The organism is Alteromonas sp. ABH4_453 (assembly GCF_056160665.1).
This window is the reverse complement of sequence record NZ_JBSWXP010000001.1, coordinates 173,015-230,685: the sequence shown is the minus strand read 5'-3', so window position 1 is coordinate 230,685 and position 57,671 is coordinate 173,015. Positions and strand designations below refer to the sequence as shown.

45 protein-coding genes and 1 pseudogene (2 of these 46 running past the window's edge) are annotated in these 57,671 nt (G+C 41.3%); 22 read left to right on the top strand and 24 right to left on the bottom strand.

Going from position 1 to position 57,671, the window contains the following annotated elements:
• The 11 genes from ACXAGV_RS01020 to ACXAGV_RS00970 form a co-directional block, all read left to right on the top strand.
• On the top strand, nt 1–533 hold the 3' portion of the coding sequence (locus ACXAGV_RS01020; RefSeq protein ID WP_474871076.1) for an XrtA system polysaccharide deacetylase. It extends 307 nt beyond the left edge of the window; 533 of the gene's 840 nt are visible here — the last part of the coding sequence; the start codon falls outside the window, past its left edge; the stop codon is at nt 531–533.
• A gap of 40 nt (nt 534–573) precedes the next feature.
• Nucleotides 574–2,043 (top strand): exosortase A, encoded by a 1,470-nt coding sequence (gene xrtA / locus ACXAGV_RS01015; protein ID WP_474871074.1) that lies wholly within the window; start codon nt 574–576, stop codon nt 2,041–2,043.
• A 40-nt stretch (nt 2,044–2,083) separates the two neighbouring features.
• Nucleotides 2,084–4,384, top strand: coding sequence for a hypothetical protein (locus ACXAGV_RS01010; RefSeq protein ID WP_474871073.1), 2,301 nt, complete (start codon nt 2,084–2,086; stop codon nt 4,382–4,384).
• Nucleotides 4,378–5,865 (top strand): oligosaccharide flippase family protein, encoded by a 1,488-nt coding sequence (locus ACXAGV_RS01005; protein ID WP_474871071.1) that lies wholly within the window; start codon nt 4,378–4,380, stop codon nt 5,863–5,865. Before ACXAGV_RS01010 ends, ACXAGV_RS01005 begins: the two co-directional genes overlap by 7 nt.
• Nucleotides 5,866–7,062, top strand: coding sequence for an AGE family epimerase/isomerase (locus ACXAGV_RS01000; protein WP_474871069.1), 1,197 nt, complete (start codon nt 5,866–5,868; stop codon nt 7,060–7,062).
• A 26-nt stretch (nt 7,063–7,088) separates the two neighbouring features.
• Nucleotides 7,089–8,036 carry a hypothetical protein gene (locus tag ACXAGV_RS00995; RefSeq protein WP_474871067.1) on the top strand — a complete coding sequence of 316 codons (948 nt, stop codon included), beginning with the start codon at nt 7,089–7,091 and terminating at the stop codon, nt 8,034–8,036.
• 152 nt (nt 8,037–8,188) lie between these two features.
• Nucleotides 8,189–9,235: a glycosyltransferase family 2 protein gene (locus tag ACXAGV_RS00990; protein ID WP_474871065.1), complete on the top strand. Its 1,047-nt coding sequence runs from the start codon at nt 8,189–8,191 to the stop codon at nt 9,233–9,235.
• Between the two features lie 14 nt (nt 9,236–9,249).
• Nucleotides 9,250–10,143 carry a glycosyltransferase gene (locus tag ACXAGV_RS00985; protein ID WP_474871063.1) on the top strand — a complete coding sequence of 298 codons (894 nt, stop codon included), beginning with the start codon at nt 9,250–9,252 and terminating at the stop codon, nt 10,141–10,143.
• Entirely contained in the window at nt 10,143–11,594 is a 1,452-nt protein-coding gene (locus tag ACXAGV_RS00980) for an oligosaccharide flippase family protein (RefSeq protein WP_474871061.1), read from the top strand. The genes ACXAGV_RS00985 and ACXAGV_RS00980 overlap by 1 nt, the downstream gene beginning before the upstream one ends.
• Nucleotides 11,563–12,483: a polysaccharide pyruvyl transferase family protein gene (locus tag ACXAGV_RS00975; protein ID WP_474871059.1), complete on the top strand. Its 921-nt coding sequence runs from the start codon at nt 11,563–11,565 to the stop codon at nt 12,481–12,483. The genes ACXAGV_RS00980 and ACXAGV_RS00975 overlap by 32 nt, the downstream gene beginning before the upstream one ends.
• Before the next feature lie 61 nt (nt 12,484–12,544).
• Nucleotides 12,545–13,447, top strand: a complete 903-nt coding sequence (locus tag ACXAGV_RS00970) for a polysaccharide pyruvyl transferase family protein (RefSeq protein WP_474871057.1) — start codon at nt 12,545–12,547, stop codon at nt 13,445–13,447.
• Between the two features lie 170 nt (nt 13,448–13,617).
• Here ACXAGV_RS00970 and ACXAGV_RS00965 read toward each other — a convergent pair whose 3' ends face one another.
• The 12 genes and pseudogenes from ACXAGV_RS00965 to ACXAGV_RS00910 all read right to left on the bottom strand — a co-directional run.
• A complete protein-coding gene (locus ACXAGV_RS00965) occupies nt 13,618–15,570 on the bottom strand; it encodes an acyltransferase family protein (RefSeq protein ID WP_474871056.1) in 1,953 nt (650 codons plus the stop codon).
• A 50-nt stretch (nt 15,571–15,620) separates the two neighbouring features.
• A complete protein-coding gene (locus ACXAGV_RS00960) occupies nt 15,621–16,421 on the bottom strand; it encodes a sulfotransferase family protein (protein WP_474871054.1) in 801 nt (266 codons plus the stop codon).
• Nucleotides 16,418–17,758, bottom strand: a complete 1,341-nt coding sequence (locus ACXAGV_RS00955; RefSeq protein ID WP_474871052.1) for an O-antigen ligase family protein — start codon at nt 17,756–17,758, stop codon at nt 16,418–16,420. Before ACXAGV_RS00955 ends, ACXAGV_RS00960 begins: the two co-directional genes overlap by 4 nt.
• Nucleotides 17,755–18,939 (bottom strand): glycosyltransferase family 4 protein, encoded by a 1,185-nt coding sequence (locus ACXAGV_RS00950; RefSeq protein WP_474871050.1) that lies wholly within the window; start codon nt 18,937–18,939, stop codon nt 17,755–17,757. The genes ACXAGV_RS00955 and ACXAGV_RS00950 overlap by 4 nt, the downstream gene beginning before the upstream one ends.
• Nucleotides 18,940–18,948: 9 nt before the next feature.
• Nucleotides 18,949–20,061 (bottom strand): glycosyltransferase family 4 protein, encoded by a 1,113-nt coding sequence (locus ACXAGV_RS00945; RefSeq protein WP_474871048.1) that lies wholly within the window; start codon nt 20,059–20,061, stop codon nt 18,949–18,951.
• On the bottom strand, nt 20,061–21,959 hold the full coding sequence (gene asnB, locus ACXAGV_RS00940) for an asparagine synthase (glutamine-hydrolyzing) (RefSeq protein WP_474871046.1): 1,899 nt from the start codon (nt 21,957–21,959) through the stop codon (nt 20,061–20,063). The genes ACXAGV_RS00945 and asnB overlap by 1 nt, the downstream gene beginning before the upstream one ends.
• Nucleotides 21,960–21,972: 13 nt before the next feature.
• Nucleotides 21,973–23,049 (bottom strand): GNAT family N-acetyltransferase, encoded by a 1,077-nt coding sequence (locus ACXAGV_RS00935; protein WP_474871044.1) that lies wholly within the window; start codon nt 23,047–23,049, stop codon nt 21,973–21,975.
• Nucleotides 23,042–24,067, bottom strand: coding sequence for a polysaccharide deacetylase family protein (locus ACXAGV_RS00930; protein ID WP_474871042.1), 1,026 nt, complete (start codon nt 24,065–24,067; stop codon nt 23,042–23,044). The genes ACXAGV_RS00935 and ACXAGV_RS00930 overlap by 8 nt, the downstream gene beginning before the upstream one ends.
• Entirely contained in the window at nt 24,060–25,172 is a 1,113-nt protein-coding gene (locus ACXAGV_RS00925; protein ID WP_474871040.1) for a glycosyltransferase, read from the bottom strand. The genes ACXAGV_RS00930 and ACXAGV_RS00925 overlap by 8 nt, the downstream gene beginning before the upstream one ends.
• Nucleotides 25,173–25,174: 2 nt before the next feature.
• Nucleotides 25,175–26,179, bottom strand: a complete 1,005-nt coding sequence (locus tag ACXAGV_RS00920) for a glycosyltransferase family 2 protein (RefSeq protein ID WP_474871038.1) — start codon at nt 26,177–26,179, stop codon at nt 25,175–25,177.
• A 37-nt stretch (nt 26,180–26,216) separates the two neighbouring features.
• Complete coding sequence (locus ACXAGV_RS00915) at nt 26,217–28,403, bottom strand: hypothetical protein (protein WP_474871887.1); 2,187 nt, start codon at nt 28,401–28,403, stop codon at nt 26,217–26,219.
• A gap of 210 nt (nt 28,404–28,613) precedes the next feature.
• Nucleotides 28,614–28,796, bottom strand: a pseudogene (locus ACXAGV_RS00910) (hypothetical protein); the annotation flags it as partial.
• Between the two features lie 292 nt (nt 28,797–29,088).
• Between ACXAGV_RS00910 and ACXAGV_RS00905 the strand changes: the two are divergent.
• Nucleotides 29,089–30,294, top strand: coding sequence for a glycosyltransferase (locus tag ACXAGV_RS00905; RefSeq protein ID WP_474871036.1), 1,206 nt, complete (start codon nt 29,089–29,091; stop codon nt 30,292–30,294).
• The gene (locus ACXAGV_RS00900; protein WP_474871034.1) at nt 30,291–30,872 is read left to right on the top strand and encodes an acyltransferase; all 582 of its coding nucleotides are present in this window, start codon (nt 30,291–30,293) and stop codon (nt 30,870–30,872) included. The genes ACXAGV_RS00905 and ACXAGV_RS00900 overlap by 4 nt, the downstream gene beginning before the upstream one ends.
• Here ACXAGV_RS00900 and ACXAGV_RS00895 read toward each other — a convergent pair.
• The 6 genes from ACXAGV_RS00895 to ACXAGV_RS00870 form a co-directional block, all read right to left on the bottom strand.
• Nucleotides 30,826–31,959, bottom strand: coding sequence for a GNAT family N-acetyltransferase (locus tag ACXAGV_RS00895; protein ID WP_474871032.1), 1,134 nt, complete (start codon nt 31,957–31,959; stop codon nt 30,826–30,828). The two genes, ACXAGV_RS00900 and ACXAGV_RS00895, sit on opposite strands and share 47 nt — an antisense overlap.
• Nucleotides 31,960–31,973: 14 nt before the next feature.
• Entirely contained in the window at nt 31,974–34,652 is a 2,679-nt protein-coding gene (locus ACXAGV_RS00890) for a tetratricopeptide repeat protein (RefSeq protein WP_474871030.1), read from the bottom strand.
• Nucleotides 34,653–34,774: 122 nt separating this feature from the next.
• Nucleotides 34,775–35,728, bottom strand: coding sequence for an EDSAP-1 family PEP-CTERM protein (locus ACXAGV_RS00885; protein ID WP_474871028.1), 954 nt, complete (start codon nt 35,726–35,728; stop codon nt 34,775–34,777).
• Between the two features lie 101 nt (nt 35,729–35,829).
• Entirely contained in the window at nt 35,830–37,530 is a 1,701-nt protein-coding gene (locus ACXAGV_RS00880) for an FAD-binding oxidoreductase (protein WP_474871026.1), read from the bottom strand.
• Nucleotides 37,531–37,558: 28 nt separating this feature from the next.
• Complete coding sequence (locus ACXAGV_RS00875; protein ID WP_474871024.1) at nt 37,559–38,392, bottom strand: PEP-CTERM/exosortase system-associated acyltransferase; 834 nt, start codon at nt 38,390–38,392, stop codon at nt 37,559–37,561.
• A gap of 4 nt (nt 38,393–38,396) precedes the next feature.
• A complete protein-coding gene (locus ACXAGV_RS00870) occupies nt 38,397–39,197 on the bottom strand; it encodes a YdcF family protein (protein ID WP_474871022.1) in 801 nt (266 codons plus the stop codon).
• A 61-nt stretch (nt 39,198–39,258) separates the two neighbouring features.
• On the opposite strand from ACXAGV_RS00870, the gene ACXAGV_RS00865 reads away from it, so the two are divergent.
• The 6 genes from ACXAGV_RS00865 to ACXAGV_RS00840 all read left to right on the top strand — a co-directional run bounded on the left by ACXAGV_RS00865 (nt 39,259) and on the right by ACXAGV_RS00840 (nt 44,352).
• Entirely contained in the window at nt 39,259–40,020 is a 762-nt protein-coding gene (locus tag ACXAGV_RS00865) for a S1 family peptidase (protein ID WP_474871020.1), read from the top strand.
• A gap of 249 nt (nt 40,021–40,269) precedes the next feature.
• Nucleotides 40,270–41,163, top strand: coding sequence for a hypothetical protein (locus tag ACXAGV_RS00860; RefSeq protein WP_474871018.1), 894 nt, complete (start codon nt 40,270–40,272; stop codon nt 41,161–41,163).
• Nucleotides 41,164–41,217: 54 nt separating this feature from the next.
• Nucleotides 41,218–41,385: a hypothetical protein gene (locus tag ACXAGV_RS00855; protein WP_474871017.1), complete on the top strand. Its 168-nt coding sequence runs from the start codon at nt 41,218–41,220 to the stop codon at nt 41,383–41,385.
• A complete protein-coding gene (locus ACXAGV_RS00850) occupies nt 41,369–42,232 on the top strand; it encodes an HprK-related kinase A (protein ID WP_474871015.1) in 864 nt (287 codons plus the stop codon). Before ACXAGV_RS00855 ends, ACXAGV_RS00850 begins: the two co-directional genes overlap by 17 nt.
• Nucleotides 42,226–43,335: a nucleotidyltransferase family protein gene (locus tag ACXAGV_RS00845; protein WP_474871013.1), complete on the top strand. Its 1,110-nt coding sequence runs from the start codon at nt 42,226–42,228 to the stop codon at nt 43,333–43,335. Before ACXAGV_RS00850 ends, ACXAGV_RS00845 begins: the two co-directional genes overlap by 7 nt.
• Nucleotides 43,336–44,352, top strand: coding sequence for an NAD-dependent epimerase (locus ACXAGV_RS00840; protein ID WP_474871011.1), 1,017 nt, complete (start codon nt 43,336–43,338; stop codon nt 44,350–44,352).
• Between the two features lie 33 nt (nt 44,353–44,385).
• Here ACXAGV_RS00840 and ACXAGV_RS00835 read toward each other — a convergent pair whose 3' ends face one another.
• From ACXAGV_RS00835 to ACXAGV_RS00820, 4 genes are all read right to left on the bottom strand, one after another.
• Nucleotides 44,386–45,270, bottom strand: coding sequence for a patatin-like phospholipase family protein (locus ACXAGV_RS00835; RefSeq protein WP_474871009.1), 885 nt, complete (start codon nt 45,268–45,270; stop codon nt 44,386–44,388).
• Nucleotides 45,271–45,642: 372 nt separating this feature from the next.
• A complete protein-coding gene (locus ACXAGV_RS00830) occupies nt 45,643–47,838 on the bottom strand; it encodes a malate synthase G (protein WP_474871007.1) in 2,196 nt (731 codons plus the stop codon).
• Between the two features lie 98 nt (nt 47,839–47,936).
• Nucleotides 47,937–48,881, bottom strand: coding sequence for a LysR family transcriptional regulator (locus tag ACXAGV_RS00825; RefSeq protein WP_474826825.1), 945 nt, complete (start codon nt 48,879–48,881; stop codon nt 47,937–47,939).
• A gap of 281 nt (nt 48,882–49,162) precedes the next feature.
• Nucleotides 49,163–50,758 carry an isocitrate lyase gene (locus ACXAGV_RS00820; protein ID WP_474871005.1) on the bottom strand — a complete coding sequence of 532 codons (1,596 nt, stop codon included), beginning with the start codon at nt 50,756–50,758 and terminating at the stop codon, nt 49,163–49,165.
• Nucleotides 50,759–51,300: 542 nt separating this feature from the next.
• On the opposite strand from ACXAGV_RS00820, the gene ACXAGV_RS00815 reads away from it, so the two are divergent.
• The 3 genes from ACXAGV_RS00815 to glsB all read left to right on the top strand — a co-directional run bounded on the left by ACXAGV_RS00815 (nt 51,301) and on the right by glsB (nt 55,056).
• Nucleotides 51,301–52,257 carry a chemotaxis protein CheV gene (locus tag ACXAGV_RS00815; RefSeq protein ID WP_474871003.1) on the top strand — a complete coding sequence of 319 codons (957 nt, stop codon included), beginning with the start codon at nt 51,301–51,303 and terminating at the stop codon, nt 52,255–52,257.
• A 239-nt stretch (nt 52,258–52,496) separates the two neighbouring features.
• On the top strand, nt 52,497–53,975 hold the full coding sequence (locus ACXAGV_RS00810) for an alkaline phosphatase (RefSeq protein WP_474871001.1): 1,479 nt from the start codon (nt 52,497–52,499) through the stop codon (nt 53,973–53,975).
• Between the two features lie 172 nt (nt 53,976–54,147).
• On the top strand, nt 54,148–55,056 hold the full coding sequence (glsB, locus tag ACXAGV_RS00805) for a glutaminase B (RefSeq protein ID WP_474870999.1): 909 nt from the start codon (nt 54,148–54,150) through the stop codon (nt 55,054–55,056).
• A 40-nt stretch (nt 55,057–55,096) separates the two neighbouring features.
• Here the strand turns inward: glsB and ACXAGV_RS00800 are convergent, their stop codons facing one another.
• Both ACXAGV_RS00800 and ACXAGV_RS00795 read right to left on the bottom strand, forming a co-directional pair.
• Nucleotides 55,097–56,503 (bottom strand): lipocalin-like domain-containing protein, encoded by a 1,407-nt coding sequence (locus ACXAGV_RS00800; protein ID WP_474870997.1) that lies wholly within the window; start codon nt 56,501–56,503, stop codon nt 55,097–55,099.
• Nucleotides 56,500–57,671: the final stretch of an FtsX-like permease family protein gene (locus tag ACXAGV_RS00795; RefSeq protein ID WP_474870995.1), read on the bottom strand. 1,762 nt of this gene lie beyond the right edge of the window; the window shows 1,172 of its 2,934 coding nt (coding positions 1,763–2,934); its start codon lies off the right edge, out of view — the gene reads right to left on this strand; it ends in the stop codon at nt 56,500–56,502. Before ACXAGV_RS00795 ends, ACXAGV_RS00800 begins: the two co-directional genes overlap by 4 nt.

Genomic DNA, 57,671 nt, shown 5'->3' with positions numbered 1-57,671 from the left:
ATGATATTAAGCAAAGCAAAGATATCCTCGAAGATATAGGCGGTGTGGCGTTAAAAGGATACAGAGCGCCGAGTTTCTCTATCAACGATTCTAATACTTGGGCGTATGACATTCTCAAAGACCTGGGGTTTGTTTATTCATCAAGTACGTACCCAATCAATCACGACCTCTATGGCGTTCCTGAGTGGCCACGTTTTAAGTATGAGCGTGAAAATGGCCTTATTGAAATCCCTATCCCAACTATTAGAAAGAAGGGAGTTAATGTTGGTATTGGTGGCGGAGGATATTTTCGTTTATATCCCTATTGGTTGTCGAAGCGTCGCATTACTGAATTCATGAAAGCCGAAAACGCTCCTTACAGCTTTTATTTCCACCCCTGGGAGATTGATGCACAACAGCCGCGTTTTGAAAATGCACCATGGAAGTCGAAAGCACGGCACTATATAAACCTTTCTAAAATGGAAGGAAAGGTAGAAAAACTATTGAGTGACTTTAATTGGGTAAGCATGTGCGATGCTTATGAAATAAAGTGAGCTTTAGAGAACGATAATAATAAAAAGCAGGGAATTGCAGATGAAATATGGCGAAACGCAAGATAAAAAACAGAAACACTTAGCCGACTTCTCGTTCGCTAAAAATAGAGCGTTTTACATTTCAGGTTTTGCAATAGTTTGCTTATGGTTAACGTTTTGTTGGCAGGGCATTACCACCGTTGTAGAAATTTGGTACGGAAACGAAATATTTAACCATGGCTTTTTTATTGTACCGGGTGCTTTTTATCTTATTTACCTGAAGCGCTATGAACTACTGAGCAAGCCTATTCAAACAAGCGCTTTGTCGCTTGCTGTAATAATTCCGGCCTTACTTCTTTACGTAATCGGTATTGCCGGTGAAATTCAGCTTTTTTTACATGCCGCCACTTTTACGTTACTTCCTGCGCTTATTTGGCTATTAATTGGTACTCAAGCAGCTAGAACTATTTTATTCCCACTTGTATTTATGCTGTTTAGCATTCCCGTGGGCGAGCAGTTAATTCCTTACTTACAGGAAATTGCAGCAGACGGTTCCGTTGCTCTACTGCACTTGTCGGGCGTCCCGCTTTTTAGAAGTGGCTTGTATATAGAGATACCGCAAGGGCGCTTTTTGGTGGCCGAGGCCTGCTCTGGCGTTAGCTTTTTTATTGCAAGTTTTGTTATTGGTAGTTTGTATGCTTACTTGAATTTAGTTTCAGCTAAACGCAGAGCTGTTTTTGTTGCTATCTCCTTAATTTTCCCTGTGTTAGCCAACATAGTTCGTGTGTACGGTATCATTCTTATCGCGTACTGGACCGACATGGAGCACGCAGCAGGTGCCGACCACCTTATTTACGGTTGGTTTTTCTTTGCGTTTGTAATTGTATGTTTGTTGGGTATTGGGGAGTTGATGAGGCAGCAAACTACAATGCAGCCGAGTTCAGTAGCGTTTTCTTCACGTATATTTGTGAAAACCTCTGTGATTTCTACAGTAGTCATTGTTTTCGCATTTGCATCGCTATGGGTAGCTAACATATCGGCTGTAGGCAGCACGCCCCTAGCGCTCCCCTCTTCAATACTAAATAACGTATCCACCGATAAATGTGAACGAAGTATTTGGGCACCTTTAATTCAAAACCCAGACATAGAAGAAGAGGCCTTCATAGACGGCACAAATTGCGTTGTAAAAGTGCATGCGGCTTGGTTCAGCGAGCGAGAAAACGAGTTGGTAAGCGATTTGCACCGAGTTTATGACCCTGAACGTTTTTCTTTGCGGGGAACTCGCACCTTGAACATAAACGAATATGAATTTGTTGTTTACGAGGTGGTTTCTTTGGCTGGTAAAAAAATGAGTATCGTGAAGTGGTATCAGGTAGATAACACGGTCTTCACGAATGCTATACAGGCAAAACTTCGCCAAATAGTGAATGTATTAGCAGGCAAAAATACTGGCGGTAGATTGTGGGTAGCAATGTCTGAAGATGATGATCTTAAGATACTTGGTGAAACCGTTATGCAATTACAGCAATAATATTTAATTGACCTCTTAATCGCACGGAGTAAGCGACCGAATGAATAATGCCATCTCATCCTCTCGTGGTTTGCAGCCACTATTTTTTGCAGCGCTTTTGGCTTTGTTCGCATGTGTGGGCTTATTTACTTTCCCTTCTTACCATATCCCCTTATTGCTAACGGCCTTAGCTTATATCACTGCGTTGCGATACTTCAATTTTACGTGGCTTTACGTGCTTTTATTTGCCACTTTCGCAATAAATTTAGCCCCGTGGACAGGGCGATATTTAGTAGACGAACTAGATATATTTGTTGCGATAACTGGCGCTTATTTTTTCATTAAATACCGTAATGAATACGAAGTATCGCGCCACCTGTATCTTAGCGCGTTGCTCGTTGTATTTTGTTTATTAACATCGTTTGACTCTTCGTGGTTTAGCGTATTTGCACCGCTTACGGTTAATTTTTATGTGTCGCCTTTAAACGGCTTCGTTATATTTAAGGGTTTTGTATGGGCATTAGTACTGGTTTGGGCGTTTAATCAACAAAAACGAAGTGACAGCACACGAGCGCTGAAGCATCTTTTACAGGCTAGTATGTTCGCGGCGTTGGCGTCATTTATAGCTGTGATGTGGGAAAAGCAAGTGCTTGGAACGTTATTCTCGGGCGCAGATGTTTATACAAAGGTAAATACTTTTTTCAATCTCAGTTCTGCTTACAGAACAACGGGCATTGTAAGTGGCATGCATACCGGAGGTGAGAGTATTGATGGCCTTTACCTTACGTTACTGCCTCTTGTGTTCGGTGCATGTTTCTTTTTTAAACAAAATGCGATTCGGTTTGTTGCGATTGCAGCGGTTGTTGCGGTTATGTATTGCGTACTAATGGGGTTCACCCGAGCGACTTATGCAGCAAGCTTTGTCTCAATGGTTGTATATAGCATTCTTTATTTTTTTGAAAAGTGGCGTAACACTACGACGCCTAATGCAGATGCCACGAATAACATACGTTATTCCAATATGCCCATTGGTTTAGTTATTGGAAATGTTGTGGCTTATTTACTGCTAGTGTACTCAGTTTACTCGCTTCACAAGTACTCCGGTTATTACGCCGAGCTATCGGCTGGGTTATTATACGCAACAACGATTGCGCTAAGCCAAGTACGCGGTGTTAACTTGTTCATAAAGCTTATGGGAATGCTCATTGGTTTTATTGGCTTTGGTTATATTAATGTTGATAGCTTCAATAATAGCCAGTGGGTTGATGTTAATACGGTGTCAAAATCAGCACTGTATATTGCGATTAGCTTGCCGCTTATTGCGTTCACATCGCTTTTCGCAATAAAACGCAATGGCATTTTAGAATTACCGCGTTTAGCTACCGAAACAATAATACTGGTGTTGATTGGAGTTTTAATAGCTGCAGCCTTTTCCGGCGCTCGAATTAACATTCGCGCTGAAACCAGTGCTAGCGACTTAAATACGCGACTGGAACACTGGCAGGGTATTGTCGATAGCGGAAGGTGGAGTGCCGCAGACATAGCACTAGGACATGGTTTAGGTACCATGCCAACCAATTATGCGCTGTCGGGTAAAGGAGAATTGGACAGAATTGGTACCTTTGAGATTGAGCCGCAAAACGGAGTGTTAACGGTTATACCAGGTTCAGACCTGATGCTTACTCAAAGAACACCTATTGATTCAAATGGCGCGTATTTGTTTGAAATAACTTATTCAGCGAATGAAGAAGTTCAGATATCAGTAGCGCTATGTAGGCGTAATATGATCATTTTTGAGTTTTGGGCTCATGGTTGCGGAAATATAGTTAGGCGAACGCTACCTTCAACCAGTTCAGGTCAGAGTAAAACCTATTTAATGGGGCTCACTGCTACCAAAGACACCTTTTTTGGCTTGCCCGGTGCGCTTACAATAAAAACAACAGCGGGTAATGTTCCAATAGCGATTGAGTCGATTTCGCTAGTTGATGCAAATGGCGAACAACTTCTGAAAAATAATTCGTTCGATAATGGAGGCGACTTCTGGTTCTTCTATTATGATTTTGAGCATTTAGTGTGGCACATTAAAAATTTATATCTGAGTTTTGCGTACCAGTTTGGCGTTGTAGGGGCATTGTTAATAGGTGCTTTAATTGTATCAGCTACTATCGCGTACAGCTCAAAAAAACAGTTGCTTAGTTTGCCCGCAGCCATATTTAGCGCATTTTTAGCTGGGCAGTTTGCTTTTGGCTTATTTGGAGACCCTTTAGATTCATCTCGCACCAACATGTGGTTTTTCTTTCTTCTCTTTGGTGCCTTGCTACCAAACACCAAAAGTCAGCCTCGGCAACCTCGAAAATGCTAAATGCTAACAAGCTCATTAATAGTGCTTTTTTCTCAGTCGCCGCAAAATTACTGGGTAAAACGCTTGGCCTTATTAGTACCGTGATTGTTGCGCGTATCTTAACGCCGGAAGACTTTGGCTTTATCGCTATAATCAGTATGGCATTGTATTTTTTTGATATTCTCTCTCACGCTGCAGGCGAGCAATACATTATTCAGAAGGATAGGGTGGCATTCTACGATTTACATACAGCTTGGACATTGAACGTTGTACTTAAAGTTTTGATAGCAATAGGGCTTGTTATAAGCGCAAGCAGCGTTGCTGCATTCTTTGATAAACCTCAGTTGAGTAGTGCGATTATGTTTAGCGCGACTATTTTGCCGCTTCAAGCACTTAAGTCACATAAAATAATGCTGCTTAAGCGGCAACTTCGCTTTAAGCCTCTGTTTTGGCTTTCTTTTCTTGAGCGAGTTTTCGCGCTTCCCGTATTAATAGTATTGGCTTTTATACTGGGCGATTACTGGGCATTTCTTATAACCGATGTGTTAGTTGCTATTTTTGGTTTGCTGCTTTCGTTTTTTATGATGAAAGGGATACCACGCCTAACGTTAAGGTTTATTAGTAAGCAGTGGCGCTTTTCTCAGTGGATGCTAGGCAAACATTTATTGGGTTATGTTCGCTCTCAAATAGACACATTGGTAGTTGCAAAAGTTTTCACCGCATCAATGTTAGGTAATTACCATATGGCGCGCGACCTTGCCATGATGCCCGCACATTATCTGCTTAGCCCTGCAATTGAGCCACTACTTGCTGTGTTAAAAAATGATAGGACAAACAAAAGTGAATTGCTAAACAACGTTGCGTTTTCATTGTTAGTTGTTGTTTCTATTAGCCTGCCTATCCTTGCTATTTTGGCGCTTTATTCGAAACCTATTGTATACGTGCTATTAGGCGATAAATGGCATCTGGCAGCGCAATTACTGCCGGTGCTGTCGATTTTGTTTTTTTATTGGTGCATTGTTCAAGTACTTGATGCTGCGTTAATTGCACTTGATAAAGTTCGGTTCTTATTTCTGTTCGACGTTGCGTCGTTAGCTGTTGTTGGCTTAACGCTATTGATGGCGATTTTTTACAACGCAACGCTAACAGAGCTTGCCTGGTATCGTGCGCTATCTGGTCTGTTCACCGCTTGTGTTTTGTTGATATGGGTGTTTATTGGACATTGGAGATTACTTAAAGCACTTTTAAGGCTTGTTACCACCATTATTGTGCTTACAGGGCTTGCACTTAGTACGGCTTGGCTGGCTGGCTTTAGCGAGTTTTCTAGTGCAAGTATGTCAATTAGCTATATCTTGCAAACAGGGTCTTCTCTGGCTATGTTTGTGGCCATTTATACAGCCCTGTTCTTACTATTCCTGACAAAGTCGAAGCACTACCATATAGTCCGGCTAAAACAGATGGTTGCACTGTATTTACCTACCTCATTCACACGGAAGCTTTAGATGAAAATAACAGTGATTATTCCCTGGGTATTCTTATTTCTGCTATTTGGGCATAACAATGATGCGCGAGCAGGCAGAGAGGGCAGTATAATCAGTGCACCGTTAGCAAAGTTGCAAATGATGCAGATCATTCGCCCACGACTAGACTGGGCAATGGCCAATAACAATTACGCAGTACAATTGTTTGACGCAGATTGGGAGGTGGTGCCTAACGACTCTATTGCGTTGTATCAGCAAGCAAGGCAAGTGTATATTTTTGCAAAAGGCTTTGAGGCCACAAACGATAATCGTTACCTCATTGCAATGATTAAAAGCGCTGATTTTATGATAGACCACATGTATGACGAGTCGACGTCAAACTGGTTTGCTAGCGTTAATAGAGATAATTATCTACAACGCAGCAAGTCAAAGGAATATGATACCGCATTTGCGCTTTTCGCCATGGCGCATGCGTACGACGCTTCAAAAGAAGAGCGCTTCTTAGACAAGGCTTTGGCAACATGGATGTTGAGTGATTTGGCGACAGGTTTTTTGCTTGTCAAAAGTGAAGAGAATAGTGGTGCTGAAAGCACTCCCTATAACGAAACGTGGTCTACTAACGCATTAATGCACTCGTTTGAGGCACTTCTAGCATTACACGACTTAACCAAAAGCAGCATTGTTTGGCAGGATATAGAGACAATTGCGAACTTTGTCGCGACTTCTTTAATACAAGACGAAGGCTATATAGCTGAATATTATGAAAACGTTGACCAGCCGCTGGCAATTAGTAACGGTGGTTATGTAGAGTTAGGCCATCAAATAGAGTGGGCATATCTGTTTTATCGCGCGGTAGATCATGGATTAGACTTTAAATATAGAGAGCTAGCAAACTCGCTAGTTGAATATGCATTAATGATTGGCTGGAATGAGTCCGAGGGTAGCCTGAGTGGAAGAGCAGATTACAATCATCAATTGATTGAGAAACAACCGGTTTGGTGGGCGCAGGCAGAGTTTATGAAGCTGAATCTTTACCTCCTGAATCAGAGGATTGAAACGGATAGATCTAAATTACTTTTGTCCCGAAGTTATGGTTTTATAGTTAATAATTTTCTTGCTCAAAATACAGGTGGCTGGGTTATACGCGATCGCAGAAACGAAATAAGACCCATTGGATACCATTCCGTGGCAATGTACGATGAAATTAATAATGAATGAAGCTTATTAGGGAAGGGTTTAACCCAATGAAATTTAGTGTTTTTAAAGACAAATTAGTTAGAAAGATTGATGAATCTCGATTAAACAGTGCATTGGAAGGGTATCTAAATTTAGATCCTGTAGAGTCTAACTCGAATGCAGAAGTTACTGTGATGACTCAGTTATATGCAAAAGCTATCTATATGGGTGTTGCTGCTATTCACTCTTTGATTCGAAAGTTAGAGTGTTCCGTAAATATTGAGGTTATTGATGATGGAAGTCTGACGAATGAACACCATGAAATTCTGTTCAACGCGTTCCCTGGTCTGACTATTACAAAAATTGAAAATATAGAACGCTACGGTTGCCCCGCTGGCGGTTGTTGGGAGCGGTTACTTAGAATTCAAGAGCTTACAGATAGCTATTATGTAATACAAGTTGATACAGATATTCTAGTTGTAAATGAGATTCCAGAGATTAACGATTGTATTAATGCTAATCGTGCTTTTATTTCGTCTTCACCAGATTGGCCGAAGACGGTTAGCATTGATGAGATAGTGGATTACTCTTCAAAGTCTGGCAGTCAAAATATTCAGTTTGAAGCAGAAAGACAATTGTTAAAAATCACTTCAATAGATTTAGCCCATTATGTGAGGGGATGTGCAGCGTTTACCGGTTTTCCTAAAGGAGCAGGACTTACAGATAAGCTTTCTAAATTCTCTCAAGAAATGGAATCGATATTGGGAGAGCGATGGCATGAATGGGGAACGGAGCAGTTTGCATGCAATACCATGATAGCGCTGTGTGAAAATCTTAATGTCCTTCCTTGGCCAAAGTATCAGAATTTTTGCTTTCCAGAATTTAGACCATTAATAGAAGGGACTAATTTTAACGAAGAGGTCGCCGTTATCCACTTTATAGGGAGTAACCGCTTTAAATATAATGTATATTTGAATTACGCAAAGAGCTTATTAAACTTGTTGTCAAACAAATAGCCATGGCTGGTGTGGCGTTATATTATTCGTTATATAGTAAACGAACTTCATAACCGCGGCTCACATAAAATAAAGCATATCAAGTTATTATTAATCCTCAGTCTAATTCCCGTAAATTTAGTTACCGGAGAAGTTTTGCACATTGGAGCACCATGAACTTGGAAAATTTATGTCTACCTGTCTCGGTAATCGTTCCACTTTACAACCGAGAGGCTTTTCTTCCTCAACTTTTTAGGACCTTGGAGTCTCAAACATTCAAAGAGTTTGAGGTCATTCTTATTGACGATGGAAGCAGCGATGGCACTCATGCGTGGATAGAAAAGCATTTTCGGGAATCTGTTCTGACTTATCAATATGTTTATCAGGATAATGGTGGGCCCTATAAAGCAAGAAACAACGGTTTAAAACACGCAAAAGGTAAATATATCGTCCTTTTTGATAGCGACGATGAATGGCCAGATTATCATTTAAAGCAATTTTTTGATGCCATGGAGTCAAACAAAGATATCGACTGGATTTTTGCGAGTATAAAGATAATTGAGCACGAAAGCCGAAATGTATTGCAAGAGTCAAACTTCGTTGACAAACGTGGCAATGAGCACCCTGTCATTTCACTTCAATCTGAAAGTAGGTTCGTTGGAGACAGGGAAATTAAGGTCATTATAGACCCGAGGCTTCCTGAGACGATCATAGAGCATACACTTCCCGGTAGCATGCAATGTTCAATAATCAAAAGGTCTGTGTTCGACAGTCATTTGTTTGATGAGAGCTTTAGAACTGCTTACGACCGTTTCTATTGCATGAAGACTGCCATCAAAGGGTTTAAGTTTGGGTACCTCAAAAATACTCATCTTATCTATCATGTGCATGACGATAACATTTCTACCGTATCAGCTAATACCCCAGCTGAAAAATTAAAGAAAAGCGCGATAACAATGATTAGGGGATATAGATTAATTGAAAAAGAAGCAGTGAATTCGAAACAAAAAAAAGCAGCAAAAAAGCGTGTTAGCGAAGTTCATGCGTGGGAGCTCTCTATGGCTGAACAATCTTTAGGTGATTACAAGGCAAGTATAAGTGCCATTTGCGTCGCTATAAACAATAGCCCTAAAAATTTTCTGTTTTACAAGTCACTGTTTGCAACTCATGTCAAGTTGATTTTATCTAATCTCATCAGTTTTATTAGGGTAGATAAATAATGTATGAAGTTACGATGGATGCAGTAATTCCTCATTATGGCGAATTGACGCAGCTATTAAATATATTGGATTGTTTCCAATTGGCTGATAAGCCGATTGGTTTTGGGAAGATAATAGTTGTCGAGAATGGACAAGAAGCAAACGCTTCAAATGTTACCAATTTATATCCTAGCTTAAACATCGTTTATATTTACACAGAAACCGCAGGTCTAACCAATGCGAGAAACTTAGGTGTTAAATCTAGCGGGGCTAAGTTCATTTTACTTCTTGATAACGATCTAAGTTTCAGTAAATCTTTTCTCAGCCACTATTACGAAGCATTCTCTAAGCGCGGGCAAATGTATTTTTATGGTGGCCAGATAGAACCCGTTTTTGAAAGCAGTCCCCAAGAGTGGTTGCTTACTTACTGCCCTACGTCGGTCAAGGGGTTGTTTTTCGATGAAGATTCAGAGACGAATAAACCAGAGTTTTTAGGTGGTAATCACGCAATTTCTCGAAAAGCTATCGAATTACTTACTAACGAAAACGGTCAAGTTTATGATGGGGAATCGGCTACAGCTGAATCAGGCGGTATTGGAGAGGAGACGCGTCTTCAAAACTATTTACTCGCTAAAGGCTTTAAGGGATGGAAAGTATCAGCAGCTACGGTGCTACACCCTGTTCCATCAGAGTCTTTAACTTATGAATGGGTTTGTAATCGTAGATACCGTGCTGGTTTAACTGCTGGAAGTACAGAGTTAGCAACTTATGAGGCTGTCCCTGTGTGGCTTTCTAAAATATTTTACTCAAACTCCATCAAAGAGTGCGCTTCTTTTTTGTTTTCAAAAAGACTCGCCCTTAAATATGGCGTTTCTCGCGCGTGGGCTAAAGGTGCTATTGACGCTATTAAAAGCAGGACTCTGAAGTAGTGGCGTCATTTCGTTCAGCGTTAAAATTTTCTTACCTTGGTGGTTATGCAGTAATAGTATTCCAGCTTTTGACATCCATGGTTGTTGCTCGATTATTAGAGCCTTCGGACTTCGGACTCTACTCTGTCGCAATGGTGTTTGCAGTCATAGCTGAATTAATCAGAAATTTTGGGGTGAGTAATTACATAATAAAAGAAAAGGAGCTCACAACGCAAAAGCTCGAATGTGCGCTTTTTCTTTTGATAGTAACGAGTTCGTTTGTTGCGGCGTTGCAATTTTTTATGGCAGTCCCAATTGGCAACTTTTATAACGAAGCGCGTTTGACCGCGGTATTACAATTATTATCGCTTAATCTTATGCTTATTCCTTTTGGCGCTATCACGAAGTCTCGTTTAAGGCGAGAGTTACGTATGAAAGAACTATCCATTATTGACGTAACTAGTAATTTAGTGGGTTCTCTCATTACGTTAAGTCTTGCTTATATGGGGTGGGGCGTGTTCTCACTACCGCTAGGGCTAATAGCAATATCACTTACTTCAGTTCTAATAACATTTTTTTTCCGATACGACGATAACCCCAAACGTTTAAGAGTGAAGGGAAGCAAAGATATCTTCTCTTTTTCATCAATAGTTGGACTAACCGGAATTGTAAACCATATTGGAAATAGTTCTCAGGATTGGTTGTTAGGTAAACTTGTTGGAATGGAGAGCGTCGGTTTGTACTCTAGAGGCTCTTCCACTGTAGCGTTATTTGACCGTTTGGTGTCTAACCCTGTGAATTTATTAATAGCCCCAGTTTTTGCAACCAAAGCAAATTCGGGAGAGGCAATAGTTCCCACATATATTAAGCTGACTTGTATTCAAGCATCAATCGCTTGGCCTTGTTTGATAACGCTAGCATATTTCTCAGAACCAATAATAAACCTTTTATACGGGGACCAATGGTTGCTCGTTTCAGATTTACTTATTTGGATTTGCTTGGCAAAGATCTTAATGACTATTACTCAGTATGCTAATGAGATCCTCGTCGGAATTGGCAAAGCTGGGGAAGTTTTCTACGCGAACTTGTTAATGATGATCGTGAAAATAGCAATTTTAATAGCATGTATTGACTTAGATTTAGTTTATATAGTCATGGCTGTGTCGCTATCAGTTCAAACGATTAGATTATTTACTTATCTTTTTATTCTCAATCGCTTATTCAAACTAAATGTCGCCTTGTTGGCAATTAAGCTTGCGAGAGTAGCGTTTGTTTGTGGTTTATCCGTTAGCCCATTACTTTTATATGATAGAAATGAGGTAACGTTGACACTGGTTTTTCTACCATTCATTTCTCTTCTGATTTGGTTTTTCTCCTCAAAGTTAATGAAGTTAGATGTTTACCTTGAAATAGACAAAGTAATTGAAAGGATGTATTTACGTGAAAACTTTAGAAAATATTTTTCTAACTAACAAAGATAAAAAGCATATATTTGTTCAACCTGGGGGCAACTGGGGCGATTACCTTATATATTTTGGACTTGAATGTTTGGCAAAGAAAATTAACCTTAGCTATGAAACATTTAAGATTAATGAATTTTTCGATTACACGCCTAAACCGAATGAAGTGATTTATATCCATGGTGGTGGTGCATTCAACTCTTGGTCAACTGATGCAGGGTTTAGAGCTTTGAAACACGCGATAAACTCAGATGCTTTAGATGTGATCTATGGACCTTGTACGTGCTCACAGGATGTTGAGTTTTTAGAAGGAAAGTTTGGCGAAATCATAAACGCAAAGCGCAAATTTACGTTGTTCGCAAGGGAGCTAACAACTTACTCAATATTCAACAACTTAAATTGTTTGAAAGGAAGCGCTGAAGTATTGTTAGATAACGACACAGCATTTCATTCAACCAAAGCGGCGTTACAGGTGCTTGCTGGAGAAGAAAAGTATAACTATTCTCTCTACGGTTACAGGATTGATAAAGAAGATAGCGGTATAACATTTGTGCCGACTCCGCAATTTTTACTTGTAGACCCGCCTGAAATAGCCAAAAGTTTCGCACATTGGGTGAGAATTCACCTGCATGCAAAAGAGATAGTAACCAATAGAACACATTCTTCAATCGTTGGTTCTATCCTTGGGAAACCGACTACGTTATTTGATAATAGTTACCATAAAAACCGAAGTATTTGGCATTACAATCTTGAGGCGCGAGGGGTGAAATGGATAGAGGCTTCTGAGGCAATTAAGATTGTTGAACCAAAGGGATTAGCTAGATTAATTCCCAAAAAGCTAAACACTAGTTGGAAACTTAATACGCTCTTTAGAAGGCTGAGAGGGTTTCCTCAATGTTAAGATGTAATTTTCCGACTAATTTAAATAAAAATTTACGAATATATGCTTTAGGACTGAATTGATGAAATACTGTTTATACGAATATTCCAACTCTGATAACTTAGGGGATGAAATACAAAGCATCGCAGCTAAGCGATTTCTACCGACAGTAGACTTCTTCGTCGATAGAGATAATTGGGATTCAAGTAACGTTACGGAGCCTGCGAGGCTGATCGCTAACGGTTGGTATACTCACAATACAGCCACATGGCTACCATCAAATGAGTTTATTTCTCCGTTGTTTATATCGTTCCACATTACGCCCCAAGCGCGTCCGGTTTTTGAGAAAAAGGAGACGTTGGAGTTTCTTCAGCGCCATGGACCTATCGGTTGTCGTGATTTTGAAACTAAAGAGTTTTTGCAGAGTCGAGGTGTGGACGCATACTTTTCTGGCTGCTTAACGCTTACCTTACAAACTCGCGATATACCGAACAAACATAATTCTACTGTATTCATGGATATCCCTGAGCGTCTAGTTTCAAAGATGCCGAGCAAACTGGTAGATAATCAATTAACTGTAAAGCAATACTACGATAAGACTCTACTATTGCTTCAAAAGGTCGACAATAAGTTGGGGACCACATTAGCCCGAAATATCGGCTTTAAACGAGCGCAAAAGCTTTTGGATACCTACAAAGGTGCCAGTCTTGTCATAACACAAAGGCTGCATTGTGCTTTACCTTGTACTGCCATTGGGACTCCAGTAGTTTTCCTTGTGCCGCATTACAATGATGCTCGTTATAAAGGTCTTATTTCGCTGACTAATCATATGAGCTATGACGAATTTTTAGAAAATCCATCGAGCATATTAGCGCTGAATAACAGAGAGGCGGATAAAGCAAAACTACTAGGTGAAAAGCTTTCTACTATTTGTAACAAATTTATCGCTGATGGCATAAAACCAGAATGCTATGACCTATTGTAGTTTGTGATTGAGTTCTTAAGTTAAATCTATTTTAATTATTTTGAATAAAGCAAGTAATCGAAATGTATTTACTATTTGGTCTGGGTTGAGATTTATGTTTTTTACGCCATATTTATGCAAATTATGGCGTAGTTAAAGTTTTGGCTACGAAGGCCTTAAATTTTGCATGATTACTCTTGTTGAGCGCCCGCTCTTTTTTGCATGCTGTATAAATCCTCTATCTTTAAGTCTCCCAATACCAATTTTGAACCTTCAATTGTCAGGTGCCCGTTGTCTCTATACAGCCACGTTTCATTCTTTGAAGTGATACACCTACCTTTTTCACAAAATAGCGTTGAGACATCAAAAAAGGCGCTAACGCTCTCCAGTTCTTTTAAGATGGTTGTTACACCGTTCTGGTGCTTTTGGTAAGTTTCAAAACTAATAGTACAGTCGCCTAGTAGTAATAGAGCAGGCCCATACTCTCTCTCTAAACACTCTCCAATGTTTCTCCCGTCTCTAGGGGGGGGAGATACGAACACAATAGATTTCCCAGCTTTATTTAGTTCATTTATCATAAATTTATATGAGTCAACGAGTACTGAGCTACCAGTTATAATTCTACCATCATTCACTAGTATATCGTTCTCTAAGTAAAACTCGATTGAGGAACTTAGAACTACGTTTCTGATATTGTCGTTTTTTCTAATGAAATCGAAAGCTAATGCATTGAAGTTAATACAATCTTTAGCCCATTGTTCGCTGTAATTCGAGTTGACAATAGCAATATTTAAAAATGGACCGCACATACTTTTCGTTATTTGGCCAATGTTATTTTTTATGCTGAGCCCAGGCACCAAGTGCATGGCGTAACTATCCCCCCAAATAACAGTGTCGAACGATCCACTATTAGTACACTTAATATTCATATTTAATCTGTCATCTATTGCATCTTGGCACTCTTGCGAAAACCCATAATTCAATTCCTTTTGGGCCATAACTCTATTATCAAAATTTTCGTTTATTGGTAGTAAGGTAATAATGATAGGAATAGTTAAAACAAGGACGGTAGCGAAAACGAAGTTCCGTAAGCTCGATAGCTGTAACGGAGCACCTTTGTGACGAAAAGGTGTTTCAACATATTTGTATTGAATTTGACCCAAAAAAATCGAAAAAATTATGATTAAGCAACTCACAAGGAGTGGTGTTTGCCCAACGTAAGCTAAATAGGAGAATGCAAATAAAGGCCAATGAATTAGATAAATAGAGTATGACCAGTCACCAACCTTAATTACCATTCTATTAATAAAGTTTTGCGAAAGCCATAGATCATCGCCTAATAGAATAACAGCCGTACAGCATGCAATGATTAGTGCTTCTATGCTTGGGTGGGAATGCGTTATTTGTAGATAACCTAAGGTCAGTATTATAGAAAGGCAAGCAATCTTAGTACGCGGAGTGACTGCAATTCGTTTATTTAAATACAACCATGCAGTGACTGAACCTGCTAGAAGCTCCCAAGCTCTTGTTGGCAATAGATAAAATGACCACTCATATTTGCTGACATCGCTAAAACGCCAAAGCAAGGGTACGTTTTGGTCAGTAGCATAAGACCATGAAAAACACATGTAAATACTGGCCATAAAAACAGATATTAATGCTGCAACCCGAAGCCCTTTGGGAGTTAAAAATAATACTAGAGGCAACAAAAAATAGTATTGTTCTTCGAGAGATAAGGACCATATGTGGAGAAGTGGTTTTCCTTCTGCTGCTGCATCAAAGTAACCAGTCTGCGTGGGAAGCACCATATTTGCACTAAATGTTACTGCACCTATCAATTGATAGGAAAAGTCTTTTAGCTGTGAAGCGGTAAGAAAAAGTATACTTAGTAGCGATGTTAATATAAGTGTTACATATAAAGCAGGAAGGAGTCGATTCACACGTCGTTGATAAAAGTTTAAGAAGCTAAATTTATTCTGCTCTATTTGCTCTAGAATTAATTTAGTGATTAAAAAACCTGATAGCACGAAAAAAATATCTACGCCGAGAAAGCCTTGCGGTAAAAAGTCTAATCCGCTGTGATAAAAAACTACGTAGAGAACGGCAATACCTCTCAAAAATTGAATATCGTTGCGCACATCCATCCTTTTTACCTAATTATATGAACTTAAAAGTATAATTCATACATTGAAGTTTATTTAGTTTTCCAATGAGAAAGCTCAATTTGCAGTAACTCTTCTAGCTTTTCAATATCTCCCAAGAACTTGCTTTTGTGAATATTGTTAACTTTCAACTCTTTTTTCCTTCCTCCTGTATTATACTGCTCCTTAATAACACTTCCTAACCAACCGGACTTGATATATTCAACTAGTTTAGATAAACCCAATTTTTTAAGGAACTCTTGGGTACGGGGAAATATAATTCTATTCACACGGCTATTCAGAATAGAGGGGGTAAAGCTATCATCAACATTTAAAAAACCATAAACCCCCTTTAAGAATGATCGAGGTTCATTTTGAAGTTCGTCATAAAATGCTAGGTGTATATTGTTGCGAGGAAAAGACTTAAGGATGTGTTCTACAAATGTCGCTTGCATGCTTAGCGTACTAATTATTGGTACTTGCTCCATTGCTTCGTCAAAGGTCATTCCATTGCATTGATTTGTTAGGCTTAATTGATAATGGGAATAACTTCTCGCTACCGGTTCTCGTAAAATTAATATAATTTTAGAATTCGGCATGGCAGCAGATATTCGGTCAATAGCTGACTTAATATGGTAATAATTTGGTGAAAGTTCACCTATTGCTTTATGTTCAGCACCAGCGTCTTCGAAAAATGACGCATAATATTCTATTCCTTTTTCAAAATGACTATTGAAGAAATTTAGCTCTTTTACCTCTGGCACATACACCTCAGGGTGTTCTTTTAGGCATTCATATAACCACGTTGTGCCAGCCCTTTGTACGCCTACACAAATAAAATTAGGAAGAGTCATAGGTTGTTCCTTTTTCTTAAACTCGCTTCTTGCCTTGAAGGTTGGTGATCACTCTTGGATAAATACATATTGAGACAGCAAGCGGAAAGCGCGACGAGCCAATATAGTACTTCCGCACGCATTCTATTAATGAATGTCATACAAACGATAAATGTTACAAAGCCACTAGACAAAGAAAGAACAAATGAACTAGCAATAAAGTCTTTTCGCTTCCACAATTCTTTTCTTACACGAGCGAAAGCTTTGAATGTGTGCCATATCATAAGCGTGAAAAACAAAAGGCCAAGAAAACCAGCTTCGGAAAGTGTTTCAAACCATGTCGAATGAACAGCCCGTTGTCGAGACTTTCCAGTGTCGATATGAGTTGGAATATAGTATGTCCCATAATATTGAAAGGCTCCTGCTCCCGCTCCGAAAGGGTAGTCTTTGGCCATTTTTATTGAGGCAAGCCAGAAAAAGACGCGAGTTGAACCTGTCTCTTGCTCTTCGTTCAGTGTTGATTGCTCTTGAACAGTCATCATTCGATTAATAAAGGTATCGTCTGCTAGCCTAAAGAAGGCACCTACAAAAAGTAGCATACCAAGGAAAATTGTACCTTTTTCCTTGGCAGTGAAAGCTTTATTTCTAAAGCTAATGAATAGAAAATAAGAAACGCCCGCGACAACTCCCAAAAATGCGCCTCTACTGTTAATCAATATCAGCGAGTTTAAGGAAAAAATTAACCCAATAGAATATACTCCGCGTAGGATTAACGATTTATGAGCAATAAGCTTAGCTATAAATATTACAATAGTTGGGGCCAATGCCGCTGCCACTAGATTAGCATCGGGGGCATCGACCATTCCCACACCAGCCACTCGGCCTGAGTTATCGCGGCCCCAACCAAATATATAAAAAGCTAAAAGGAAAGAACTGAGAAGATATGTATCGACTATCCAAGAGATATGTTTTTTTTGAGTACATAATTTGACTATGAGAAATGTCACTGCGGCCACTGTAAGCAGTGCATCCATCGCTGAAATATGATATTGAAGATATGGCGCATTAAAATAAGCTGCACAAAAACAAATTATGGTTAGCCACATAAATCCGATTTGTGGATGTTTAAAGTATTTGTTCGGCCAGTATTTTCCAAATCCTATGAAAAATACGATTAACATTGTTAGCACAAGATAAAACTGTGCACCTAGAAAGGGTAAGTAGCTTCCCCACCACTTATTCTGTGGGTTTAAGAAGTAATCGAGTTGGTACACCATAAAAATAAGCACGGGGCCGTGTCGTAAAGACATTGCCAGGCCCGTCAAAAATGGTAATAAGTAAAGTAGTGCAGATATCACTTGGTAGGCTCCAAGCGTTCTATGTTCTGTATTACCTCAGGGCCTTTTATTTCCCAATCAAATTGCACTGCATGTTTACGGGCACATAACCCCATTTTTTCGCGCTTTTCATCATCGCTCGCCAACAAAACTACATGCTTAATAAGTCTATCTGGCATAGTACAATTTACGCTAAAGCCAGTTTGGCCGTGCACTAATGTTTCGGGTGTGCCGCCAGACATGCCACCTATAACAGGTATGCCGCAGGCTTGCGCTTCTATCATTACTATTCCAAAGCCTTCAATATTACGCCCTACATCTCTATTGGGAAGAACAAATACATCTGCTTGTTGATAACATGCAACCATGGCTTCATCGCTCACATTGGGCATAAACCTGATGTGATCAGCCAAGTTCAGTTCGTGAGTTAGTTGTTTAAGGTATTCAATACGGGGGCCACTGCCAATAATGGCATACAGCGCATTGGGGACGCTTTTCACAATATCTGCCATGGCCTTAACCATCATATCGTGGCCTTTGCGTTCCTCGAGCCTTGATACAGTCACCAATACAAACCTGTCTGTCCATCCAAGCTTTTTTCGAGTAAATTCACAGCGGGGGGCTGGTACGAATGCAGATGTATTCGCCCCAGGATTAACAATGCAGCATTTATCTTTTTGAACATCCCAATGCTCAAGTAGTAAGCGATGTGAATTTTTACTATTACAAATGAGAAGGTCTGCTCGCTTAAGCACCGGTCGTAGCATGGCAGTCATGCTTCGGCTAGTCGCACTATTCTCAATATCTTCACCATGTATGTAACAATAATAGGGAATACCTTTGAAAAGCTTGAACAGCATGGCAACAAAGCCCTCAGGAATGCATCGCCCGCAATGAATAGCCGTTACATGGTATTGCTTAATAATTTTTCTAAGTTTTAGGAAAAGCTTAGTATAAAAAATAAGGCCGCCCAGTGAAAATAGCGCCCAATCAGACCACGACGAATAATTAAAAGAAATTCTATGAATTTTTAGTTCGGCTTTACTATCAAAAAGAGTGTCATCTTCTGCGTTACCGGCAACCACAACATACTTGTCGGCATCTTGGCGAGAGTATACTTCCCATAACCAACGACCACTTCCACCATGCATTGGTGGGAATACTTCAGAGAAAACCAACTCTACTTTTTGTTTATCTTTCACGTTAAATTCTCACTGAACCGACGGCATAAGGTAATTGTATTGAGCTCGGAATGCTTCGTTCATTTTTTGTTCACTAAATTGCAATTCAAATTTTTCGATAGCATTTTCACCAAAATTTTCTCGCATTTCATGGCGCTGTGTTAATTGTGATATTGCTGCTGCAAATGCATTTTTGTTATCGTTTTCTGTTACTAGGCCGTTAGTATTGTGAGTGACAACTTCAGCGTTGCCGCCTGCATCGGTTACTACACAAGGTTTGCCTAGGCTCATTGCTTCAAGCAATGTCATCGACGTTCCTTCACTTAGCGATGAAAGTAAAAAAACGTCCATTAGCGCTAAATAGTTTGCGGGCTTGGCAATATAGCCAGTAAAAATAACGTTATTGTTAATGCCTAACCTATCTACTTCTTGTAGCAGTGCTTCACGCATTTCCCCGTCACCCACAAGCAGTAGATAAAGGTCGTTTTGGTCTTTTGCGGCATCTGCAAATGCATTAATCATCATAAGCTGATTTTTAATCGGGTCGAACCGTGCAATGGTACCCAGTATTATATCGGTTTCATTAAACCCTAGCTGCGTGCGCAACGCATCTACTTCGTTCTGCTTTACCACTAATGGTTTAATGCCGTTGTAAATCACGTCAATCTTACGGCTAGGAATGAACTCATAGGTAGTCAATGCTTCACTTGTCGCCTTTGAAATGGCGGTTACCTTCGATGTGAAAGAGAGTAATATCGGATTAACGAGCTTTCTTTTCCAGCTTGTACTGTCGGGGTAAAAGCGCCCATGCTCTGTGAAAATAACCTTTGTTTTTGTAAAGGCCGCTGCTAACGCACCGTATACCCAAGGGGTGTATTGGTGGCAATGTAATATATCTATGTTGTTTTCTTTAATGTGTTGTCTTAATGCTTTAATTAGCAAAGTATCAAAACCTGGCTTGCGTTCTTTTGTGGTAATGCAAATTCCAGAGTGCGCTAGCTCTTCACCCCAAGGGCCTAAAGGGGCTTCTATGCAATAAATCGACATTTCGATATTTGCATTAACATTTCCCTCAATGATGTTCTTAATAACCATTTCAGTGCCGCCAATGCGCATATCGTAGGTAACGTGCATTACTTTCATTATGATGTACGCTCTTGCATAACGGCATATCGGTCGTACCACATTTGGTACATCAGCATGCTCCACAATACAATGCCGTGGTCTTTCGTGCGGTTTTGATGCTCCTGCCAAATAGAATTAATAGCGGCTGTATTAAATACATCGCTTAAACCCTCATTGCATTGAAGCAGTCTTGATTCTGACAATGCTTTTAACTCGCCCCTGAACCATTCATCTAAGGGGGGGCTGAACCCCATTTTTTTTCTATACAGTAAAGAATCGGGAATAAACGGTTTAAACACTTCTTTAAGTAAATACTTCTTTTCACCATCACGATATTTTTGTGACGAGGGGAGGGTAGCGGCAAATTCTGCAACTTGATAGTCGAGAATAGGGGCTCGTACTTCTAAAGAATTAGCCATGCTCATTCTGTCTACTTTCACCAATATATCGCCGGTCATATAGGTTTTAATATCGGTGTACAAAATTTTACTTAAGTGATCTGGCCCATCAGCGTTGTTGTACATATCAAGCGTGTATTGGCTTGGGTGGTAACCGTTAAGCGTTGTGGCTACGTTGGGTTTTACCAGCTTATTCCACATATCGTCGGTCATCATACTGTTTGTGATGAAAAAGCCCATTGCGGGGTCGTGCGATAAACTGGTAAGTAGCGACTTCCCTTTTCTTCCAATACCCCCTGGCAATACGCCTACTATTTTTGCAAGGCTTGGGAATATCGTTTTTCTAATGCTTTCAGGAAACTTATTCCTAAGTTTGTTTTCAATGTCATCCGTAGTGTACTTTTGATAGCCGGCGAACATTTCGTCGCCGCCATCGCCGGCCAATGCCACGGTAACGGCCTTTCTGGCCAGTTCAGACACAAAAAACGTTGGTACTAACGAAGGGTCGGCAAAGGGTTCATCAAAAAAGCTAGCAATGTGTTCTAATTGTTCTGCAACATTTTGATGTACAGTAAACTCATGGTGTTCTGTTTCGTATTTTTCAGCTATTTCACGTGCGAAATCTGCTTCGTTAAACTCTTTATTATCAAATCCAATGGTACAGGTTTTAACCGGTGTTTCGCTTATCTCACTCATCATCGCCACAACGCCCGAGCTATCTACACCGCCACTCAAAAAGGCACCTAAAGGTACATCACTAATCATGCGTTGTTTGGTTACTTTTTCGAGTAATGCTTTTAGCTGGACCTTGTTTTCTTCTTCGCTGGCTGAAGAAACATTTTTAAAGCTTAAGTCCCAATACTCATGAATGTTAAAACCGTCTTTGTTTAAAACAAGATAATGGGCGGGGGGAAGTTTGTGTATGTGTTTAAATATACTTTTGGGGTCGGGCACGTACTGATAAGCAAAAAAATCGTAAACCGCGTCTAACCGAATTTCTCGCGGAATATCTTTTAGTGCAAGTATTGCCTTAATTTCTGAACCAAACGCAAAGCGCCCGTTGTCAGAAAAATAATAAAGGGGCTTTTTGCCTAAACGGTCGCGGGCGATAAATAGCTCTTGTTTTGTTTTGTCCCACAGGGCAAAGGCAAACATTCCGTTCAGTTTTTGGAGGCATTTAACGCCTTCACGAGCGTAAAGTTCTAGAATAACTTCAGTATCGGTATGGCTTTTGAAGGCAACGCCTTGTTGCTCAAGCTCTGCTCGTAGTTCTAAGAAATTGTATATTTCGCCATTAAAAACAATAACTAAATTATTGTCGGCAGAATACATAGGCTGGTTACCCGCCTCAGATAAGTCGAGAATACTCAAACGGCGATGGCATAACCCGATGTGATCATCTAGGTAGATGCCGCTGGCATCAGGACCGCGATGCAAAATAGCGTGGTGCATAGCGTGAAGTGCTTCTTCACCACCTTCGTTGTAATTAAATAAACTAAAACCTGCGATACCACACATGTTTTCTTATTCCCTATAAGCTGATATGCGGTCTGATTGTCGAACCAACGGCTACGGTAATTGTAAGAGGAAGCTTTTTCCACATATTTTCAGCGATGGGGCGCAGTTTACCTGGCGACGCGGCTGCTAGCTGCTCTTTTATAAGTGCACCGTGTTGATCAAACTTTTGCCAATGTAGCAACTGAGGCTGTGCGCCCCACTGCTTCTTAAATTTATAAGTGCCTTCTTCGTAGGTAGAGCGGCCGAAATCAAACGTCTCAATGCCTGAATCTGCACAGTGTTCTAATAGCGACCAATAAAGCAACATGTTAGGGGCCAATTTATTGTATTCGCGAAGGGTAGACGCCCATGGAATAGACGCATTAGCAGCGTTTTTTAATACAAGGCCACCGCCAATGGGGGTGTTGTCTTTATAAACTACGCTAATTATACAGCTTTCTTCGTAAGCACCGACTATTTGTTCGAACCATTTTTTTGCATGCACGGGTGAACCCAAATCGCGCATGTTCTTGGTGTATACCGTATAAAAGTCGTTAATTAATGTCTGATTAGTACCAAGCGAAGCGATGAGCCCGTTTTTCTCTGCCTTTCTTATTTGGCTGCGAAGTTTAGATCTGAATCCTGCTAGCAATTTTTCACTGCTATTTGGTAATGGAAGTAGCATTCTTACTTTTTGATTTTCTAAACTACTAGGTGATTGTGGCTCAGTTTTTATGTTACGTATTTCGAGCGCTTTACCGCCGGTTGCAGAAAGCTGCTGAGTTAAAAATTGTTGCAGTTCAAGTCCTATATCGTCGTTATCTGCCAGCGCATACCCCACATCACAATATGGCAAAGCGCATATTTGTTTGCCTAAAAAAGGCGTTTTCATTAATACTGCTGGCAATACGCCCACTATTTTTCTTGAACTTTGGTTTGTTGCTAATAGCCCTAATGGCTCGTGCCCGTAGGAGTATTTTACAGCATTTAGCCATGCAAATTTATGATATGCAGAGGCTAGTTTGTGCGCACTCACATAAGTATCCCACTCTGCAACATCTGATAGAGTAGCAACTTGGATAACTATTTGCTCATCGCTGTTATTATTCACAATGCTGTCCTTGCGATAGCTGTGTTGTAACAGCACCCTCTTTTGCCGTAAGTCGCGTTGCCGCTTCAGAGATGGTGCAATACGAAACGTTTGCTTTTGCTTCTAGGTGTGCAAGAAACCGTGAGATGCGAGAGCAAATTAGCTCATAGGCATTGTCTACGTTTAAAAGCCCGGTAACACCATCAATTAAGCTAGAACTATGTAAGTACATGTGAATTACATTGTGTTGCTTATCCAAACAGGTATCACTTAGCTCAATCATACTTTTTGTATCAGATAGCTCAGGGCTTAAATATATTTTCTTAAGAATTTTAGTGTGCCAAAGAAGGCCTACAGCTCTTATTGTTGAAAATGGCGGTTTTGATAACCTAGTGTGGATTCTATCCGCTTTGCTGAAATCAGCCACATTAAACCCTGCCGTTACCGGCAATTCCATAATATTTTGCTGTTCACCTGGTACCAAGGCATTCTCAAAACTGGGGTAGTAAGGAGTAACGGGGGCGCCTTTGCAGTGAAAAAATTCATTTTCGTAAAAGGGGTATACACTGCTGTCTACAGTTATGCCTCTTGAGGCCAGCAGTTCAAGAGTTTTACCTTTCATACCCCAGCGCCCGCTTCTAAATGAACGAGGCATTACCCCTATTTTTTCATTTATAACGCGGTGCAGTTCGTCTAACTTTTGTACTACTTGCTCTTCTGGTAAGTTTATTACGTGGCTTTCGGCTTCGGTAGTTTTACCGAAATACGGTGGGTTGCACCATGGATGCAAATGGGCACCTACTTCTGCTTTCTTTCTATTCACAAATTCGCGAAGGATAGCGCTACCTTGTTCGTCGTTCGCTACAGCGTAGTCGACAAAATAGGTGGGCCTTATGCCTAACGTTTCACAAAAGGTTTGGAATGCAGGTAGCTTTTTTACGTTTTGTACCGAACAGTTATGCTGTGGAAACTCTTCGTCCCACCGCCATTCTTCTTCTGTATCTATAGTAAGAACAAATAAAACGTTGGGTTTACCCATTGCGTTTCTCATTCAGCATAATAGAAAATAATTCATAGTATTCGTCAGCCATACGCTGAGCCGAAAAATTCTCTTGTACAAAGGTACGTGCATTTTGTGCTAGTTGCTGGGCATATCCGGTGTCGTCTAGTAGTGTTTCCCAGTCTTTTTGTAACTGTTCGGTATCATGCAAAGGGGTAAGTAAACCACTTTCTCGATGAGTAATGAGTTGATCGATACCCGCAATATCGTAGGCCGACACTGGAATTTCCATTGCGCACGCTTCCATTAAACAGCGCGGTATGCCTTCCAGAGTAGAAGTCATAACAAACATATCAAAATCGCGTAGCTGTTCTAACCTATCGTTTCTAAAACCCAAGAATGAGATAGCACCGGAGCTACTGAGAGTATGAGCATAGGATTCTAGTTTAGGGCGGTCTTCGCCATCACCAAGAAACACTAGACGAATGTCTTGTCGTTTTTTATATAGAGCGTCGAAACAGTCGAGTATGGCGGTAATGTTTTTGCGGCTGATCATTTGGCCCACAAAGCCAATAGTTTTCACACTACCTTGTGGTTTCGGGGTTTTAGTTACTCGTACTGCTTCAACCTCAGAAAGGTCTACACCGTTTTGAATATAGGACAGTTTGTCCTCGGCAATGTTGAATTTTTTTACATCAGCCAATAACTGCTTTGATAGAGGAACCACTTTATCGGCAAATCGCATGACTTGGCATCCCGCCCAAATAAAAAGTCGAAGCTTCAAGTCTGCCGCATTTTCGAACCCATGTGGCGTTACCACGCAAGGGATACCGGCTTTTTTAGCGGCCATCACCCCTAAAATATCCGACTTGTAGCCATGAGTGTGGATAATGTCGATATCATTGTCTTTTATTAGCGCGGCGAGCCTTTTTACTGCACCTAAATCAAACCGGCCCTGCATAGGAACGTGATGAGTTTTACCAATAGATTGGAATTCCTTAACCAGCTCTAAGTCTTCCGTACCCGGCTCTAAGGTTACTCCCAACTCGCTAGTTACATCGCTTGGCATATGTTTAGAAAGTGCTAATACCCAGCGCTCTGCGCCATAAAACCCTGTAGAACAAATAAACTGCAATATTTTCATTATTATTTATGCGTGTTGGTGGTTACCGCGCCGCGTGCTCCTAGTAGTGTTCCTATGGCTCTCGCTGGGAAGTACACAAGATAAAAACGTAGGCAATTAAAAAACGATACGTCGTTGCCTACTAATTTTTTAAGTCGAAGCGTGTACGCCAAAAGAGGTGCTCCTGCAATTAGACTAAATATAATAGCGAAGTTAATTCGTGAATACAGTAGGCTAAGCAATAAAATTATCAATCCTAGAGTTACGGCAAAAGGTACAATAAAACTAGGTAACTCACGAAGGGGGATGGGCCTGCCGCTTGTTGATGCAATATTAGATTGCCCACGCCATATTTCTTTTTTAAACATGGGGCCGAAGGCTTTATCTTCCCCTAGGTGCACATAATGGGTTTCAGAAGTATAGTAAAGACCGCCTTGCTCGCTTACTTGCCCGGTAAAGTAATAGTCTTCACAGGTGAGTAGGTGCTCTGGAAAGCCGTTAACCCTGGCAAAGGTATCTTTAAGTAGAAAGAGGTTTCTGCCGGGCAAGAAGCTCACAGTGGTATCGAGCTCTGCATTACTAAGCGCTGTTCTAATTCGCTCTAAAGGCGTAGCGTGTTCTGAGTTTATTTGCATGGCTGCGGCAAGCGCGAGCGACGGAGAGTGCTGCAGTGTATGAAGCATAACCTCGGTGTAGTTTGCTGCAAGGCATACATCTGCATCAAGAAAGGCTAAATAGGTGCTTGTAGCTTTGTCAGCGCCAAGATTTCTTGAGTGCGATATACTATTAGCTTCGTCGTTGTGTATTACTATAAGTGAAAAATACTGCTCGTACTCGGCTAAGCCTTGAGACACATTTTCGTTTTGACTAACAATTATCACTTCAAACTTGTCAGCGTCTAACGTCTGCTGTTTTATACTCTCTAGAGTTTGTAGCAGCATAGTCTCGCGACCTTTATGAGGAATAATAAAGCTGACTACTTTGTGCATGTTGGTGTTGCTTGCACTATTGCTTATAGGGCTGTTCACATCGCTACTCATTATTTTAAACTGGTTGCTAAGGCAATCACGGCTTACCCAACCACTGCTGTAATTTCGGGAATCGTTTAACCGCTTGGCTGCGCTCTTTGCTTAATGAAAAATTTCGAAGTGTATGCGAAATGAAGGTGGTGAGGTTTTCAGTTTTTACTGGAAACTCTCTGCTACTGTTATTTAACGCACCTTGTTCTTTTTCATGAGGCTTTCGTGAAAGTTCTTTTAATAGGTCTGTTGTGGGTGCAGCTGCGCTTTCGTAGGCATCAAAATTCATATTTTGCATCATTAGACATAAAACGCGTGTGGTTTGGCTTTCTTCGCTATTGCTTAGCCTGTCGATAATTTGGTGCTGAAGGCTTTGTTTTTTTTGTTCGATTGCTTGAGCGAGTGTTGGCATATAGGGTTTTGCGAAAGCAAACAAGCAGAGTTTGCGTAAGTCTTGGCCTGTCCAGGTTTCGTTTGGGAATTCTAAAATTTCGGGCTTGTCTAGATACGCATATTCGTGATCAAGCATGTGGTTTACGTAATGCGTTAAGGCACTTACTGCATAGGCATAGTCGTTGTCGGTTTGCTTAAGTTTTTCCTTTATTGTAATGAAACGGCAAACCGCTTGAAAAAAAACAGTATAAAACCAAGTGGCTTCAATATTGTGTAGCTGGCGCTGCGCAATGCAATCATTTGGAGATACTGTGTATTTTATAATATGGGCGCACTTCTTAATGTCGCTTATATCATCAAGTAGAGCGTACCTGTCCATGAGGGCCTGTAGATAATTACCGGTACCTCTATCGAGAGGGTATTGGCCTGTCTTTACATTTTTTAAGCCTTCCGTGCCGGCATTTTTTATCGATAGCAGCGCATTTAATAGCGTGCCGTCTCCTTCGTAGTAACTCTCGATCCAGCTGCAAATTTTAAGTAACGCTTGTTTCGATGTATCACAGCCAGTTAACAAGTAGTGATGCAATAAACCGTTGGTGTAACAATGCTGCCCACCTGGGCCACCACCGCCCGCATGATCTTCGTATACTCCAGTGGGCTGATTTTTGGAGTAGGTTCTGTGCGTTGCTGTATGGGCCGGCACGTAATGGTCTGTATGCCAAAACAATCCGCCAGAGTATTCAGGTTTATCTAACGTAGTATGATACACATCTATATTTGCCACATGCTTAGCTAAATTGTCGGCCAGCGTTTTCCAGCGCTGATCGCCGGTTACCGCCCACTGATAAAGCATTCCACAAAGAGGGTCGTATTGATTATTGTAATGCGACACAAAAAAAAGAGTATCAGGGGCTAATGCCTTTTCATGGTCGGCATACAACTCGCCAAAATGTCTCCATCCGTACTCATCAATGGCGTCGCGCTTGTGAAAAAATGAACTTTCACCATCTACGCCTTTATCTACCAGTTGCTGAAGTTTTTGAGGAGCATTAAAGGGCGCAAAAGGAAGGCAAGAAGAATACTGAAGCCAGTCTTTGCAGAGTGTTACTTCGAAAGCTGTAATTGGAGTGTTAGATAATGTTACGCTGCGGGTCAGTTGCTCTCCGGGCTGTAACTCTTGTGGTTCGCTATTCTTCGCGCCTAACAAGCTCACAAACGTGCTATCATTGCTGGCGGTCATCATTGAAGGAAAATGTTGCCAGAACTCTTTTACCTCAAGTACTAAACAGGAGTTTCCCTCTAATTCGAACGTGGCATACGGTTGGCATTGGTCCGCTTCGTATTCTAATTCGTCATTACAAAAAACTTTAACGCCTTTGTGGGTTAAGTTAACTTGGTTTGTAGCGTTGACGTGAACGGGGCTTTGCCAATTCACCTTTCCGCTAGAAGCCTGATGAACTAAGGTATCTCCATCGGTGGCAACAACAGTCTTTTTTTCGTTTAGTCTTATAGTATTGGCTTGTTTACTTACAGCGAGTGACAACTCATTGATGTAAACAGATGAAGGGTCGCCTAAATCCCACTGGCCATTTGAGTGAAGGGATGCAGCAGGGTTTGTGATGCTTACGTTATTTAACACGTCACCATCAGCTAAAAAAATTGTGCTTTGGAATTCAATATCTAGCACTTTGTCCAGAATTTGAAACTGCCCTTTATGCTTGATTCTTACTGCTACATTCTGGCGATGACTTCGCAATACCTCATAACTAAACTCGCGAATACTCGCGAACTGCAATGCACGATATTTATTGTTGTTATAGTGAGTTAACCACGTTGACATTTCGCTGTTAATGTCAATCGAGCCTGGCTTATTGCACTCAATTGATATCGTTTTGCCATTTGATAATAGTATTTTTATCTGTTTTTTCGAATTAACATGTTTCACTGGGTTAGTGAAATGAGGCAGGGAAGCTGTTGTTAGCTTGAGAGAATAATTTGCCGTTGAATTGGAGGGTAAAGACGTTATTCCAGTGATGTACAACCATTTTATTGAGCCGTCGTGCCACAAGTGCCTTATTTCCAATGAAGCGTTCACATGTTCATCATTTTCATCAATTAACTCAAGTGAGTCAGTTACTGAAAACTTTCCTTTTGGGCAGGGGACTCCCACGCTGAAAAAACCGCGTTGAGTATGTGAACTCGCGTTACGTAAACTAAAAACAAAATGCTGCATTGTGTTACTTACTTATCGTCCATGACTGATATGTGATGACTCGCCGATACTTTATATTACTTGTTATGTAATGCCAATGTGTTTGCCTATTTATACTGCTTAGCTAAACTTTTGACGCTCACGCGAAGCCGCCTTTCAATTGAGCAGGGTAACTATTTCAGGAAACTAGTTTTAGCTCAAGAAATTGTGAGCATTAGTGGAGTAATACATCTACATTTTGTAGTTTTGACGAGTTACAACCTTCAACGTACTATAGTGTTGAATTATATAAATTTTGCTAATGGACTAAACGATGGCGAAGCCGCGCAATATTACTGTAGTAGCACAACGAGTGCCTTACCCGCCAAACAAGGGAGAAAAGCTTCGTACTTATCATCAAATTGAGTTTTTAACTCACCTTGGCTATAGCGTTGAAGTGCTTAGTTTAGGTGAAAGCGAACAGGACGAAGTTGATGCTAATGCGCTTAGTAAAAAGCTGAATATTTCGGTAACCGTTTTTCCGCTTCCTAGCAAAATTAAGCGCTATAGCTGGGCTTTACTTAATGGGCAAGCCGTTAGTGTTGGGGCTTTTTATAGTAAAGAGCTTCAGGTAGAGGTAAACGCGCGGCTGAGTGGTAGTTGTGACGCGCTGTTGCTTAGCGCTTCGAGCCTAGGTTATTACGTTTTTAACTCTGCTCATTACAAACGCCGTTCGTGCGCCCTTTTTATGGATATGATGGACGTAGACTCTGACAAATGGCGACAATATGCTGAGTCTAGTTCATTCCCCATGCGCGCAGTATACCGTCGCGAGAGTGAGCAAGTTAGAAAACTTGAAGCGAGAGCAAACAAAGAGTTTGAAGGTACGTTTCTTATTGCGAAAGAAGAAACCCGACTATTCGAAAAGTCAGTGAGTGCTTTGAAGCCGGTTAAAGTACTTGGGAATGGTTTAGATTTTTCTGCCTTTTTCCCTCCATCAGCGCCCACAAATAATATGAACTTTTTGTTTACCGGTGTAATGGATTACAAACCGAACGTAGACGCGGTAATGTGGTTTGTAGAATGTTGTTGGCCGACAATAAAGCAACGTTTACCTAATGCTACTTTCACTGTGGGTGGTATGAATCCAATAAAAGAAATACAACAGTTAGCTGAGAACGACGACGCTATCGAGGTTACGGGATTTGTTGATGATATGCTGCCCCATTTTCATAAAGCCACCGCATTTGTGGCGCCTTTTCGATTAGCCAGAGGTGTCCAAAACAAAGTACTACAAGCTGCTGCATGTAAGTTGCCTGTAGTAACCACCAGCATGGGGGCAGAGGGGATAAGTTATGCTAATGAAAGTACTATGTTCATTGCTGATGACATAGATGCGTTTATAGATGCGTGCGTTTTGTGCGTAAATGAAACCGACACTGCCCGCCAAAAAGCAGAGCGAGCTTTTGATGCGCTACGTAGTAGTTACAGTTGGCAGCAACAGTTGCAGCCCCTTAAACAGGCATTGGAAGAAATATGAAGCAAATGATTAAACGTATTGCTTTTTTATTGTTAGCGTCATTAATAAGTCCTGTAACAGTGTCTTATCTGTTGTTGTCGATGATTGCAAATAAAGATTCGTTGATAGCGAGCTACAGTCAGTTTTTGTCGCTTTTACCCGGCAAGTTAGGCAGCTATTTGCGCAGCGGTTTTTATCGCTTTGTGTTTACAGAGTGCTCGCCAGACGCGTTGATTTCCTTTGGAACTTTGTTCTCTCAGCAAGACACCAGTATTAACGAAGGAGTGTACATAGGCCCTCAATGCAACATTGGTAAATGTGTAATAGGCAAAAATACGTTACTCGGCAGCGGCGTTCATATCATGAGTGGGAAAGGACAGCATAACTTCGATGACCCCACCAAGCCGATAAAAGACCAAGGCGGCACGTTTACCAAGATCAAAATAGGTGAAAATTGTTGGTTAGGGAATGGCGCTCTAATTATGGCTAATGTAGGGAAGGGGAGCGTGGTTGCTGCTGGTGCGGTTGTTATAAATGATGTACCAGCAAAGGTTATTGTTGGTGGGAATCCAGCAAGTGTTTTGAAAAAAATTGAGTAATACTCCGGACTACTGGTCTAACATGTCTAAAGAGTAATATCAAGTAACCTTTAGCATTCTTAAGAGGTATATCAACCGAGTAAAAGTACGAAGTTTTGTCACACAATGTCCTTTTGTATTGGGAGTATCCTCCCATGAAGTCGTATTCCAAAAAGTTCCTTTTTGAAAAGTATGACATTGCAAATAAATGAATTACGTAACCTGGTTTTATGTGACTTGAGGCGATGGCATGGTTGACACCAGAACAATAAAAGTAAACATTTTTTTCTCCTAGAAAATACAAGCAATAACCTATATTCACGTTTCCCGCACTAAAACGTAGGATCTTATAAGACTGCGGATATACTACTAATAATTTTAGCAATGTTTCCTTGAAAGTTGTGTTGTTAAAACCACTACCATGTACGGTATTATTCCACTTCTGTTTATGCAACGAACTCAAGCCACTAAAGAACTGTTCAATGTAAGAATTGCTCTCAGCAACATCTAACTTAATGGGACCAAAGCTCTCTTCTAATTTTCTGATAGAACGTCTGATCTTAGTTCTACTCTTAGACGAAAGCGTTGTAATAATTTCATCAACCGAGGAATGTGGTAGTAAGGTACGTATGAAACCTTCTGTAGAAACACAAGATGATTTATATGTTGATAACTCGACTAGCTTAGCGAGAGATGGACAACCCATCGATATTTTAAGTTGATGGTAGTTTCGTGCGGCAAGTTCTTCAAACAGTGCATTTATAAATATTACTGGAAATCGATCGCCACTAGACGCAGAAGAAAATAGATCATTGTATTCAATCCAGATTTGGTTATCACTGCATAGGCCGCTTTGGTTTAAATGAGCACTTCTAATTTGCAAACCGAAGTGATTTGTTATGCTTTCACCAATTAACACGAAGTGTTTGAGCTGACTATTGTCGTAAAGTGCAAAGCCATGAATTTCCCCTTTCTTAGCAGAGAACCAACTTTCTAGAAAAGCACGACTCAAAAAAGGACTTTTCGACCCAGCCTTGGCAAAATCCAAAAGCCCAGAGAGTTCACTAAATTGAATATTTTCAAACCAAATTGTCTGGGTTTTTGTCATAAATCGAACTTGTTTTACTTTAAGCGCTCCAGCAGGATCTTATCAGATTGGTTTAGTTTTTCAGAATTTATAGTTAAAACCAACTGTTTACTCGTCTCCAATTGTCCTTCCTCAGCAAAAGCATTGGCAAGCAAAAGCTTGTTCTCGTCAGTAGTTGCTGCCTCTGCTCGTTTTATTAGTTCTTTGAAGTCTTGTCGTGCGGTCAGTATACGAAATAAAGTATCTAAGTAAGTCGAGTTTGTACTATCCTCAGCAACTGCATGCTGTGCATTTTTTAAAGCTGCTTGATAGTCACCCACTAAAAACTGCGCCCATGCCAAATTATTAAGTACATCGGGTGTTACTTTGCCATTCTGGATGATTTCTAAATACAGAGATATGGCTTGTTGAGTGGCAGTTTCAATTTTGTTGCCCGCTAGTAAAAGCTTTACGCTGTCATCATTTGGATATTCGTTTAAGTGTTTTTCTAATAATGGTGAGCTATCTTTGCCTTTTCTAGTGTATAAATTATGAATAATCTGCAAGCTCTTTGGTGAGTTAGTCAGTTTATAATGTTGCGTCAGATTGTAGATGGCTTCTTCGAAATTGCCTTTACTGGCAGACAAAAAGCCCTGTAAGTAAAAAGGAAGCGGAGCTGGTAAGTTTTGATACTTGGTCAAGTTTTTGGCAAGTGCCTCTGCTCTTGCCAAGTTGTTTGTTCTTACCAAAAGTGTAAACTTATAAATATCAATAATAAGTTGATGATTTATATCGTATTTCCGAAATGGTACTTGCTCAATGACTTCCAAGGCTTCTGTAAGGGATTGTTGCTTTTCTAGATAGGATGCAAATGCAATGTATGGGCGGGACGTATCTGGAAGTGCATTTTTCCAAGAATCAAAGTTTTGTTTCAATTCTAAGTAATCTTGCTGTAACTCTGCTATTCTGAACTTAATTTCCCAATATTGGTTGATTTCTTGTACTGAACCTATGTCAAGGTTCTCGATTGTGCGCTCTGCAAATACATAATTACCGCTGTCTACAAAAACCCCAGCCTTGAGCAATTGAAATGTACTACTATTTTCACTGAGTTTTATGGCGTTGTCGATATGTGAAATGAGCAGGTTATAGGAGCTTTCATTATTATCACTTTTTTGATAGGCGGCGAAAAGTTTTAACGCAACAATATCCTGTTGGTTGCCGTCAAGAATTTTGCTCAGATAATTCATCGCCTCGATATAGTTTTGTTGTTTGGCAGCATTCTGACTCAAATACATAAGCGAAGCTCGGTTAGTTGGGTCAATGTCAAGAGCGCTCATATAAGTAGCGGATGCAGTTTCTGCATTTCCCATAGCAAGTTCAATTGCGCCCTTATAATTTAAAACGGTTAGTTTATCGTCCGTTTGATGTAGCCATTGTTTTACGTATTCAAGTGCAGCAGATAGTTGATTTTGATTTAACAGCATAGATAACTGGATTAAGTTGAAGACACTCTCCTTACCTGTATTTTCATTAAGGTTTAATCCTGTCTCGGCGTCATTTGTATAATCTATGACTGTGTTAAGTAGAGTAGAAGCTGATGAACCTTTCTCTAATAGCTTCTTTTGAATTTTTTCCCAATCGCGAGAGTCCACATCATGTCCAACCAATTGACCGATAGTCGCTAACTCTATATCCGAGTAATTATCAACCTCAGATAAGCGCTTAAGTGCTCCATCGGTAACACCGAGCTTTACTTGAGTGGCTGTCAGCATGGCTCTGGCCATTTTGTTGCTGGGTTGTAGACTGACGGATTTCTGAAAACTTGTTAAAGCTGACTCAAAGTTATCCAAACTAAACTCTAACAGTCCTTTAACTAAAGATGCTGTACTTGAATTCATCCCATAGGTATCTGCTAGCGCGGCATAGTTCAGTGCGTCTTTCAATTTTTTCTCATTTATCAAAACAACGCTTTTTAAATAGTTTGCAACGGGGTTCTTGGAAAAACGCGCTAGCGTTGCTGTTATCAAATTATCTGCTTCGTTATATCGACCTTTGATTAAAAGCGCTTCTGCATATGGGATGTGAATATTAACTGTGTTTGGAAATTTTTTATGGTATCGAGAATAAGCTTCAATAACGCCGTCCACGTTATTTCTTCTTCTAAATAGATCGGCAATTATTAATAATTCTTCGTCAGAAATACTTTGAGAAAAAATATTATCAATTGAAAGCTCTTCAGTTGTTGGGCGTGCGTAGTTTAATATTACAGTTAATGCTGCAGAAGAACTTAATGAATTGTTTGAGTCTTTCAGGTGACCAAATTTTACTACTTCAGCCCATGCCTGAGTCAACTCACAAGTGCTGCATTTTAAACTCTTATTAGCGTTTGAAATTGTCTGATACTGTAAATCGAAATTCAATAAAGCAATATGCGCAGTTATTTCTTCAGCTTTTTGTAGATCTTCATCTGATAACTGATTGACTGATATTCGTTCTAATTCTTTCTGCGCTCCTAGAATCTCCCCCCTTTTTAAATAAATTTCTGCCAAAAGAAGTCTTAATTCATTAGTGGTGTTATTTGCTATGCCTTCTTTTACGAGTAATTCAGCTTCTCTAATTTTTCCAGACTCAAGCATAGCTAGTGCTTCTCTGGATATCTCAGGTCCAGTTTTCTGTGAGCATGAAGTAACACAAAAAACACTTAGGGCGATTAGGATTAGTTTCTTATTCATGAACTTACTATATTTAGCTTGTATAACGTTACGGTATCTATCTTTTTTCGGAGAAACAAGCTTTTTAATACACAAAAAAAACCGAGACACTAGGTCTCGGCTTTCGCAAAACTTATGAACAGTTATTTAGCTTTTTTTCTGCGCGCTGTGAAACACAAGCCTAGCAAACCTAACGCCGCTACCGCCAGTGAAGTGGGTGCAGGAACCAGTGATGCTTGAACCTCACTAGTTTGGTTAATGTTAAGTTGATAAACGCCTGGACCAACAGTAGCCCAACCAGACTTGAACTGCTCATTGTTACCAGAGAAACCAATTAAGTCGCCAAACCCTGGGAAGTCAAACGAGATATCACTTCGTGCAAAACCTTCTGGTCCATCAATATCCACCGCGCCAGTTGAACTGCTTTGTAGCGCTAGGTCTAGGGTCACTTTTGCTGAAGCAGTTGCGTCTTGCGTATTATCATCCGCAATATCTGTCGAGATAACAGCGTCTACAAAGTAATCAATCAATGCTGAGAATCTCAGGTTGATAGCTTGAGCGATAGTAAATTGAATAACCGTGTTTATGCTATTCACAATGCCGCTTGATGCTGCTGCTGATTCTTGGTTACCGTTAGCAATACTTATGTCTGCATATGTAAAACCACTTGCGCCATCACCAAGTGCGCTTCCACTAACCTGGGCGTCGGCAGCAGCAAAGTGATACATATCGCTAGCTACTAATTGTCCATTATCAAGCGATTGTCCATTGTTAGTTAAACCTAAAACGCCGCAAGATGGACCTTGGCACACTAGAAGTGAGTCTGCATCGAATTCGGCATTAGCTGATGAAATTTCGCTTCCGTCTGTAGAACCATTGTAATTAGCAAACGTATTAGTGCCGCGCGAACCACCGATTATTGTAATGAAATCTAATGGATTCACATTTTCAGGTTCTAGGTCATTATCAGTGTCGATTTCAACAAACAAATCGTTTAGCTCAAGATAAGCAGTAGTTGAGATACCTGCGTTCGCTGATGTTGCAGCAATCGTTAGTCCCGCAAATGCCGCACCTTTTAGAATTTTGTTTAATTTCATGCCACTCTCCAGTGAGTATATTTTTTGTTCACAACTTCTCTTTGCATACGTTGTTTTGCATACGTTGTGCCAACTTCCATGTTGTTGTTATTTATGCTTTTTTATTTCAATGCCTGTTCGTGTGTAAAGTTTTTTGACATTAATTTGTATTTGCCTGGCGAAATTACGTTACAAGGATCTAATTCTTCTTTCAGATTTAATACGTCTACTGAAAAAGCGATATTTTCATAGTTTAGAAATTCATTAGAGAAAGTTGACATTCGATAAGGCGGAAAATTATTTTCTGTGCAGACAGTCATTATGTCCTTGTAACAATTCAATGCATTTTCTTCTTGCTTGGGATCGTTTCGGTCAAAAGATAGTGAGAGTACACACTCCATATTGCGCTCGTTAACCAAAGTAACTGAAATAGGGCATTCCAAATCGAATTCTTTACACTTACTTTTCATCACGGAAAATACAGAGTAAAAGTTGTCACCGTTGATGGGCGCACAAGGTGCTCCCCACAAAAGTCCGACGTTGTCGCGTGTTAGATCGAACTCTTTTTGATGTATCTTATGCAAATTTCTCCAGTAAACACTGCGTAGAAAGTAGTTGTTAGGTTTGCCTTGTTTCAAATCGCAAAGTGCATTCAATCCTGGAAGCATAAAGAGTCTTGCTGATAGGCGCTTTAAAAGTTTACTGTTACTTTTTAAGCAAGATTTAAGTTGATTTCGGTTATTGTCGACGAATCCCTCCAAGAATTTTGTTATATTTAATAATGTCGAATTAAGAATAATTACTTTAAGGCCAAGGGGCTTGAATGCTTTCTTAATATCACTGATATGTGCCTTAACTTGATTTTTAGTCCCATAAAAGCCACCTGAAAGCGTCCAATCATCCAAGCGTAGTGTTTTTATTAGCTTGTTTAAATGTACGCTGTCATAGTTTTCTATCATCTCCGGACATTCAACCGCCAATAACTGGAGTGCCTTAGTAGAATTGCCTATATGTGCGGCACTGTGGATAGTGCCCTGTTTCCTTAATTTCGCGCAGATATCTAAGACATCTATTGCTTGAGCGTCAGAGAATGGAATGAAGTAAGGATAGAACGCGTCAGGTTTAGGTAGTAACTTTATGGTCATGTTCAGAATGACACCTAAGTTGTTTTGAATAAAGATGCCCGTGTAATCAGCTCCGATACAATATGTGCGCACAATTTTAGTAACTGAGTTATGAACTAAAGTTCCATCGGTAGCAGTGCAAAATATCTCAGGAGGCCTGTTCTTGCCAAAAGGTATTAAGACCTCGCAGTGAAGTATATTCTTTGAATGTTCAGCCAGCGGGGTATGGCCAAAACCGCGTTCAATGTAGTTACCAATTATACTGGACTCTTTTGGTGCTCCGGTTGTGTCGTTAATGTAGGTGTTACCATTTCGAACCAAGAACTTGTAAACGTCATCCTGAGTGACGCCAGGCTCTATTGTAAGTTGCCCACTGTCCAAATCAAAATGAATGACCCGATTAAATTTGCTAAGGTCTAATATTATTGCTCTTCTGTAGGGATTAGCTCCACCGTAACCAAGATTCAGTCCTTTACTGATAGGGTGTAAAGCAAACCCATACTCTTTCGCCAGCGATACTAATAATATTATTTCTTTGTATCGGTTTTCACTTTCGCATGGTTCCGGAGCTACAATAATTATTGATTTTCTTTCATCTCTATAAGTTGCGTTATCAGAAAAAACGGTGTGTGGAACGACTCTTTCTCCAAGCTCATGTTTTTTCAAAATATTTACAATTTCATCTGGCGAAACGGGCATCGTTAATCCTCATGGCAATCAAATCCTATTATTTTTGCTTTTTCACCTGATTTTGAATATTCCGCAGCATAACTCCAAAGCTTGGTCTTAAGCTGGAATAGAAAAGTGATGGGTTTATATAAAATGGCGCTCGTTGCCCATGGTAGTCAACGACAGGGCCTAGCTGGTCAAATTTTATACCAATAAATCTTAAGCTTCGTGCCAACCTCGGTTCCATCATTACATACGTATGCTTAATATTATTCTGCAATATGACAGATGCTGCAGAAAAATAGAGACCTACTGCTATAAATGGGAAGCAACGTAACTCATTTTCAGAATAAGTTTTCTCATTAATTATACCCAAGGCTGAACCGTTGAATTTATCCATTTGTCGTTTTCGAAATTCTTTGGGGACTGCTAGTCGCGATATCTCGCATATATCTTTACGAGCGAAATTTGTTGGATTTAAAGTTCTATGGGTTATTGAATTTAAGCAAAACTTCTCAATAGGAAGTAAATCTTGTTCTTTATTTGGCCTGACTAGACGAACCGTCCCTGCATACGTTTCTGTGCTCTTGTGTTTGATTAGGCAAGGGCTGGAGTATTTGTCAAATTCGTCGATTTCGAGACCGTTTTTTTGTATCGGTTCGAACCCTAATTCTTCGCAGTAGACCTTATGACGGATATTGAAACTTTGATTCTTCACATCATTGCTTTCTGCAACAATAGGTTCAAGGAAGTTTGAAAAATGATGCGATATGAATTTGGCCTCTTGCAGCTTCTCATACCCCGTTAAGACTTTGCCAAGTCTACTATCGGTGCCAAGGAGCGACGTTACCGTTTTCACAAATGTTTTTCGTGTCACAGATAATGCTTCCAATATGTTAGTTGCCTGACTTCAGTCTAGCAAAATTTTCGTTAGGTTTGTTAAATGCATTTTTGGCAATATAGTACTTAATCAACGCAAGATATTCATAAATTGCCTTTCTAATTCCCTCAAGCGCTATTGCAGAAGGCATTGATAAGAATGGACGAACTTCACCACTGCTCTGGTAGTCAACTGATACTATTGTTGCGGTAACATTCAAATCAGATAAAATGGAACATAATCTAATTCGATGCGTTGCACTTGTGACAGCAATCACCTCATGCTCTTTATATAACGATGAAAAAGCTAATACTTCACTGTAAGTGTCTACACCTCGGGGTATTTCGAATACAAGGTTACTGTTGACGCCGATTTGCTCTAATAACTCTTTTGCTTTACTTGCGAAGAATACATTTTTATCGTGAAGAAAGTTTGCGCCAGTTACGACTATTGGGATGTCATGTCTATCGGATAACACTTTCGCTTGCACTAGCCTTTGGAGAGAGCACTCATGCCATCTAGATATTTCAGTTATTCTTGACTTACTGTCATAATAACAAGCTGGTACGAAGATGACCGTAGGCCGCAGGCTGTCAAAACTATCACTATCGAACTCAGCAAATTCGAGAGGATATAATACTAAATTAGCAATCCATGGTTGAGATAAGCATAGAAACGCTAAGATGGCTACAAAATTAATTTTTTTAGTTATCTTCCTACGTGTTGTGTAACTTAAGAATAAAACGAAAATGAATAAAATACTCATTACGTTTAAAGGCGAACTTAATGTTAACACTACACTTTTGAGAAATTCCAAAACTTCTATCCTTCGCTCCCTATCATTCACGTGACATTAACCTATGATTTCGAGAACGCAAATGAAAAAATTCAATTTATCTCTTTTGTTGATTTTTAGTTTAATCAATAGCAGTTGGACAGGATCTGCTGAATTTCCATTGTTCCCACAAATAGTTGAGAAAGTCTCAAAGAGTACAGTGGCTATTGGTATTTATGCCCCAATAAAATATTCAACTCCAAAAATCGTTGGAACTGGCTTTGTTATAGGTAAAGGGGATATTGCGGTCACCAATTATCACGTAGTTTCAGAAATTCTCGACCCTTCGATTGTTGAAAATTATGTCGTGTTATACGGAAGTGGGAAAAATGTAGTGAAAATCGAAGCTGAAATTATAAAAGTAGATCCTAAGCATGACTTGGCTGTTCTGAAGTTAAACGACATTTTACCAGCATTAGAGATATCAACCGGAAATGAACTTCTACCTCCTGGAACAGATATTGCGTTCACAGGGTTTCCTATTGGTGCGATACTCGGATTGTATCCAGCGACCCATAGGGGCTATATTTCAGCTATTACACCTGACGCTATCCCTGCAATCAACTCAAATCAATTGACTACAAGTATGTTGAATAGAATGGAAAGTCCTAGTCTAATTTATCAGCTAGACGCCGTTGCTTACCCAGGCAATAGTGGAAGCCCGATGTATGATCCGTTTACAGGAAAAGTAGTCGGGGTGATAAATAAAGTTTTAGTAAAAGACACTAAAGAGAGCGCATTGAGCTCTCCAACTGGAATATCTTACGCTATACCCGTAAAGTATGTCCTTGAATTGATGGAATGATATCGCTTGTTTTACGCTGAAATGTAATAATGCTTGTCAATCATTAAAATAGCTTACTCAGTTTTTCTGTGTCAATTAACTTTACAGTTTGTTTTTTTGAGCAGGTAATCATCTGAAATTAAAGCACTTTATTTTTGGATTGAAAATTGCATAGTAATGCATATTTCCAGCAACGCGTCTGTGTCAGTGCGGATAAACGCTGTGAATAAACTCTTTTAAACCTATGCTGCACAATACTAGGAGTTTTTTGTGGATAGTAAAACTAATAATGGTCGACGCAAGTTTATTAAGACTACAGGTGTTGTTGCTGGCGTTACCATCATACCTTCTAGGTCGGTATGGGGCGCATGTAATGCGTCTGGTGTTTCTGGCGGCTCGCAGGCATTGGAAAATGTGTGTAGAGTAAGTTCTCAGGATGATCCAGAGAACAATGTATCTCTTGGTGGTTTCCCTGCATCGGATTTTAACACGTTGTTTACGTCTTTAAATGGTCACAAACCGCCGATACCAGATCGTTATGCAAGAGGCGTGGTTGGTGCAATGTTCACGAAAAACCTTTGGTTAGATCACAGTGTTGCAACTAATTACCCATTTATTTTTCCAGTGTTTCGCTATGAAGGCAATAAGTCGATCAAAAACTTGATTAATGCTCATGGTAAAGCATACAATAGCGACAAAAAAGCAGCGCTTAAAGCACTTCAAGGTGCTCAGGGGAACGATTTATCTAATGTTGATACCGCCCTCATTCGGTCACTACTTGACAGCTCCACAGAGTGGCATTTTAACGAACTGAATGCTGTGAAAGAAAAGCTGGAGTCGTATGCTTCGGAAACGCTTACTTATGTTGCCGGTGTAGATAATAGCGGAAAAGCGATTGTTGCTACAATTAACGTGCTAGACACTCTCAAAAACGGTTCAGGAGCTGCGTTACATGTAGCTGCGCTTTATCTTAACCTCACCGCAGGGTTCTGTACTGGAGTTCCGTTGGGATATACCATTAAAGAATATTGTGAGCATTTGCTTTCTGTTATGTTGGAAAATGCTACTTACCCTGGTTTCGCTACAGATTTAGTTGCGAAAATATCGGGAAGGTTTGCAGCTCCTAGTCCAATTGATGCAGTGTCATTCTTAACAAGAATTTAAGTTTTGCAAGATCTCACAGCTTCAAAGATCGTGGTTTTTGAGGACAGGTCTGGTATGGCGGTGTTAAGAGAAGATCTTAATACCGTTGTTGTTTTTACATCTTCAATTCAAAATTCGCACCCCGAGTTGTACACACTGTTAACCTCGCAAGATTCTTCAATAGCGCAAATAGAGCAAGAAGCTCGTAATAAGGGGTTGTTTGCCGTTGAATATAAGTATTAATTGCGGAGCGTATCGGTTTCGTTTAAACAATATCCCTCCATATATAGTGACAGAACTGAAGTCGCTTTACGGTTGTAACCTAACCTTTGGCGTTAATGGTTACCATGATTTTTCTTTATCAGTGAAGTCAACTTCACCTGTACGACGGTATTTTAGAAAACAATGCATTATTGAAGTAGAGGGGGTTGCGCCATTTAACCCCATTTCTACAGAACATCTGCTTCCTTCTTTAGAATGGGCAATGAATTGGTCTGTTGCAGCTTTCGAGCACACGAAGCTTAGTATTCATTCATCTGTTGTGGTTAAAAATGGCAAAGCTATTTTGTTCCCTGCTACATCAGGTTCAGGGAAATCCACACTAGCAACGTTTTTAGGGGCCAATGGGTGGCAGATGTTTTCTGATGAAATGGCGCTGATAGATACCGCAACATGTGATATTACTCCACTATATAGGCCGTCCTCTCTAAAGAATAACTCAATAGATATCATAAAATCTTTATGTAAAAACGTATGTTTGTCGGCGACGGCCCTTAATACTCACAAAGGGGATATTGCGCATGCTAAGCTGTACACAGCTGAAGAGTTTGGAACCTTCAAACCCACTGTTCCTGCTTTTGTCGTGTTCCTGAGATTCTCACCCGGTAAAGTAACAACAATTATGGAAATGTCTCAAGCCGAGGGGTTCGCGATGTTATTAAGAAATGCATTTAATTATAACATTCTTGGCAAAACTGGATTTGAAACTCTGTCATCAGTTATGAATGGCTCCACAGCACTGCATGTCGAATATAGCGATATTCACGATTTAAATAGATTTTTGTTAGATTTGGTTTCATATTCATGCTGAACAAAAGCGTCTTTATCAAAGCATATTGCAGGTTAGATGGATTAGAGCAACTAAGTGAGTCAGACTGGAACGATTTACTTCGTGTTCTTCGAGCTTATTCTCTAACCGCATCATACTATAGACGACTTTGTAAAGAAGGAATGGAGTATCAATTGCCTGACTATTGCAGAAATGCATTTGTCTCAGCTGCGGTGTTCGCTGAAGCTCAAGCCCATCAAACTCGAATCCAGGCATTAAAGATCTGTCGACTATCTGATGATTATCTTATCCCAATAATATTTCTTAAAGGCGCGGCCTACACGCTCGGTCAGAAAGAGAATAGTATAGGTAGGTTGATGAGTGACATCGATATATGTGTTGCTCGTGAAAAAATATCGCGACTCGAGGCGGCGCTATTAGAATCTGGCTGGACATTTAAAGACATAGATGAGCACGACGATAAGTATTATCGCGCTTGGTCGCACGAGTTACCACCTCTCAAACACGATCAAGATGGCGTTGTACTTGACGTTCATCACACGCTTCTTCCTCCGATAAAAGGGCGACTCCTTAACATTAACGATTTACTTAATAGCACAGTTGATCATGGTGCTTTTCCAGTACCATCAATAGAATGGCTGGTGCTGCATTCAGCACTGCACTTGATATTGAATGAGGATGTTGATCACGGACTGCGAGATCTGACCGATATCTATTTACTTTTAAATGATGATAACTGTGAGTGTGGTAGTCTTCGCGAGAATTTATTAAAAGCAGAAGCACTTTTTGAAAGGGAAGGTTTTAAGACAGAGTGGTTTATTTTGACGGAGCTTCTCGCGCACTACTTTGCTCTTCCAATAAACCGTGACGTTAAATCTAAGCTTTCAGTTCACGCAAAGATAAGGTTGCATTGTTTAAAAAGTGCAATATTGCCAAATTTTCCTTTTTTGAAAAGTGCGAAAGATAATTTCCTTTCTTTTGTGAATTATCTGCTAGGGTATCAATCAAAAATGCCGATATCGATTTTGCTGCACCAAGCAAGCTATAAGCTATACCGCTATGGGGTAAAGTTAGTTTTTGGAGAATATTATTTTCGAAAGAAGAAAGGAATTAAGGAGCAATAAATGAAAATCTTAGTCACCGGAGCAGCTGGTTTTATTGGGGCAGCTGTATCGCAATACCTTATCAATCGTGGTGACCAAGTTGTCGGGATTGACAACATTAACGATTATTACGATGTAAATTTAAAGCACGCTCGATTAGACGAGATTAAGTCATCATCAGCGGCTGGTTTATTCTCATTCACAGAAATGGGCGTTGAAGAGCGCGAAAAAATGGCTGCGCTTTTTGAAGAGCACAAATTTGATAGAGTGGTGCATTTAGCTGCTCAAGCTGGTGTGCGTTATTCTCTTGAAAATCCTAACGCTTACGTCGACTCAAATATTGTTGGCTTTGTAAATATCTTAGAAGGGTGTCGCCATAATAAAGTCGAGCATTTGGTGTATGCATCATCTAGCTCAGTCTACGGTGCGAATGAAACTATGCCGTTTTCAGAACAGCATAACGTAGATCACCAAGTTAGCTTGTATGCGGCTTCTAAAAAAGCTAACGAGCTAATGGCTCATACTTATAGCCACCTGTATAACTTGCCTACAACGGGGCTGCGCTTTTTCACTGTTTACGGGCCTTGGGGCCGTCCAGACATGGCCCTGTTCAAGTTCACGAAAGCAATTCTAGAAGGCAAAACAATACAGGTTTATAACTACGGTAACCACCGTCGTGATTTCACTTATATTGATGATATCGTGGAAGGGGTTATCCGTTCGTTAGATAATGTCGCTAAACCCAATGAGAGCTGGGATGGCAGCAACCCAGATCCAAGCACTAGCAAGGCGCCTTATAAGGTGTATAACATCGGTGCGCAAACGCCTGTTCATCTTTTGAAGTTCATTGAAACCCTTGAGAGTGCATTGGGCATTGAGGCGAAGAAAGAGCTTCTTCCTATGCAGCCGGGCGATGTGCCTGACACCTATGCTGATGTGTCGTCGCTAGTTGAAGATACTGGGTACCAACCATCTACCGATGTTGACACAGGCGTAAAAGCGTTTGTCGATTGGTATCGCGACTTTTATAAAGTGTAAGCGCTAGCGACTGATAATTACTTTCTGAAACCGTTAAAGTGCACTGTTTCTCATAAACCCCGCACACTTTTTGGGCAAGAACTCTTTCGTGGTTGCATAACCGAGCTCAAAAAGTGTGTTTTTAATTTCAGGTGTAAGCGAAAAATCCACCGCGGAAATCTCCCCGGTATTTACCACCACCGTATTGTGCCAATACTTCGCATTTACGTACTCTCTGGAAATTGCCGTCATAAACGTGCGAATTAGCATGCTGACGTATTGCGGCAGTTGAAGTAAGTTCTTTTTAATAGCCTTGCGTTTTTGTTCGGTGCTTTGCAGTCTGAAGCATACTGATGGCGTGCCATCACCTCGCCAGTCTTCAAACAGTGCATCTTCAGACAATATAGCCCCATCTACTAGCAAGTGCTCTTTGAAAGGCTTAAATGAAAAGATTAGCGGTATCGACATAGAATACCGTACTGCCTCTGATACTTTCATATCAGGAGAGGTCTGCTTATTAAATAAAACTGGCCCGCCGCCATTTACGTCGGTAGCGAGTATATGCAGGTTCAGGGGGAGGTCGGCAAAGACTGCGCCCTCTAATTGTTCGTCAATCCACCGCTGAAACACATCGCCAGATGACAGCCCTCCTTCTCGAAGCAATCTCACAATCGAAAACTCTGTGAATTGCTTGAAATCGGTAACGAGCGCTAGCTCTCGCATTTGCTCGACAGTGTACCCTTTGGCATAAAGTGACGCGATAATAGAGCCGCCAGATACGCCAACCAAAGTATCGAAACTAATGTTCATATCGTGCAGCGCTTTTATGATGCCGATATGGGCACTTAAGCGCGTACCCCCACCTGAAAAGATAGGAACTATTTGTGTGACGTTCGCATGTAAAAGTTTATTCGGTATCGCCGCCGTGGCTATCTGCATGTGCATACTCCAAACTAGAGAGGCGTCGCGAACAAGGTTTTAGATACAGCTGTAAAACGAAACGCAGTGCCCCACAGTAAAAGCGTAGTTTAATTGCGCACTATCAGTAAAGCTTGAAAAGGAAGAAGAGCGATATCTTTAGTCTAAGATGTTGCGATATTGCTACATAATTTAATGTTCACTACTTTTTTCAGTAACTGCAACTGGCACACAACAGAGAGCAAGTGATTGGACATCATGCGAGCAATACATAAAAAAGCTCACTTCTCAATTAACAAAAGTGAGCCTAGTTAGTATGTGATTGTGTTTCTAACGTGCTTTTCGGTCGAGATTATAAACCTGAGATTCTAACCAATACATACACGTCTAAAACTAACTCGCGGCAAGCTTCGCTTTCATTTCGCGACGTCGAGCATGAAGCAATGGTTCGGTGTAACCGCTAGGCTGCTCTTTACCTTTGAAGATAAGGTCGCTTGCGGCTAAGAAGCCAATTGAGCTGTCTAAATCAGGCGCCATCGGAATGTACTCAGGGTCATCCGCATTTTGCTCGTCCACTAACACTGCCATACGAGCCAAAGACTCTTTTACCTGATCTACACTCACAATACCATGCTCTAGCCAGTTAGCGATATGCTGAGATGAAATACGCAACGTCGCGCGGTCTTCCATCAAGCCTACATTGTTGATGTCCGGAACCTTCGAGCAGCCTACGCCTTGGTGAACCCAGCGTACAACGTAGCCTAAAATACCTTGAACGTTATTGTCGATTTCACGCTTAATGCTTTCACGCGTTAAAGTAGAGGCATCTTCTAGCAATGGAATGGTAAGGATGTCGGCAAGGCCACTAAAGTTTTCATCTAGTGACTTTTGAACGTCAAACACATTTACATCGTGGTAATGAAGCGCGTGCAGCGTCGCTGCAGTAGGAGAGGGTACCCAAGCCGTATTAGCACCAGCTTTAGGATGACCAATCTTCGCGGTCATCATATTTTGCATCTCATCAGGAATTGGCCACATACCTTTACCAATTTGCGCTTTGCCAGAAAGGCCGCAACGAAGACCTACAGCCACGTTTGCGGTTTCATAAGCCTTGATCCACGCCATTGATTTAAGCGCTGCTTTTTCTGCAAAAGGCGCTGCAAGCATAGAGGTATGAATTTCATCACCGGTTCTGTCTAAGAAACCTGTATTGATAAATACAACACGTGAAGTGGCTTCAGCAATACACGCTTGAAGGTTGATGCTCGTGCGGCGCTCTTCGTCCATAATACCCATTTTTAGGGTGTTGGCTGGAACATCGATAATTGTTTCGATCGCACCAAATAACGCGTTAGAGAATGCCACTTCTTCTGGCCCGTGCATTTTAGGTTTAACAATATAAATACTGCCTTCGCGGCTGTTTTTAAATTTACTGTTTCCTAAAAGGTCATGCTTTGCGATAAGTGATGTCACTATACCGTCCATGATCCCCTCTGGCACTTCTTCGCCATCAAAGAGCATCGCATTGTTAGTCATAAGGTGACCTACGTTTCTAACAAACATAAGGCTTCGACCAGAAAGTACTAGCTCGCCGTCTTTTAGCTTGTCTTGTGAAGCGTGTTTAGACGGCTGGTAGCGTCTATCGTCATGCATAGCCCGAACAAGCTGCTTGCCGCCCTTTGTCATTTCAATGCTTAACGAGCCTTTCATCAAACCTAACCAGTTGCTGTACACCAAAGTTTTATCTTCAGCGTCAACAGCAGCTACAGAGTCTTCGCAGTCCATAATGGTAGTTAGCGCGGCTTCAACCAACACGTCTTTTACGTTTGCGGCATCGCTCTCGCCAATAGGGTGAGTCGGGTCTAGTTGAATTTCAAAATGCAGACCGTTGTGGGCAAAAAGCAGGCTTGAAGGTGCGCTAATGTCACCTTGATACCCTTGCCATTGCTCAGTGTTTGCAAGAGTAGTTTCATCGCCATCAGCAAGCGTAATAGCCAGTTTGCCTGATTCGATTTTGTATTCAGTGACGTCAGCGTGACTGCCTTTCGCGAGCGGTATCATGCTATCTAGATAGTCTTTCGCTTTCGCAACGACTTTGGCGCCACGTACGGGGTTGTAGCTCTTGCCAGGCTCTGCACCACCTTCATTGCTGATGACGTCAGTGCCGTATAATGCGTCGTAAAGGCTTCCCCAACGGGCATTTACCGCGTTAAGTGCATAGCGAGCGTTGTTTATTGGCACGACTAGCTGAGGGCCTGCCATTGTCGCTATTTCGGCGTCTACATTTTGTGTTTGTGCACTTACTTGTGACGGCTGCTCAACTAGGTAACCGATGCTTTTTAGGAAGTCGGTATACTCGTTTCCATATACCGGGTTGCCAGCCTTGTGATAATCGTCGATAGCCCGCTGAAGCTGTTCTCGCTTTTCTAATAGCGCGCGATTTTGAGGAATGAATTTTTCGAAGAGGGTTTCTGCACCTTGCCAAAAGGTGTCTTTATCTACGCCTGTGCCAGGAAGTGCCTGTTCATTAATAAAGTTATCGAGTTGTTCGGCAACCTGTAGTCGGCCTCTAGTAATATATCCTTGCATAACTACCTCTATACATTAGTCTGTCCACCCAGTGTAGTGTGTATAGAGATAGTTTTTTAATTTATGGTTTGTATTTTTGCCATATATTTTGTGAATGTTTAGCCCGCGTTCATTTCGCTGGCAACGTCGCTTATCAATCGGCGTAACCAAATGTGACCCGCGTCGTGATGAAGTAGGGCACTCCAGGCCATTTTTAACGCAATAGGTGGTATGTCAAAAGGTGGCTCTTTAATCATTACATCAGGGTCGTGTTTAAATAAACGGGCCGCTTTGCTTGGCAATGTGGCGATAAGTTTCTGCTTTTTCGCAATTTGCAGAGCGGCGTGGTAATGACGAGTAAAAACGCGAATTGCACGCTGTTTGCCGATTTTTGTTAGCTCAGCGTCCACCCAACCTAATTTTTGAACTTCATTCGGGTCAATGCCAACGCCAACACCAAAGCCGGTTTTACTCACCCAAATGTGCTGGGCACCTAAATAACCTTCAAGGTCACATTTTTCTACCAGCGGATGGTCCGCACTCATTACGCAGCTAAAGGTGTCATACCAAATAACTTTTTGGTGAAACGACAACGGCAGTTCATCGAATCGGTTAATTGCCATATCCACTTTACCTTGCTCTACGTCGTGGAACGTCACGTCACTTGGCGTGATAAGGTCAAGTGTTATATTGGGTGCTAAATCGGCCAGTCTTCCAACGAGTTCAAGTAACAAGGTACTTTCTGCATAGTCACTGGTCATAATGCGGAAAGTTCTGTCGCTAGTTAAAGGGTCGAAATCAACTTCGGGCTGAATAGAACTTTCTAATCGACTAAGTACATCGCGAATAATAGGTTGCAGTTCAAGCGCGCGCTTAGTGGGGGTCATCCCATCGCTGGTACGAACTAAAAGCGGATCTTTGAATAGATCGCGAAGACGTTTCAGGCCGTTACTCATAGCGGGCTGAGTAATGCTTAGCTGGTTTGCAGCTTTCGTTACACTTCCTTCGCGCAACAGCACATCTAAATAAACCAATAAATTCAGGTCGACCTTAGCTATATTCATTATTCTAATGCTCTTTCTAAACCTAATTAAACGTAGCTATTATAAAGCTTTTTTATTTGATTGTCAGATAAGCGTTTAGTCTTAACTTGCTCACTTTTATACCAATAAGTAATTGAAAAATAGTATGTATATAGATTTTTTATGGAATTTTAAAAAGTATGGCTTTTTTTATTTTTTGTAGAAAACATAAACGAAATGAATAGCGAGCACAAAAAAGGGCACCCGAAGGTGCCCTGTAGGAAAGGTTGGGATACTTTCCGTTTAACCTGTGCCTGTTCGCGTTATACGTCGAACTGGTTCATGGTGTTATCTTCACCAGACGCTTTAAGTGCACCTTCACCAGAGAAGTACTCTTTGTGCGTGTCACCTAAATCAGAACCTGCCATCGCCTGGTGCTTAACGCACGCTAGACCCTGGCGAATTTCTTGACGCTGAACACCGCGAACATAAGCAAGCATGCCTTCTTCACCGAAGTAGCCTTTTGCAAGGTTGTCTGTAGACAGTGCTGCAGTATGATAAGTCGGTAGCGTAATAAGGTGGTGGAAGATGCCTGCTTCACGCGCTGCATCAGCCTGGAAGCTCTTGATCTTCTCGTCCGCCGCTGCTGCAAGTTCGCTGTCGTCATAATCAGCAGACATAAGTTTCGCGCGGTCATAACCAGAAACGTCTTTACCTTCTTCTGTCCAAGCATCAAATACTTGCTGACGGAAGTTAAGCGTCCAGTTGAACGATGGAGAGTTGTTATATACCAGCTTAGCGTTTGGTACTTGTTCGCGAATAGCGTTGACCATTTCAGCAATTTGGCCAACGTGAGGCTTTTCAGTCTCAATCCAAAGCAAGTCAGCACCGTGTTTAAGTGAGGTGACACAGTCAAGTACTACACGGTCAAAACCTGTGTTGTCTTTAAAGCGGAACAAGCCGTTTGGTAGACGCTCAGGCTTAACCAATTTGCCACCTTGCTTAAGAACTAGGTCACCTTCATTTAGGTCGCCTGCGCTTGCAACTTCAGTAGTTTTAAGGAATGCATTGTACTGAGCAGCTAAGTCGCCTTCTGATGTAGATACTGGGATCTTCTGAGTAAGGCCAGCACCTAGTGAGTCAGTACGTGCAACAATTACACCTTCATCGACACCTAGTTCAAGGAATGCATAGCGTACTGCATTGATCTTCGCTAGGAAGTCTTCGTGTGGCACGGTTACTTTACCGTCTTGGTGACCACATTGTTTCGCGTCTGACACTTGGTTTTCGATTTGGATACAGCATGCACCCGCTTCAATCATTTGCTTTGCAAGTAGGTACGTTGCTTCTTCGTTACCGAATCCCGCGTCGATATCAGCGATAATTGGAACTACGTGAGTTTCGTAGTTGTCGATCTCAGCTTGAATCGCAGCTACATCACCACCGTTTTTCTTCGCGTCGTCTAGTTTGTGGAAAAGGTCACCCAGTTCACGTGCGTCTGCTTGACGAAGGAAAGTGTAAAGCTCTTCTATAAGTGCAGAAACTGACGTTTTTTCGTGCATTGATTGGTCAGGAAGAGGACCAAACTCAGAGCGAAGCGCTGCTACCATCCAGCCTGAAAGATAAAGGTAGCTTTTGTTAGTTGTGCCCTGGTGCTTTTTAACTGAAAGCATTTTCTGTTGGCCTACGAAGCCATGCCAGCAGCCAAGTGACTGTGTGTACTGAGACGAATCTGCGTCGTATTCAGCCATGTCTTTGCGCATGATACTTGCTGTATAGCGAGCAATGTCTAAACCCGTTTTAAAGCGGTTTTGAACCTTCATACGTGCAGCGAATTCTGGGTTGATACCTTCCCAAGCTCCGTTTTGTGCTGCCTTTAATGTGGCGAAGTTATCAATGTCTTGTTGATATTGCGACATGAGCGTCTCTCCCGACTATAATTAAAATTCTTAACGTTGTTTATGTTCACGCTGTAGGGCGTTCCCGTTGATTCCATTTCATCCTAGTGCCGGATTCGGAATAATAGAAATATATATTTTGCATTGCGGTCATTTATTTTGTGAATGTTTCTTGTGTGGGAGTCAGTCGAGTTGTAGGGGCAAAGTTAAATTGCAAGCGCGCGCTGAAATGTTCGCCTATATTTAAGAAATGAATTCGCTTAGCAAATAATTTCGCTGAACTTTGGTAGCGTAAGAGATAGCGAAACCTTTGATACAATGGGTGTTGGTGAGAAGTCAATAATGGTTGTTTGGCCAGATTTTTTCTTCAGCCTATTTGGTATGCTTTCGGTAAATGGCTAATAATGTTAGTTTTTTCAACTGTCTATTAGCTAAATGGGTAATAGCTTTATACCTGTGGTCAGGGTAGCGTTAGCCTAAAGGGCCAAAACAGCACGGTTTGATAGGCGAAACGTGCGTAGTTGGCGCTAGGTTCTTGATTATTTATTGTAAAAGTAGGTGTTATGAGTAGCAGTGTATTGTCGTCAGTTGACCAAAGAACCAAGCTTGTAGGCGAGAACAGGCTTGAACTTTTGATGTTCCAACTGGGAACACGACACATTTTTGCCATGAACGTCTTTAAAATTAAGGAAGTTATAAACGTACCTAAGCTCAATATAATGCCTGGTTCACATTACAACCTGAAAGGGGTGATGAACTACCGCGGTACCTCCATTCCCATCATAGATTTGCGTCAGGCAATCAAAATGCGCGGGTCAGCCACACAGGCAACAGCTAAGAACGTTATCATCACTGAATATAACAGAAGCGTGCAAGGCTTCATTATTGGTGAGGTGAAAAACATAGTGAATACATCCTGGGGTACCATTCAGCCACCCCCTAGCGGCATTGGAAAATCTAATTATTTAACCGCCATAACTCAGGTGAATGTTGAGGGTAAACAAGAGCTAGTAGAAATCATTGATGTTGAAAAAGTACTCGCGGAAATCATCGATTACGACACATCTATTTCTGAAGAAGTGTTGGATAAAGAGATAGTTAACCACTTTTTAGGTAAAAAAGTGTTGATAGTGGACGACTCTAGCACGGCAAGAAAACAAATAAAGGATACGTTAGAGCAGCTTGGTATCACGATTATCGAACGAAAAAACGGTGCTGAAGCGTTAGCATTACTCAAAAAGTGGGCCGATGAAGGTAAAAATCCTACCGATGAAATTCTGCTCATGTTCACCGACGCAGAAATGCCAGAAATGGACGGCTATCGACTTACTTCTGAAGTGCGTAACGACCCGCGCATGAGCAGTTTGTTTATAGCCCTCAACACATCATTGAGTGGAAGCTTTAACGACGCCATGGTAGAAAAAGTGGGGTGTGACAGGTTTATTTCCAAATTCCAGCCCGATATGCTTGTTGACGTGGCACAACAGCGCATGCGTGAATACCTTTCATCACAAGCGTGAGTAGTCGCTTTCTACCCAAAAGGTGCTAGAGTTTGAAGAGGTGACGACCAGGTCATCTCACGTTCGCGTTATTTTATCCAAAAGCTTTGAGCATCTTTCCCCCCTGTTTTACACTATTACCAATTATCGCTTTACTAACACCTTTAAAATCAGCAAAGAATCATTCGCGATAGTGTCGTTATTGTTGTATCTGCGGGTAACCAAGCCGATAGATACTTTACTTACTCAGGGAAGTTTAAATGATTAAACAATTTTTTCGCACATCATTGCTAAGTTGTGCGTCTATCGCTGTTCTTGCGAGCTGTGGTATCACTGAATCAAAGACCGAGTCAGCAAACGTAAACAGTAGCCAAGTCAAAGGCGTGCCGAAAAATATCATTATGGTTGTCGCCGACGGTATGGGCCCTGCCTACACCACCGCTTATCGCAATTATGTAGATGATCCATCAACTCCGGAAGTAGAGAAAGTTGTATTTGACGACATTTTAGTGGGGAACGCGTCGACTTACCCCGCTCGTGTATCGGGTTTTGTTACCGATTCAGCAGCTGCTGCAACAGCGCTTGCTACAGGCGTAAAGTCATATAATGGTGCAATAGGTGTTGATGTAAATAAACAACCGGTAAATTCTGTTATGTATCATGCGAAGAGTAAAGGCATGCGTACCGGTTTGGCAGTAACATCTCAAATTGTTCATGCGACACCCGCGTCATACATCGCGCATAACGAGAGCCGTAAGAACTATAACGAAATTGCTGAAGATTTCTTTGATGTTCGCGCAGACGACAAGTTTGTCGCTGACGTGATGCTAGGTGGTGGAACTTCGTACTTTGAACGCGACGACAGAGATATCTTGGCGCAATTTATTGATGCTGGCTACGAATATGCCGATTCATATAATCGCTTGGCTTCAGTGCCAGCGGGAAGTAATGTGCTTGGTCTATTTGCTCCGGTAGCGTTACCTGCGGTACTAGATGACAAGCGCAAAAATCGTCTTGAATATTTAACTCAACATGCAATTAAACACTTAGAAAACGACAACGGGTTCTTTCTTCTTGTTGAAGCGAGCCAGGTAGATTGGGCGGGGCACGCGAACGATATCGCGTCTGCCATGGCTGAGATGCACGACCTTGCGTTAACTATGGAGTATTTGCGCGAGTACGTGAAAGCCAACCCAGACACGCTTGTTATTTTGACGGCGGACCACAGCACAGGAGGCCTTACTATTGGCGCGAACGGCGACTACCGCTGGAGCCCAGAACACCTTAAGTCAATGTCAGCCTCGGTAATGACGATTGCACTTAATATGGCCAATGAAGAAAACCCGGGCGAGTATGTTGCGCAAAAGCTTGGTTTATCACTCAGTGAAGAAGAGTTAGCTACGCTCAATAGCGTATCGAATCAAGATGACAAAACCCGCTTTATGGCGGTAAAAACCTTCTTAGACACAAAAACAAATACGGGTTGGACTACAGGTGGTCATACTGGAGTAGATGTTGAAGTGTTTGCTTTTGGTTCTGGCTACCAGTCGCTTATGGGGCAAATTGATAATACGGACATTGCAAAGACAATTTTCAGTTTTATTGATAAAAAGCAGCCAGTAAAAATCGATAATGACGCAAATGAAGTATCAAAGAAGGTATCAAGCAATATAGAGCTTACGTCAGATGAAGATGACGACGGCTTATGTGACTTCAAAGAAGATTGGCGCTGTAACTAAATGTCAGTGAAAGTGGATGTACTTAGGCTTTTGTAGCAAGGTAGATTATTGAAGCAAAACACATTCAACAAATTTAAAATGAAAGCGCCGGCGTTTTTTAACAGGCGCTTTTCTTTTATTAGCAGAAAAAATATTAGCAAAAAAGAGGTCAAGCCAGAAAATGGAAAGCGAAATGCTATCGTTACTGCAAGATATTTATGATGAAGTCGAGCCTATGCTTGGCATGGGTAAAGTTGCAGACTATATCCCAGCATTAGCAACGGTTAATCCTCGTCAGTTTGGCATATCTATTTGTGACATCAACGGGCATATCACGTCTATTGGTGACGCTAGCGTGCCGTTTTCAATACAAAGTATCTCAAAAGTTTTTAACCTTGTTTTAGCTATCAATCACTATGGTGAAACCATGTGGGAGCGAGTAGGGTGTGAGCCATCTGGCCTGCCGTTTAACTCTCTTGTGCAGCTAGAATATGAAAACGGCATTCCGCGTAATCCCTTTATTAATGCCGGTGCGCTTGTGGTCAGCGATATGGTGCAATCCCGCTTTGCATCTCCTTTCATTGCCATGCGAGATTTTGTTAGGCGCCTAAGCTGTAATGGCGATATCGTGGTGAATAAGGTGGTGGCAGAGTCTGAATACGAACATCGTTCTCGCAACGCGGCAATGGCTTATTTGATGAAAGCCTACGGCAACTTTGAAAACGACGTGGAAGATGTGCTTCGCAATTACTTTCACAATTGTGCGTTAGAAATGAGCTGTGAAGACCTAGCTCGGTCTACCAGTTTTCTTGCTAACGCCGGCTTCTCAACCTGCGCAAATGAGCAGGTGTTAACACCTTATCAAACTAAGCAGGTGAACGCGCTCTTGGCAACCAGCGGTATGTATGATGAAGCGGGCAGCTTCGCGTTTAAAGTGGGTCTGCCGGGTAAAAGTGGGGTAGGCGGCGGTATTGTTGCGGTCGTCCCTGGTCGATTTACCATTTGCGTATTTTCTCCAGCGCTTAATAGCGTGGGTAACTCTCAGCTGGGCGTGGCGGCTTTGACATCGCTAAGCGAACGCATTAATTGGTCCATTTATTAGGGGCTATTGCGCTTTGCTGTATATCAAAGGCCAACAAGCCTTAGTAGCCTGTCAATTCCATAAAGCCGCTCCCTGAATGGGAGCCCTTTATTTCAACTCGCCCCTCGTAATAAGGGAACAAGCTATTATTCCATTGTTTTCTCTTGAATGGGCTTATGGAAACGTCGATATTTTTTAACGGTATCTGAATACGCCAAGCGGTAGGAACAGAACGAGCCGACTCTCCCTTGTTAAATGTTTCATACGCCGTTGGCGTAATTGTCACGTTGGCTTGCTCGATGGTTTCTTTGGTGCCATTTTCCTTTATATAGCTAGCCGTTGTAAATATTTCGCTGTGTTCGCTTTTGCTATTTTTCATGTTTTCATTCATGGCATGCATGCGAAAGGCCATCAATTTACTTCCATCGTCTAAATGCAGCGAGAACCAATCCCACCCCATGGCTTCACTGTTGGCTAAGTGGCTTGTCCATTCGTGATCAAACCAGCCTTTGCCCGAAACTTTTACGCTATTGCCCTCTATATTTAACGTACCTTCCGCGTTAATAAACGGCTGGCTGTAATAGTAGGAGCGAAGGCGTTCGTCTTGTGTTTTTTTGCTATAGCCGTTATCCCCCTGTTTGATGAAAGGCCCAGAGGTGTTTAGGTTAAGCGCTACTTTGACGGCGCTAGCGCCCGGCGCATCATTTAATTTTGATAATGTCTCGGCAGAGGTGGCGGGTATTTTTTCACGTGTTTTGACCGAATGATCCTTGCGCTTTTGTCCAAAAGCGAAAGTTAACACGGACGGGAACATGGCTTTGTTATCAGCACTTTTTTGCGCCTGTGCCGCTTTCCAAACCCAATCGTCAATGACTGTCGTAAATGGGAGCTGATTCACATAGGCATTACCTACGCCGCCCCTTGCAAATCGTTCTTCGAAATAATGTTGTTCAGCGGTGTGTAGCGAAGCATGTCCCATCCATTGCTGGCCATTGGTCCAGTTTCTGGCGATATGTTTGTTAGCATAAGTACGGAGGTTATCTTCAGAGCTATAACTAGCACTGCTTTCGACGTTAGCTTCAGCACTACCTTCAGCATTGGCCTTAGCGCGTGATAGGGCTTGGAGATCAGTATTGAAACGAAAAAGCGTATATTGAAGGCCGAACTCTTGCCCGTCTTCAGCGCTTAACACAAACGTTAGGTACCACCACTCTAACTGAAAATCGGGATGACTTTTATGATCCCGCGGTAATTCAACAGTATAGCCCCGCTGTACTGGCGTAAAGGCGTCGCTTGACTGCATGTTTCCAAAGAAGCCGTTTGGCGTGGAGGTTTCCTGAATGTCGGTTTCGTTTTTTTTGCTCTCAGTACATGCACTCAACGTGAAAAAAATAGCTACAAGTACTAAAAAGATGTTGGCTTTAAATCGCAAAAATGCGGTGTTGGCGCTACTTAAATAGTTTGTCATAGCTGAACTTCCTGCCTTAAATCAATTTTCGGCTTAAGCTTTCCTAAAGGTAACAACAGCACCAGTGAAACAATAAGCAGCGATAACCCAACGCTTGAAAGAATAACCTGCACATTAAGTGAAAGTGGGTACACCCAGTTAAACGCATGCCGGTTTACTTGTTCAATAAAGACATAGGCCAAGTACACGCCAAAAGGAATGGCGAGTAAGGCTGAGATAAAACAAAGCAGCAGATATTGCGCAAACAGAGAAGCTTTTACTTTAAGCTGACTAACGCCAAGGGCACGCATGACGGATAACTGCGCTGCGCTGCCTATGGTTAGTACCGTCAGCGAAACAGCGAAGGCGACGCCCGCAACCAATAGGGTGGTAATATTTAGGCCGTCGGTTAATACAAAGGTACGATCAAAGGTCTGCATAGAGGTATCTAACAGCGCTTGTCGGGTATAAAGGGCAATTTCGCGGTGTTCCCCTAACTGTGATTTTAGCTGCTGTTCGAGGATGTCCTTTCCATAGGTGCTTTGTTTGTTGACGCCTATCACGTTAGTCTCAATAGGCGGCTCTGGATAAATAGCCATTACACCGGAAAAAAGTTGATCCCTGATCAGGGGCTCGTTTCGATTAAACGAAGGAAGAGGTACCAATATTTGCCCGTTTAGGTTCCCGTAGTCAGGATAGATACCTAGCACTTTCCATTGAGGAGTCGCTGCAAATACATTTGAATTCGACGAATTGTTTTTTGAACCGTGCGTTGAAACAGAAGGTTTATCTTGTGGCGAGCTATAATATGCCCCGTTAGATGCCTTAGCCGCCGAAGAACTCAAACTCGCTGTTTTACGAAGGCGAATATTTTCTATATTTAGCGTGTGGCCTAACTTAGCGTTAAGGGTAAACGCTACTTGCTGATTGATGAATACCCCTTTCCCTTCTGTAAACTCACGCCACACTGTGTTGAGGTCGTTGTTTATTACGTCATCGAGGACAAGCGCTCTTTTACCGTTTTGGTGAACGGGGTAGCTACTAATAGAAACGTAAGTGGGCGGGCTGTTGCTGACTTCATGTGTTTTGTTATGTGTCTCTTCATGAGCATGTGAGCCAATAACAGTTCCCTCTGCCTTGAGTAAAGGAGTTAAAGCAAGTAGTGGTAACGATGTGGTAGATAACGTTT

What these genes read in the sequence shown, in the direction of transcription:
- ACXAGV_RS00865 (WP_474871020.1), top strand. Translation starts at nt 39,259, where the DNA reads ATGAAAAAATTCAATTTATCTCTTTTGTTGATTTTTAGTTTAATCAAT.
- ACXAGV_RS00900 (WP_474871034.1), top strand. Translation starts at nt 30,291, where the DNA reads ATGAAGCAAATGATTAAACGTATTGCTTTTTTATTGTTAGCGTCATTA.
- ACXAGV_RS00915 (WP_474871887.1), bottom strand. Translation starts at nt 28,403, where the DNA reads ATGTCAACGTGGTTAACTCACTATAACAACAATAAATATCGTGCATTG.
- ACXAGV_RS00895 (WP_474871032.1), bottom strand. Translation starts at nt 31,959, where the DNA reads ATGACAAAAACCCAGACAATTTGGTTTGAAAATATTCAATTTAGTGAA.
- ACXAGV_RS01000 (WP_474871069.1), top strand. Translation starts at nt 5,866, where the DNA reads ATGAAAATAACAGTGATTATTCCCTGGGTATTCTTATTTCTGCTATTT.
- ACXAGV_RS00990 (WP_474871065.1), top strand. Translation starts at nt 8,189, where the DNA reads ATGAACTTGGAAAATTTATGTCTACCTGTCTCGGTAATCGTTCCACTT.
- ACXAGV_RS00885 (WP_474871028.1), bottom strand. Translation starts at nt 35,728, where the DNA reads ATGAAATTAAACAAAATTCTAAAAGGTGCGGCATTTGCGGGACTAACG.
- ACXAGV_RS00810 (WP_474871001.1), top strand. Translation starts at nt 52,497, where the DNA reads ATGATTAAACAATTTTTTCGCACATCATTGCTAAGTTGTGCGTCTATC.
- ACXAGV_RS00995 (WP_474871067.1), top strand. Translation starts at nt 7,089, where the DNA reads ATGAAATTTAGTGTTTTTAAAGACAAATTAGTTAGAAAGATTGATGAA.
- ACXAGV_RS00825 (WP_474826825.1), bottom strand. Translation starts at nt 48,881, where the DNA reads ATGAATATAGCTAAGGTCGACCTGAATTTATTGGTTTATTTAGATGTG.
- ACXAGV_RS00965 (WP_474871056.1), bottom strand. Translation starts at nt 15,570, where the DNA reads ATGGATGTGCGCAACGATATTCAATTTTTGAGAGGTATTGCCGTTCTC.
- ACXAGV_RS00815 (WP_474871003.1), top strand. Translation starts at nt 51,301, where the DNA reads ATGAGTAGCAGTGTATTGTCGTCAGTTGACCAAAGAACCAAGCTTGTA.
- ACXAGV_RS01010 (WP_474871073.1), top strand. Translation starts at nt 2,084, where the DNA reads ATGAATAATGCCATCTCATCCTCTCGTGGTTTGCAGCCACTATTTTTT.
- ACXAGV_RS00880 (WP_474871026.1), bottom strand. Translation starts at nt 37,530, where the DNA reads ATGCCCGTTTCGCCAGATGAAATTGTAAATATTTTGAAAAAACATGAG.
- ACXAGV_RS01005 (WP_474871071.1), top strand. Translation starts at nt 4,378, where the DNA reads ATGCTAAATGCTAACAAGCTCATTAATAGTGCTTTTTTCTCAGTCGCC.
- ACXAGV_RS00840 (WP_474871011.1), top strand. Translation starts at nt 43,336, where the DNA reads ATGAAAATCTTAGTCACCGGAGCAGCTGGTTTTATTGGGGCAGCTGTA.
- ACXAGV_RS00855 (WP_474871017.1), top strand. Translation starts at nt 41,218, where the DNA reads ATGGCGGTGTTAAGAGAAGATCTTAATACCGTTGTTGTTTTTACATCT.
- ACXAGV_RS00800 (WP_474870997.1), bottom strand. Translation starts at nt 56,503, where the DNA reads ATGACAAACTATTTAAGTAGCGCCAACACCGCATTTTTGCGATTTAAA.
- ACXAGV_RS00930 (WP_474871042.1), bottom strand. Translation starts at nt 24,067, where the DNA reads ATGGGTAAACCCAACGTTTTATTTGTTCTTACTATAGATACAGAAGAA.
- xrtA (WP_474871074.1), top strand. Translation starts at nt 574, where the DNA reads ATGAAATATGGCGAAACGCAAGATAAAAAACAGAAACACTTAGCCGAC.
- ACXAGV_RS00970 (WP_474871057.1), top strand. Translation starts at nt 12,545, where the DNA reads ATGAAATACTGTTTATACGAATATTCCAACTCTGATAACTTAGGGGAT.
- glsB (WP_474870999.1), top strand. Translation starts at nt 54,148, where the DNA reads ATGCTATCGTTACTGCAAGATATTTATGATGAAGTCGAGCCTATGCTT.
- ACXAGV_RS00820 (WP_474871005.1), bottom strand. Translation starts at nt 50,758, where the DNA reads ATGTCGCAATATCAACAAGACATTGATAACTTCGCCACATTAAAGGCA.
- ACXAGV_RS00925 (WP_474871040.1), bottom strand. Translation starts at nt 25,172, where the DNA reads ATGAAAATATTGCAGTTTATTTGTTCTACAGGGTTTTATGGCGCAGAG.
- ACXAGV_RS00890 (WP_474871030.1), bottom strand. Translation starts at nt 34,652, where the DNA reads ATGAATAAGAAACTAATCCTAATCGCCCTAAGTGTTTTTTGTGTTACT.
- ACXAGV_RS00835 (WP_474871009.1), bottom strand. Translation starts at nt 45,270, where the DNA reads ATGCAGATAGCCACGGCGGCGATACCGAATAAACTTTTACATGCGAAC.
- asnB (WP_474871046.1), bottom strand. Translation starts at nt 21,959, where the DNA reads ATGTGTGGTATCGCAGGTTTTAGTTTATTTAATTACAACGAAGGTGGT.
- ACXAGV_RS00905 (WP_474871036.1), top strand. Translation starts at nt 29,089, where the DNA reads ATGGCGAAGCCGCGCAATATTACTGTAGTAGCACAACGAGTGCCTTAC.
- ACXAGV_RS00845 (WP_474871013.1), top strand. Translation starts at nt 42,226, where the DNA reads ATGCTGAACAAAAGCGTCTTTATCAAAGCATATTGCAGGTTAGATGGA.
- ACXAGV_RS00960 (WP_474871054.1), bottom strand. Translation starts at nt 16,421, where the DNA reads ATGACTCTTCCTAATTTTATTTGTGTAGGCGTACAAAGGGCTGGCACA.
- ACXAGV_RS00945 (WP_474871048.1), bottom strand. Translation starts at nt 20,061, where the DNA reads ATGAAAGTAATGCACGTTACCTACGATATGCGCATTGGCGGCACTGAA.
- ACXAGV_RS00830 (WP_474871007.1), bottom strand. Translation starts at nt 47,838, where the DNA reads ATGCAAGGATATATTACTAGAGGCCGACTACAGGTTGCCGAACAACTC.
- ACXAGV_RS00985 (WP_474871063.1), top strand. Translation starts at nt 9,250, where the DNA reads ATGGATGCAGTAATTCCTCATTATGGCGAATTGACGCAGCTATTAAAT.